The organism is Pedobacter sp. AC190 (assembly GCF_979258025.1).
The window spans coordinates 4,152,349-4,210,019 of the sequence record NZ_OZ409824.1 but is presented as its reverse complement, the minus strand read 5'-3'; the positions used below and the strand labels follow the sequence as shown (position 1 = coordinate 4,210,019).

Below are 57,671 nucleotides of genomic sequence, written 5' to 3'. Positions count from 1 at the left end.
CGGCGCAGGCCTTTCCCAGTAACATAAACACAGGCTTTAATCATCCGGACGGATCTTATTCTTATAGTGAGGCAAGCAGTGATTTTGGGCTGGCCGCATTAACGGGCTGGAATGAAGACCGTGCTTACATTTCCGGAGGATGGGCAAGGGCAACGCTTGCGCCGAATTCAGTTTCAAACGGGCTTATAGCAGGGGCTGATATCTCTGATGGCTCTGCTTATGAGGCAACTTTTAAAGTGCGGTTTCATAGCCAGTTCGATTGGAGCCGTGGAGGAAAAGTTGGTTTCGGTTTCCTGATCGGTGAAGGGAATACGGGTTGTGATATTGCAACGGACGGCAACGGAGGAAGTTTGAGGCTGATGTGGTATAACAACAATGGCAGGGTTTACTTTCAGCCTTATGTTTACCATAGGGATATGGCTGGCCCTTGCGGGGATACTTTCGGGAAAACCTATCCGACAAGCGGAAGCCTGGTTAAAGGAAATACCTATACCGTACACCTGTATGTGAAGAGTAATACGGGCTCGAATAAAAATGGCTGGGTGCAGGTATTGATCAACGGCGCAACTGTCCTGGATCAATCGATCCGTTGGACAACAAATGATGCGCAACGGCTAATTAACAGATTATCCTTCCATAATTTCAGAGGGGGTAAGGACGTCGCGGTCTGGGGTTCAAGTCAAACCAGTTACATCTATTTTGATGATCTGGTTGTAAATAAAGTTCAGTAGTGGTTCCTGTGGTGAGGCTGATCCAGTCTCGCCACTTTTTGGTAAAGAATCAGTAAAAAAAATTGAATTAAATTCGATATAAATAAAGGGATGCTGGGAGACAATTTGTTATCGGTTCAGGCACCAAGCTGGATAGGTGATGTTATTCTTAGAACCAAAAGAATGTTTTAATTTGTTATAATTTCGATTTTGATTAACGACTAAAGACTCTGAGAATATTTTTCACATGATCACTCCCTGAACATACCCTATGACATATTCCCTCAATTCGATTGCAATTATTATTAAATTTAAATAAGCCTGGGTGAATTTATGATCAAAATTTATCATTCATTATTTTTTTGCTTTTACAATGCTAGGAAATGGAATATAGAAGATAAAAATTTTGAACGATCTGTTTATGGAATGTCCTATGTAATGATAAATATTGCGCTCACATTTTTATTCGTAATTGGCTCTTTCATCAACTTAGGGATAGCAGGCTACGGGTATTTGGTGGGCACTTTAACAGCCGTTGCCATATACCTCATTTTTAAATTTAATTTAAAATATTTTAAAAACGAACTTATGTCTAATCCACAGCAATTTCATTTTAGAAAAACGGACAAGAATAGCTTAACTGCTCTAACTTACCTAATTCTCTTTGGTTCGTTTATCCTATTGGGTTTTTCTGGTAAGCATTTTTCTAAAAATTCGAAATTGCATAAATTAAAGCAGGACTCTACTGTTCATCGCTGACCAGGCTTTTTTCGAAATTGTCAATGTGAAAATTTTTAAGATATAGGCATGCATTCGACTGATATTTTAAGGCATTATACATAATATGTTATCATTACGGGCTAAAATTCGCATTGATGATAAACAGGTCAGAAAATTGATTGAAATTACCATGTCATCGGGAAAGGAAACTATGCTAAGCCTGAAAGAGGAAAAATTTCATCAGCTTTTCAGTCCTTACCTGGATAAACCGCAAGCTGTTGACCGCATTTCGCCGGAACTGAAATTTGTATTAGTCATAAATTTGCTATTATAAATCCAGTAGCTAGGGGTCAAACAGATTGGATTTTCCACTAATTTTTATTAATTGCGATTATAGGGCTATTGCTAGCTGATCAGTCTTTCACAAATTTTAGATAGCAGGATTATAGGGCCAGGTTAGAATATTTGATGGAATTAAAATACCCTGTCATATTCCCTGGTTTTTTGATAATTCAATTCTTGTACTCTGATTATTTCAGCACTTTTTAATGAAATTTTGTAATAACTTTCTTATGCGCTATTGTTTCCTAAACTGCGAGGGTGATATTGAAGTATGTTTCTTAAAGAAACGGGCAAAATAGTTTGGGTACTCAAACTTCAGCAGGTAGGCAACTTGCGACACTGAATAAGAAGTATACTTAAGATATTTTTTTGCTTCGTCGAGTAAGTGTTCATCCATCAACTGCCCTGCTGATTTGCCAGTAGCCAGGTTACAAATCCGATTGAGGTGTACAGGAGTAATACCTAATTCAAAAGCCATCTCTTTCACTGTAGCCTTTGCATTGATCTTCTTAACCAACCTTTGAAATCTTTCAAAATATCCTAGGATTACCGGGTCGTATTCGTTTTGCGTGTTCGTCCCTTTTTCCCAGGTCCTGTAAAAGCTAATAAACAATTCCTGCAGATAGGCCTGCAGCATAATTGCTTTTCCTTTGATATTGCTAAATAGTTCTTCATGCAACCGAATTAAACATTCTTTTATCTGTTTGGAGGAATAAGACCCGTCGAAATCTGTGAGGCACACGAGTGTGTTAAATATCGTTGACATGAATCCTGCATCATTAAAGATTTGATGCAATAACTCCTGCCCAAGACTTAATATCCTTCCTTTGACCTGATCATTGAAATTGAATCCGTGTAATACAGTCGGAGGTATAAGGATAATACAAGGAGCACTTAATGTTCTTGTATCACCCGATTCATGAAGTTCAAAGGTTCCCTCGTCAATAAAGAAGACCTGATACAGCCCGGGATGTGTATGAGGTGCTATATTCCAATCAAACTGACTGCTGCGCGTTTCCAGTAATTCAGAAAACATATTTCCTTCTATTACACGATTAGCCCTGTCCCCATAAAGTCCATTAAACTGGCTTAAACTATAATGATCTGTATAACTTTTGCCCATCAATTGTTCTGTTTGTATCCAAATTAAGTTCTAAAATACCCGAATTATATGATTAAATCCAAGAAATTTGTTAATCAAATGAATGCCTGTCAACTATCGACGGCATTGCAAAAAATAACGAAATGGAAAAAGCAATAAAAAAATATAACCGTTATAAACTTTCATTGGAAGCCATCAATGACAATACAGACCACCAGGCGCCATTAAACAAGATCGAATTTAAATTTGAAAACCACGACGATCTTTTCAAAGTGATTGAATTAGCGAAGGGTAAAAATATCTTAGCTGAGGAGCTTGAGACCATAGAGTTTGTAATCGGCTTAAAGCTGTTTTCGGAAGTAATTTTAAGAAACAGGGAACTTCCGCTGTTTAATGAACTAAAACCAGCTATTAAGGAATTTATGAAAAAATTAAAAGCGATATAACATGGTAGGTAAACAAATTTTAACGCTGGCACTAAGTTGCCTGTCGCTATCGTCATTTGCGCAGATGAATGACAATAAGCTCAAATTCGATATTAATAAATATCAAACAAAAATGCTTTCCTTCAACACGAAGAGTTTTAAGGTCAGAGCATTTGAAAATATTGTTTATGTGGCAAATCCAGCAGATACCATTTATCAGAAATTAAACATCTATATTCCTGAAGCGTATTTCAATAACAGCAGTATAAACGGCTACACGGCAGCGAATGCGCCTATATTTTTACCTAATCAAATCGGAGGATATATGCCGGCAAAACCTGGATCTACAGATGCCCGGAAAATGGGAATGCAACCTCCGTTAAACGGGGAGCTTCCAAAAGATATCCCTAAAGAAATACTGGAGAAAATCAAAAGTGGGGCAATGCCCGACATGATGGGTGGGCCAAAAGGCAATACCATTGTTGAGGCATTGGCACATGGCTATATCGTGGCCTCGCCGGGTGCGAGAGGCCGCACAAACTCCAACGGCCGAGCGCCAGCGGCAATTGTGGATTTAAAGGCAGCGGTTAGATACCTGAAATATAATGATAAACTGATGCCGGGGGATGCGAATAAGATTGTTTCAAATGGTACCAGTGCTGGCGGTGCCATGTCATCCCTGCTAGGTGCAACAGGCAACAATATGGACTATGAGCCTTATTTGAAAGCACTAGGTGCTGCGCCTGCAAAAGATGATATTTTCGCAGTATCTGCTTACTGTCCGATTACCAATCTGGATCATGCTGACATGGCCTATGAATGGCAATTCTCCGGACAAAATACGTTCGAGGCGCGAGGTCCGATGGCAAGAGCTGGCGAGGGTGCCAATACATTGACGCCATCACAAATTAAGTTATCTGCGGAACTGAAAAAAGGCTTTCCAGAGTATGTGAACAGCTTAAAGTTAAAGGATGATAAAGGGTCACTTTTAACTTTGGATAATAATGGAAACGGCAGTTTTAAAGAACTTGTGAAGACTTATGTAATCGCATCTGCCAATACCGCTATCGAAGGTGGAAAAGACTTAAAATCCCTTACCTGGCTTACCTATGCAGGTAACAAAGTAACAGACCTCGACTGGGACAAATACGTTGCCTACATGCAACGCCAAAAAACGCCGCCTGCTTTTGATGCATTAGATTTATCTACTCCGGAAACAGAAGAATTTGGAACACATAAAATTAACAATCAGCATTTTACGCAATTCGGCTTGAAAAATTCAACTGTGAAAGATGCTAGAATCGCCGATGGTAAGATCATTAAAATGATGAACCCCATGTATTACATCGGTGATAGTAAAACCAAAACTGCTAAATACTGGCGCATTCGCCATGGATCAAAAGATAAGGACGGTAGTTTAGCCACACCTGTACTTTTAGGCACCTTATTGAAAAATAATGGATTTGATGTAAACCTTGCACTGCCTTGGGATAAACCACATAGTGGTGACTACGATTTAAATGAACTGTTTAGCTGGATCGATACGATTTGCAAATGACAGCAATAACGAAAACCGAGGGTGCGAACGAGGGAGCAACGAAAATAAAGGACAGCGCAATTCTTATCATGGTAATAGGGGCACTTATTGCATTAAGTCCCTTTTCCATTGATATGTATCTTCCTGCTTTTCCAGCTATTGCAAAATCCTTGAATACGAGTATTGCGAAAGTGGGTTATTCACTTACCAGTTACTATTTTGGTCTTTGTGTGGGCCAACTTATTTATGGGGTTTTAATTGATCGGTTTGGACGAAAGAAACCGTTAATGATTGGCTTACTGATTTATCTGATCGCAGCGATTGGCTGCGCATTGGCTCCGGATGTTAACTTTTTAATCGGCATACGTTTATTTATGGCCTTGGGAGGCTGTGTAGGGATGGTTGCTGCAAGAGCGATTGTGCGTGACTTATTTCCTGTAGAAGATACGGCGAAGATTCTATCTATTTTGGTATTGGTAATGGGCGTAGCGCCAATTATTGCACCCACGATTGGTGGTTTTGTAAATACATTGGTGGGCTGGAGCTGGGTATTTGGTGTTATGGGCTTGATCTCGTTAATGTTATTCTTTGCAGTAAAATTTATTCTCCCGGAAACCAGGCAAGACGATCCGGACATTTCTTTAAGTATCAAAACAATATTACCTGAATATTTTGCTGTGCTGCGAAACAGAAGTTTTCTAATATATACCCTGGCGGGAGGCATTAGTTATGCAGGGATGTATGCCTATATAGCAGGTTCACCATTTGTTTTTATGGAGAAATTTGGCTTTTCTGATCGAAACTATGGGTGGGCATTCGCATTCAACGCTTTTGGATTAATATTGGGTAGTCAAATCAACAGATTAGCTCTGAAGAGATTTAGCAGCACAGCCATAAGTTTTTATGCTGCGTTCTCGCTGTTTCTGGTCGGCCTGGTTTTATTAATTACCACTGCCAAAGGAGTTGCAGGACCAGTACTTACACTTTGCTTTGTGTTTTTATTCCTTTTCTTCCTTGGATTTATTAATCCAAACGCAACAGCACTAGCCTTACAGCCCTTTACCAGCCAGGCTGGACGGGCATCAGCGATATTAGGCAGTGCACAAATGATTGCCGGCGTATTGGCATCGTGGTTAGTCAGTTTTTTTAATAACGGAACACTGATCACTATGCCCGTTGTGATGTTTGGATGTGCAATAATTACACTTGCACTATTAACTGGAAAAAGAGGAAAGGCTCTTTTAACTAAAAGATGTGTGTGAGGTCATTTGCATTGGTTTTTATTAGTTAGTTACCAGCAAACCCTGCATGTCCATTACCATGGGGATTTAGTGCGATAAATCTGATAAGTTATGGACGCCGATTAATGAAATAATACATTTTATATTTTGAATGATCATTACATTTATGGACTCTTGATGCTAGCTTTGTCAGGATAACGATTGAGGGAATTATCAGTAAATTATTCTTTTTCATTTGATGTCCTGCTAAAAAAAATCCATAAAGTAATGAACGCTGTGTCACCTTCGAACACAAGGATAATATTTTTTTAATGCATATTTTCCGAACGTGTAGTTGAGATTAGAAATCCATTCTCTAAATAATGGCCATAGAGAGATTAAAATTTCGCAGTCAAGTTCGCGAACGGAAGCTGCTGCGAATACTTACCGTGACAGGGATAATTAGTTCTGACACATTAATTTTGACTTGAAACTATTATGTTTGTGGGAATTAGTTAGCCATGAAAAAAAACGACAGCAGCTGCGATATTCAAACTTGTTTTTTATGTAAGAATACACTCCCTGAATGGCAACTTGCAATAAAGAGCCATAGAAAGAATTTCATTGCTAAAAAAGGAGAGGTCCTTATTAAGGAGGGGGACCCTGTTACCGGCGTGTACTTCGTAACTTCAGGTACTGTAAAAGTTCACAAACACTGGGGTGATAAGGAGTTGATTTTGCGTTTTGCAAATGCTGGGGCAATATTAGGGCATCGTGGTATCAGTTCTCAAAATATGGCTTATCCAATTTCTGCTACTGCTTTAGAGAAAACCTCGCTTTGTTTTGTAGATATAGAATTTTTTAAGACTACATTAAAAGTAAATCACGATTTCGCTTACAGTTTGTTAATGTTTTATGCTGATGAACTACAAACTTCAGAGAAAAAAATGCGTGAACTGGCATTAATGTCGGTGAAGAGCAGGTTAGCAGTAGCCATCTTAAATCTTCGGAATCAATTCGGATTGAGTGAGGGTGGTTTCTTAAATTTAGCATTATCTCGCCAAGACCTCGCAGCCTATACTGGTGCCACATACGAAACGGTTTTCAGAACCATGAATGAGTTGCTTGCAGAAAAACTTATCCATATAAAAGATAAAATGATCGGGATTTTAGATGAGTCAGGATTGGAGGATTTAAGCAATAGATAATCAATGTTAGGAATCGTTTTATGCGGCGGACAAAGTTTGCGAATGGGCACTGATAAAGGACTGTTGCGTTATCAGGATAAGCTTTGGGCAATACTGGCAGAAGATAAATTGCGTTCAATTGGATTGGATGTGAAATTTTCCATCAATCCGCATCAGCAGGGAAAATATATCAATTATTTTCAGGAGGCGCAGTTGATTATTGATGATCCCTCTTTAGATTTAAATGGCCCTTTACTTGGGGTGCTTTCAGCGCACCTGGAAAATCCCGACAAAAATTTGTTTCTCTTGGCATGCGACATGCTGCTTATGGAAAGTAGCATGTTAGGGAAGCTGAAAGAGTTGATGACTGCCGATGATTCGTTTGATGCCTACGCTTACACACGTGATGGTCAGCAGGAACCATTATGTGGGATTTATACTTCAACAGGTTTAAAAAAGATATTGAATTTGCTTCAAACGGGCAAATTAATCAGACACAGCATGAAGTTTATGCTGTCCTCTTTAAAGGTTTGTGAAATCAGCGTGGCGAATCAGGATTATCGATCATTTGAAAATTTTAATTCCCATGCGGAAATCAATGGCTTATAATAACAAAAGTGTTGCAGGATTAATTTTTATGAATTTGCTTTTATCTGCATCACAAAGCGTACAACAATAATTTTCTGGCAAATCATCGAATGAAGTACCAGGTTTGATATTGTTTTCTTCTTCTCCGAGCGATTCATTGTATACTGTTAAACAACTATTGCATTGATAAAGCACAAAAATATCTTTTGTAGAAATCTGTTCAGGTTTTGATGTTGGAACGATTTTACTGTTTTGAATGGTATTCTGCCGTTGTTTATAAAAAAGGTATATGGCTCTCCTAATCTGTTCTGGTAATATCAGTTTTGGGTTTCCACGACTAAATACTTTACCTGTGCGCTCGTTTGGGTTAAAGTCTTTTGCACAAAGAATATCATAAACCCGGAATAATTTAATTTCCCAAAAATCGATTAGGTAGCGTTTGCGAATTAGTATGCTACTGAAAATTTCGCTTTTCCTCCGTGTTTTAATACCAAAGCAAATGCCAAAAGTTCTAATGTCATTTGCACTTAAATATTTTACCAGAAAGTTTTTTAATTCAATGCCTTCCAAACAGTTATCTTCCACCTGAAAATTCAATTCATTTGCAGCATGGCGCATATTCAGTTCAAATTCTTCCAGTAAATCATTCCATAGTTTCTTATGCTTTTCCTCAATTCCCTTTATGATAATGCTTTTCCATGAAGTGCAGCAGAACTGGCCAAGTTTGGTCTCCAAGCAGAGTTGGCATAGACGTTTTAAAAACGCAATGCTGAATAATTCATCGCGGCGGTAAATACCCAGCCAGTATTTATTGTTGTAACGATTTAAGCCTTCGTAATAGGGTAGGTTAAAAGTGGAAAGGGCAGCCGCATTTTCAGCAGATTTAAGCACAAAATCTTTTTCATTTAGTTGCGCAAAAAGTGCCTCTCCGCTGGCAAATTCATTATCTATAAACTCATCAGGATTTTCGGTGATAATTTGGGCGACAGTTTTGGTCAGTTTTGCAACATGATTGGTGTAGCAAAGCTGCTTCCATTCATAGATGATATTGGTTTTTGGGAAACGGATAATTAAATGCCAATAATGTTCCGCTTGCGAACTTGCAATCCAGTTGATGTTCCCCGTTAGCATCGGGGTGAAACTCTGGTTGCTATCGCAAATGTTTACTTTAACGGCGGGCTTAAAATCAATATCGGCCAGTATATCTTTGTAGATCCCACCGGTTAACCAGCTTCCCCGAATAAAAATTTCTTCTGCGGGATAAGAGCTGATGATGTTTGGAGCTTCGTTTTTATCCAGCTGAAAATCAACGCCAATCTTTTCAAGTTCGCCTGTGAAAGTGGAAAGATTATAATTGGCCACATTGACTAACAACTGCTGCCTAAGCCCGAAGCGAACATATTGAATCCTCGCTTTGCTGGCAGCCACCAGGATGTTGTACAAATTGCCGGGAGAAATAATCCCGCCAGGAAAGTTGATGATTAGGGTTTGATCCATACTAAATGTTCATTAAACCAAATTCCACTGATGCTATTGGAAAATTCTTGTTTTCGTGTCCGGGTCTGCAAAGTTTTAAAAGTGCAAAACGCTGAATATCGGTTAAGCTTTGCCACTGGGATATCGAAATGTTTAACCCAAATTCTGAAGATTTTTCTACGAGCATCAGTGGAACCTGTACCAGGTTTTTCCATGCTGGATTTTGGTCTATGGAAAGGGGCGTGGCTGCTTTCTGGGTATGGTTTATGACAAGAGACCTCAGATAGTTTCGGTAATAGTCTGTTTCTTGTTCACTGGTTACAGGAAGTAAGGCCAATTCGATTCTTTCTGCTGTTCCAAAGCGTCCCCATTCTCCCAGTTTTAGTTTGATGCCTGCCAAATCCATTTTAAAGCGAACCACCATCGGGATACAGCGTACATTTTCTTCCATAAAATCTTCTTCAAATTTGAAGTATTCGATCCCTTTCAGGTTGATAAATTCGGATGGCTCCATTATAACGTTCATCATCATTTTAGGTTTATTCAGCTAATGCACCTTCGGGTACTGCTTTTAATACGTTGACAAAAGAATCAAGGATGGCTTTAACTTCCGGGCGACAGCTTCCACAGCCCATTCCGGCACCGGTTAGCTGGCAAAGTTGCAAATGATCTTTGCAGCCATCTTTTATCTTGTTAATTAAATTTCCCTCGCCAACGTTATTACAACTGCAAACAGTTTTACCAATAACAGGCTCGGCAGTTTTTCCACTTCTCAATAGCTGGAGCCTTTTTTCACTCAGCTCCATCTTGTTTTCAATCAGATTTCTAAATTCCAGAAACTCACTTTTATCGCCAATTAATATAGCACCAACCAGTCTATCGTTTTGTACAATGCATTTTTTATAATACCGCTGTGCTTTATCTATAAAAGTAACTTCCTCGTAGCTCGGGTCGTTTTCCGGTACTTCTGTCAAACCTATCGAACACAGTTCCAGGCTATGCATTTTCAGGATGTTCATCAGTAAACTGCCCTGGTAAAACCTGCCAATATCGCCACATAAATATCTCGCTACAATTTCCGCCTGTTGCTCTGCCGCTGCGGTAATACCATACATCTGGCCATTAAATTCGGCGATTTCGCCTATGGCATAAATATCAGCTTCGCTGGTTTTTAAATATTCATCTACCACAACGCCTCTTTTACATTCAATGCCTGCATCTTTAATCAGTTCGGTATTCGGCACTGTTCCAATAGCGACAATTAATGAGGTGCAATCGATCAGCAAGCCACTTTTCAAACGTACCCCCGACAGATTCTTGTCGCCAAGTACCAGATCAATTTCGTCATTGTAAAAAATGTCTATGCTTTTGCTAATTAATTCTTCATGTAATAATTGACTGCCTAAGCCATCAAGTTGCCTTCCCATCAACCTCGAAATTCGCTGAATGATAACTACTTTTGAACCGGTGTCTGATAGTGAGGCTGCCATTTCAATCCCAAGTAAACCACCGCCAACAATAACCACTTTACCATTTGTTTTTAGGGAATGTTTTTTGAAACTGTCGGCATCATAGCGGCTTCTCATGGTAAAAATTCCTTTCAGGTTTGGGAGGTCCTTAAGTACGAAGGCCCTGCTTCCGGTGGCTAAAAGCAGGATGTCATAAGGGTGGGTTTTCCCGTGACTGTCCAGAACTGTTTTTTCATTTTTATTGATTTTCTCTATTCCTGTGCCTCGGTGAAGTTTGATTCTGTAATCAATTTCTTCACTTTCGGTCATTTTGATGAGGTTATGCCAGGATAAAGTGCCAATAATATAATCGGGGAGGAGTACACGGTTGTAAAATGGGAGATCTTCGCGGCTGAAAATTTCAATATCATCTTGCACATTTAATGCCCTATAGCTTTTTACAAAACCGCAAGCGCCTGCACCGGCACCAATGACGATGATTTTTTGCCGGGGCTTGTGATAAGGCTTGACCTCTACAGCTGTAAATTTGAAATCGGGTTCTTTGCTAATCGGGTCAACGAGGTTGTTGGTTAGGTTATTAACCCGGTTTAAATCGCTTTTTAAAATTTTGCCCCAATGCATCGGCATAAAAACAACTCCTGGTTTAATATCTGTTGAAAATTTAGCTTTCAGCCTTACATTTCCCCTGGGGCTGCACATCTCAACCACCTCATTGTCCTTTATGTTTCTTTTTTCCGCATCTTCGGGATGAATTTCCAGAAAAGATTCGCTGATGTGTTGATTAAGCTTATTGACCTTCCCGGTTTTACTGCGGGTATGCCATTGATCTCTTATCCTTCCGGTGGTTAAAATAAGGGGATGTTCCGGGGTTAATGTTTCCGATTGATTTTGATCATCAAAAGAAATGATGTTCGCCTTTCGATCCGGCGTGTAAAACTTGTGATCTTCGAATAATCTGGCTGTTCCAGATGCTTTTCCATTTTTGGGATATGGCCATTGAACGGCTCGTTTTTCTTTCAGGATTTCATAGTTCAGTCCGCTGATATCAATATTTGTACCTTCGGTTAATGCTGCATGTTCATCGTATATTGCTGATGAATCCTTAAAGTTGAATCCATCGTAACCCATTTTTTGTGCAAACCGGCAAATGATTTCTGCATCGGGTAGCGCTTCACCGGGTGCTTGTATTACTTTGCTTAAATATGAAATATAACGGCCTGCGTTGGTCATTGTGCCTTCTTTTTCGGCCCATGCCGCCGCTGGCAATACCACGTCAGCATAGTTCAGGGTTTCGGCTTTATTGCTAATATCCTGAACAACTACAAATTTTGCTTTTTTCAAACCTTCTTCTGCCTGGCGCACATTGGGCATGCTAATGAGTGGATTGGTGCAGAGAATCCAGATGGCTTTTAGCTTTCCAGAATTCAGCTCATCGAACATTTCGGTTGCAGTAAGTCCGGGTTTTGACTGGATGCTTCCCAGTGGAATTTTCCAGAATTTTTCTACTTCATTGCGATGATTTTCGTTGGCCAAATTTCGGTGTGCCGGAAGCAAGTTAGCCAGTCCGCCCACCTCTCTGCCACCCATGGCGTTCGGCTGGCCGGTAAGGGAAAAAGGACCGCTTCCGGGTTTGCCAATGTGGCCGGTTATCAAATTCAGGTTAATCAGTGATAGGTTTTTGTTGGTACCAATAACGCTTTGGTTGAGCCCCATGGTCCACATGGAAATAAAGCCTTTTGCAGAGCCAATAAAAGATGCAGCCAGTCGAATGTCGCTTTGCTGAATACCACAAATTTCTGCCGCTTTTGCTAATGATGTTTCGAATACTGTTGAACAGTATTTTTCATAGCCATTCGTGCTTGCTGAGATAAAATCAATGTCGATTTTTTCATCCTCAATTAAACACCTGCCAATGGCATGATGAAGGGTAATATCTGTGCCAGGATTAACCTGTAGATGAACATCTGCCATTGAACAGGTCTGCGTTTTTCTAGGGTCGCTGACAATGATTTTTAAATTGGGATTTTTAGCTTTGGCAGCTTCAACCCTGCGCCATAAAATCGGGTGGCACCAGGCTGGGTTTGCACCAGCCACGAAAATGCAATCGGCTAATTCAATATCATCATAACTGATTGGAACGGTGTCTTCTCCCAAGCTCATTTTGTAACCAACAACCGCACTGCTCATACACAAACGGCTATTAGTGTCGATATTATTGCTACCGATAAAACCTTTCATTAATTTATTGACTACATAATATTCTTCGGTCAAACATTGTCCGCTGGCATAAAAAGCCACGCTATCTGGGCCATGTTTGTCTATTAAAGCCTTAAAAACCATAGCTGTTCTTTCCAATGCCTTATCCCAGCTTACCCTTTGCAAGGGCATGTTTTTGTTGTAACGCATAGCTGGGTAAAGTAAGCGATCGCTTTTATCGTTTGCTGTATAGTGCAAATTCATGCCCTTGCTGCAAAGCATTCCCTTATTTACAGGATGGTTTTTATCTCCTTCAACGGTAATTCTATCCTGATTGTCTTTACCGAGTAGAATGCCACAACCCACACCGCAGTAGCAGCAGGTTGTGGTGTCATTGGCTAAGGTATTATGCACTTTTTCCACTTGATGATCAGGATTAGATGATGATTATGAATTAATTGCTTCCCGCGAATGAAAGTTCTGCTAGTTTTGATCTTTTTTGGGCCATTACCGTTCTAAAAATGAAGACTGCAATGCCAATCCCTAAAATGATGTAACCCAGCAAAGTGAAGGCTGATGTATAATTAATTAAGTCTTTCTGAACGGTTTGACCATTTTCAATCACCGATTTTGTTAAATGGCGGGCTTCCGATTTAAACATAAAAGCGATTAGCATGGCACCAATATTTCCTCCGGCACCCACAATTCCGGCAACACTACCTACAGCGGTTGGATTTATAAATGGAACCAAACTATAAGTAGCACCGTTAGCCATTTTTAAGCTTAAACCAAAAACAAACATCATAAATATAGCCATGCCGATATTGCCTGATTTGGCAAACCAGATTAAGCCGATGCCTTCAATCAATAATAAAATGGAGAGCAAAAGTGTTTTACCATCGAAACCCCAGGTTTTTCCGATTTTATCGGCCACGATTCCACCCATAGGTCGGGCGAAAATGTTGATCCAGCCAAAAATTCCGGCAACTAAACCTGCAATGGCTATTGTTGCGCCAAAAGAATCTGTGAAGAATATGGGTGCAAAATTATCAACAGTAATCTCCACACCAAAGCATGCTGCATACGCAACAGTTAAAATCCAGGTGCGGTAATCTTTTGCAGCAATTAGGAAAGTGTTTTTATTACTTTTAATGGTTTCATCTTTCAGGTTTTTGAAATCACCCTGCGGACTATCCTGTGTGTAGCGATGATATAAAAAGGCACAGATTAAAAGCATTACTCCGGGAAAAATCATAGCGAAACGCCAGCTATCTGCCGAACTGCAAAAACCCAAAGCGGTTAATGCGGAAGCGATCAATGGCATAAAAACATTTGCAGCACCACCTCCGGCGTTACCAAAACCACCTGCGGTGGCGTTTGCTGTGCCTTTAATGTTGGGAGCGAACATGATGGAGGTATGAAATTGTGTGATCACAAAAGATGCTCCAATGATACCAATGGCTAATCTGAAAATTAAAAATGAGGTGTAAGATTGGCTTGTTCCAATGAGTAAAACAGGAATAGCACAAAGCACCAGGAGCCAGGTGTAAATCAGCTTAGGACCAAACCTGTCAATCAGTCTTCCGATTAAAAGGCGGGCAAGAATGGTTGCCGAAACGGATGCAATTTGGATATTCCCAACCTGGTCTTTGGTTAAGTGCAATTGTTCTCTGGCTATTTTCATCAATGGCGCCATGCCAAACCATGCGAAAAAGCAAAAAAAGAAAGTAAGCCAGGTAATGTGAAAGGTTTTCATTTGAACACCTTTCAATGAAAATATATTCAGTTTTTCTAAAGGTTTGTTTATTGTTTGAGCTGTCATGGGGATTGGTTTAGATTTTAAGGTTGACTTGATTTAAAATTTGTAACCCAGGCCTGCGCCCACGTTCCATTCGCCGTTTCTGGTCGCTGTTTTTGTATTGTAATAAAAGGGTAGCTGCACCGCAAAATGATGGAATACCGCGGTTAAACCGAAACCAAGATTCGGTGTTACCAGGCTATTTTTTGTCGCTCCGGGTGCGACTTCATCTTCTTTGATTCTTAATGAGGGTAGCAGGCCGGCAGAAATTGAAAAAGGCTTTTTGCTAAACTTTATGTTAGGCCCAACGCAATTGATGTAGGCGCCGTGATCTACATATCCTGCAACTAGTGTTCCATCGAATAAGTTGACTTTGGTTTGGGCGTTAGCTTCAATACAAAGCACAGCTATAGCAAGGCAGCTTAAAAAAGCTACATACTTTTTGATTTTCATAATTTTGGTCTTCGTTTGTGAAGGTGTCTTTAACGGTTTAAGGTATCTGAAAGGTTATGAATTTACGGCAATGTAAACGGTTCCATTTTCTACTTTAACCGGATAGGTTTTTATAGCACATTCATCTCCGCTTAAACATTCACCGGTTTTTAACGAAAAGTTTTTTTTATGAAAAGGACAGGCTACTTTAGGTTCATCAGTAAGGGTTCCGATCATTCCACGACTTAATGCCATCTGTTTTTTATGCGGACATTCATTTTGTGTTGCGTACCATTCATTTCTTCGGGTAAAATAAAATAAGGCAATTTGTTCCTCTCCGTTTTTAACGCATACACCTCCATTCTCTACTGCATCCTCAACACGGCAGGCGGCTAACCAATTGTTTGTTGTTTCTGTCATAATTGTTTGGTTTTAGTTGATAATTTGTTGGTTGATTTTATATTTGGTTAGACTGTTTTCCATTCGGGAGTACGCTTCTGTCCTCTCATTTCTACAAATTCTATTGTCGGATCTTTATCCTCAGGAGCATTCACAAAGTGAGAAAATCGTTTTCTAATGGCTGGGTTTTCGACCGCCTCTTTCCATTCGCACTTATAAGTATCAACAAGTTTTTCAATTTCTGCTTCCCATTTTTCTGCCATGCCCAAGCTATCATTTACCACTACGTTACGCAGATAATCAATTCCGCCTTCCATTTTATTCAGCCAGGTTGCCGTACGTGTTAAGGGATCGGCTGTCCTGATGTAGAACATCAAAAAACGATCGATGTATTTAATGCAGGTTTCGCTGTCTATATCTGTGGCTAATAACAAAGCATGTTGCGGTTTGCTGCCGCCGTTGCCGCATACGTAAAGATTCCAGCCTTTTTCGGTGGCAATAATGCCGAAATCTTTACTTTGTGCTTCTGCACACTCCCGAATGCAACCACTTACTGCAGATTTAAATTTGTGCGGTGCCCTGATTCCGCGATATCTTTCCTCAATTCGGATGGCAAAACTCACGCTGTCATGCAATCCAAAACGGCACCAGGTACTGCCGACACAACTTTTCACCGTTCTCAATCCTTTGCCATAAGCATGGCCACTTTCAAATCCTGCGGCAATCAATTCTTCCCATATAACGGGTAAATCATTCAAATGGGCGCCGAACATATCAATCCTCTGGCCACCGGTAATTTTGGTGTATAAGTTGTATTTTTTAGCTACCTCGCCAATAACGATTAGCTTTTCTGGCGTAATTTCTCCTCCTGGCACCCGGGGTACAACAGAATAAGAGCCACCTTTTTGAATGTTGGCCAAAAACCTGTCATTGCTGTCCTGGGCGGTATCATTCCCCTTTTTAAGGATCATCTCGTTCCAAATACTAGCAAGAAGAGAAGAAACCAGAGGCTTACAGGTTTCGCATCCATCCGATTCACCTAGCTTATCCAAGACCTCATCATAATTTTTTAATTGATGGATATGAATTAGATCATACAACTCCTGGCGGCTATAGTTGAAATGTTCACAAATCACATTTCTAACATATTTGCCTTGCGCTTTCAGGTTATCGAGCATCAAATCTTTAACCATCGGTACACAGCCACCACAACCCGTTCCGGCTTTGGTACATTTCTTTAAGCCGTCTAATGTTTCGCAGCCTTGTTCCATGACCGCATGGCGGATGTCGCCTTTTGTTACGCCTTCGCAGCTACAGATTAATGCTTCATCGGGTAAATTGATGATGCCTGCACCAGCCTGTTCTCCGCCGCGGCTACCTAATATTAGTTCTTCAGGGTTTTCGGATAGTGTAATCCGGTTAACACTGGTTTGCAACAGCATGTTGTATGCTGTTGCATCGCCAATTAAAATACCTCCTAAAAGGTATTGCCCGTCATTACTAATGTTTATTCTTTTGTAAATTCCTTTATGTTTGTTCTCGAAAACAATAGTTTTGCAATCTGGCTCATTAATAAACGGATCGCCAAAACTGGCCACATCAATTCCTATAAGTTTGAGCTTGGTACTCATATCGAAGCTTTTGAACAATTTAGGTTGCGCACTAAGGTTAGATGCCAGCACTTCTGCCATTTCATAACCTGGGGCAATCAGGCCATAAATCATCTCCTCAAAAAGGGCGCATTCGCCAATGGCAAAAACACAAGGGTCATTGGTCTGCATTTCGGCGTCTACCACAATTCCACCTCTTGGGCCAACTGTAATCCCGCATTGCCTGGCCAGTTCATCTCTCGGTTTTATTCCTGCTGATATGACAAGCATGTCAACGGCCATTTCAGTATCATCACTAAATTTTAATGCACTAATATTGGCTTCGCCAGCTATGCTGCTGGTGTTTTTATTGAGGTGGATTTGCAGACCAAGATCAACTAGCATCGATTTCAAAACTTCGCTTCCTGCCAGATCAATCTGTCTTGGCATTAATCGGGGAGCAAATTCAATAATGCTGGTTTCTTCAATCCCTAAATCAATTAAAGCCTTAGCGGCTTCCAGTCCCAGCAAACCACCACCAATAACTGAAGCCTTTTTAGCATTTTTTGAATAGTCTGCAATTAAATCAAGATCATCAATAGTGCGATAAACAAACACACCTTCTTTTTCTATTCCTTTTATATTAGGTACAAATGCAGCGGAACCAGTAGCAAATACCAAAAAATCATAACCAAAACGCTCTCCTGATAAAGTTGAAACTGTTTTAGCCATTCTATCGATACCGATAACTGGATTGTTTAAGTGTAAGTCAATTTCCTGTTCCCTATACCAGGTTGATGTCGACATAGAGAGGTCTTCAGCAGATTTGCCATTGAAATACTCACTCAAATGAACCCGGTCGTAAGCCCGCCTGGGTTCTTCTCCAAAAACAATTAGTTTAAATGAATTTGATTTAGATTTAAGCTTTTCGCAGAATTTATATCCGACCATGCCATTTCCGATAACAATTAGTTTTATTTTATTCATGGTTTTGGTGCTTTTTGAGTTTGATGGATGTTTATTTTAATTTTTTCGACTTTTTATTTAAGTTGATCACACTTTATTGCTTTTTATTTGATGTTTTTAGCTTTGAAATCAATATATTTTATTGATTTTTATGATTTATGATATTCAAATATAGATTTAATATTATAAAAATCAATAATAATATGATTTTTATCATAAAATATTGGAAATATTGATAATTTTTACTCACTTTTATTTGTGATTAGTGAGTTAATTAATTAAATAGTTAAAAAAAATGAATGATATTAAACTTTTTATAGTAGGATCAGGGCCTGGAGATCCAGAATTATTAACTATTAAGGCATATAATGTACTAAAAAGAGCAGAAGTTGTACTTTATGATAATTTGTGCAATGCAAAACTGCTGGAAATTGCTCCAAAGGGATGTAAAATGGTTTATGTTGGTAAAAAACCGTATGAAAGATGCACACCTCAGGAAGAAATTAATGAATTAATGGTAAAATATGCTTTGTCTAATCAGGTTGTGGTGCGCTTAAAGGGTGGAGATCCTTTTATTTTCGGTAGGGGCTTTGAGGAATTGTTATTTGCTGAAGCACATGGAATTAAATCGCAATACATACCAGGTATCAGTAGTATGCAGGGATCAGGTTTGATAGATGTTCCCTTGACTCATCGCGGAATCAGCGAGAGTGTGTGGATCATTACTGGAACGAAAAAAGACGGAAGCCTTTCGAAAGATCTGGCCTGTGCGATGAAAACATCTGCAACTGTTGTGATATATATGGGCATGAAAAAATTGGCAGAAATTTCTTCAGCTTATAAACTAGCAGGTTTAGGATCTACCCCGGCGGCAATTATTCAACACGCTACATTGCCACATCAGAGGAAAGGGGTTTGTGAGGTAAAAGATATTCAGCAAATGGCTTTAAGGGAAGGATTGGCCCATCCCGCCATCATTATTATAGGAGATGTGGTCAGGGCAAGAGAAATTGTAGCCGCTCAGCAACATAGCGTACAGCCTTTGGAAATGCTATATAGTGCATAAATACGCTCGCCGACCGCCTTATAAGTTGCCGTGCAGATGCGCAAAATCAAGAGTGGAACTTCTGACCAAGGTTATGGGGATTTTATTTTGCTCAAGGGATAGATGATGTGACATGTTTGTATACAGTATTTTTCGAGATGGTCAAGTTTTTAAGTTCAAAATTTTCTGGTAAGGTTTTATTGAATTGTAATTCCTACAGTTTTTAAGAATAATCAGGGGAAACCTTTTGTTTTCAAATCGTCCACGATAGGGTCAAAAAGCATCAAAAGGCTTTTAAATGTTGAAAATAATTCTGCTGATCGGCACTAACCAGGTTAAAGCCCAAAACCCTGAGGGGTTGTTTGTTAAAGATTAAACTTTGCAGTGGCCAGGTTAACGATATCGGTATTATCGATGCTGCCAGTGGGGGTGAGTTCCTGCTCATAGATTTGATATAATGGATGGAATACGTCCAAAAATACGCTGAAGTGATGGTCATGGTCCTTGTTTTTTAACGATCCAGGGGAGACGTTATTGGATTTCAATTAAATTCAGGAAGGTGTAAATCAGGCCCATGAAATCTTGATAATCCTCGAGTATTTTGATTTTATTTAGGATTTCATCAGCAGGCCGCTTGTTTAAAATTATGCCATCGGCGCTGAGCTGCTGCTCTAATGTTTTAGTAAGCCGTTGTTTTTGTTCTGGAAGGAATAGGTTTTGATCAGTCTGGTCTGGTATTTCTCATGAATCTTTTCTTTCCATTGCATGCCGCTTTAATACTGTTCCCTAGCGGAGGTAAAGGGGGCTCTGAATTTGAAATAGTCAGGGACATTTCCGTTTTCATCGATGCCGTAGTGTTCGTGGTACAGGTTAATCAGGTCTCTCGAAAACATAGAGCTTAGCATGTTCCGGATGTCCAATTTTTTCTCCTTTAAATCCTTTTTTGATGAGTAACTTGCTAATCATGTTCATGATAAAAGCATGGCTTATAATCAAAACCTTTTTTTCGTTATTAGAAAGAATTTTTTCGACTTCAATCATTATTCGCCGTTCCAAAACATCTTTTTTGTGCAGCTGAGTTTTATGGTTGAAAAGAATTGCAATTCGAAATAATAGACCCCAGAGCAAGAAAGGCAATCGAATATCGTATGCGAAAATTGGTGATATAGAAGGCTCATTAAACCCAGAAGAAGAGTGGAAATTTGCTCCATAAATCTTCTCAGCCGTGAGCACAGCTCTTGGCAGTTGCGAGGAATAACATTTTTCCCAATCGTCGCACAATTCTACATCAAAGATATTAAGCTCAGTGGATGTATCGTATTCTTGAAACCATTTTATGACTTGAGATTGTTTAACAATTCCTTTCAAAAAAGGCTTTTTAACTGCGTAGTGTAAATCGGTGTTGCCTGCTTATCTGCATTTGCAAAGAATTCTTCAAGTTTCTGTACTTCTTCCCTGGTCATGCTGCTAATTTAAGTAAATAAGAAAATAGGATAGGTGCTTGTTGCTAAGTTTAGGTTTGATTATAACAAACCTACTAAATATTGATGCTGTCCCTTTTAGGCTAGGCTTTCCGCTAATCTTTTGTTCCAAAGGGATGCCGCTGCAATCCCTGACAGAAAAATGGTGGAAGTTCTTGAGGTTAGGAACGAGAAACGTTCAACAATAGCTACTTCACAGATATCAATAAAGGAGTTTTACGATATAATTGGTGAGAAAACAATTGTGTAGGTAAATTGCTCATGTACCTTTTCAAAACTAAATTTATTATGAGCATAAAAATTGCACCTTCTAGCTTTAATATTTGCGTTTAATACGCAATTATTTTTGCGTCTAATTTGCAATATTTATTTCTATTTCATAAATTTGCTGTATGAATCCAAAAAGATTAATCGTATTTGACAGTAGTGAACTATTTCGAAAAGGTTTGCTATCACTACTTCAGCAGGTCATTGGGGGCTTTATTTACGATTTCGACCCGAAAGAAGCCGAGCAGATACGGAGTAAGTTTTTTATATCTGATAAGCCAGACTTGCATATCGTTAATTTTGATAAAGGAAATGTAGATGATGAACTCGTCATGAAAACGCTACGCAGTATATGGCCAGAGTCAAAAATTTTGGTTTTAAGCAACTCTTCTGAGCCTGATAACATAATATCCGCATTAAAACTTGGTGCAAACGGTTATCTATCAAAAAATAGTTCCCTAGAAGAACTGAAAAATGGTATAAATACTATTCTTGAAAGGGGGTTTTTCATAAATGAGTATGTTACAGGCCAGATTTTATCCGCATTACGGAATGACGCAACTCCAACATTAGATCTAAACGGACGCGAGATTGAATTTATCAACCATTGCGCTACAGAGATGGGTTATCAGGAAATTGCTAATTTGATGGATGTTAGCCCAAGGACGATAGACAATTATCGTGCAGGGCTGTTCGCAAAATTGAATATAACTACCAGAACTGGGTTGGTTGTTTATGGTATTAAGCACAATTTGATTAAAATTTAATTTAAAATAGAATCGATGGGAGTCAAACCTACACCTCCACCAGAAGAATCTTTCTCAGTTAATCTATGGGGACTCAAGGTTGACTGCGTCAATCCAGGGTTTAAAACCATTATTTTGGTTGTTATCGTATTTGCATTCTTTTTCTTTATTTTACAACGGATTCCTATTTCTAAGGATACCCTAGAGCTCGAAAAGAATATTCCTGAAAGACTCAAAAGGAGTTTGTCCATAAAAAAGTAAATGCTTCAAATCTAGATGTACTGCCGTTGCTTAATTTCTTTCCTCGAATTGAGAATACTTCTCAGTATTACGTTGTTGTCAAAAATATCCAGGTAGTGCTCTCGAAAACCAGATAGCTGCTCAAGTTAGATGAGCAATTTCAAATGAGAAAAGACTCATTTTTTTCTCAATGATTTTTCTATTTTTACGTGCTCTCCTTTCCCTCTTTGTGGTCATGTTTCTAACATTGTCATTGGATCCGAATTGGTTTGCCTAAACAATCCAAATATGGAACTGATAAAAGACTCAAAAAAACTCGTTGACATTTATGATGCCTGCCTGGCTAACCGCCCGGCTGGAGTTGACCTTGCTGATATGGATTCATGGAGGGGAACGCTCCTGGAGCTCAACCAGATTGTTGTCAAAAAAGGCGACAACTATAATTTCATGAAAAGCATCATCAATTCCTATAATCTTTTTATGGAGGCCATTCCTGTGATTAAGAACTCGTATGATGACCTAGACCTTTTTGAGAAACAAGAATTTATCACACGCATCACGACAGACTACGAAGTCATTTATGAACGGTTACAGAAACTTAAATTCAATCTTTCCTTCTATAAAAAATTCGGTTTCTTCGACAACCATGTTGTTGCCGTCGGTGCGAATGGAAGCGGTAAAACCTCCCTTGCCGATAATTTAAGGGAAAACCTGAACAATAATGGTTTGGTGATATCGGCGCAGCGTGTGTTGTTTATCCCGGAGCTGGATAAAATACCCATGGCAGAGACCAGTGCAGAAAGATGGTCAGCGATGAACCTGAAATCCAGGACTTTCAAAAACATAGAAGACTTTCTGGAGATTAAAGAAGAGTTCGGTTTTGTCATGGAAAATCTCATTGCAAAACATTACAGCTATGCGATCCATCGGCTGGACGAAACAGTTCCAGAAAAACGTTTGACAACTGAACTGGAAAGCACGCTGGAGATTTGGAACAGCGTCTTCGATCATAGAAAGCTAAAACTCGTCCAGGGTATTAAACTCATGGTCTTCCAGGGAGTGGAAAGCTATGAACCGATAAAACTCAGTGAAGGGGAGAAGTCTGCCCTTTATTTGATCTCACAGGTCATCCAGGCACCCAAGAAAGGATTTATTATCATTGACGAACCCGAAATGTACCTCCATAAAACCATTATATCCAAAATATGGGATAAGCTCGAACACCATAGACAGGATTGTACCTTCATCTATTTAACCCATGATCTCGATTTCGCCGAAAGTCGTCACAGCGCGGCCAAAGTCTGGCTAAAATCCTTCACCTACCCAAATGTATGGGAAATCAACTCCATTCCTAAAAATAACATTCCCCAAAAACTAATGCTAGAACTGTTGGGAAGCCGGAAAAACATCTTGTTTTGCGAGGGCAGGAAGGGAAGTATTGATGAAAATATCTACCGTGCACTGCTTCCTGATTTTACCATCATGCCAGTTGAAGGCTGTTTGAACGTCATCAATTTCACCAAAGCATATAATAAAATTCCGCACCTGAATACCAAAGCATATGGTCTCATCGATTCCGATCACCATACCAGTCAAAGATTACAGGGATTAAAAGAGCACTTTATTTTTAACATTAAGCTTGCAGAGGTAGAGAATTTATTTCTGGATGAAAAACTGCTCGAACTGGTTAGTCTCAGGCTCTACAAAGATCGGGTGGCTCAGATCAAAGAAGACGTCATTAAAGAACTGGAAAAGGAAAAGCAATTACAGACTTCCAGATTTGTGACCAATAAAATTAATAACATATTCAACGACTCCCATGTCGAAAAAGCGAATTCTAAAGAACAGATCGAACTAAATCTGTCTGTGTTCAATTCAAAGATTGATATTGACTCCTGGCATTCCGAAAGACTGGATTATATTGAAAACATTATCAGGGAAAAAAACTATGCTGAAGCCATATCCATATTCAACAATAAAGGACTACTCGGAATTGTAGAACGTAATTTCGGGATAAAAGGTTATACAGACTTTGTTCTAAAACTAATTCTTGAAAAGCCGGAGGCTTTAACATTGGTAAAGGCCTTATTACCCGCGGAACTGGTCACATTGGCTTAACTTAACGAATTGCCATAACAATGACTATTCTATTGGGTTCAAATGTTGACTGAGTGAATAGTACGACAAAGACGGCCCAAAAAAGAAAAGGCCTGCAATTTTGCAGGCCTTTTTCCCTTATCTTGATGCTTAAAAATACTAAGCCAATTCAAATTCATTGTGGTCCATTTGGATGGAGATTTTAACGCGCGCATTTAAGACCTTGAAGACCTTTGATATTAATGAAATGCTCGCATTGTCATATTTTTTTTCCAATTTAGAAATCTGTGATTTACTCTAGCGCCCTCAACGAACCCATACTTTAAATTATTAACTGTCGGATTTATTGATTTATATAACTTTAACTGTAATCATTAATTTGAAAAAATCTTCATTGGCTTCAATTTCAAACTTTGAACTGTCTGGATATATCAATAAAATTCGTTGCCGAATGTTTTCCAGTCCCTTACCAAAACCATTATTCTCCTTATTTCGATTTATTAAATTCCATGAAGCTAAAATTAGGGTGTCTTCTACAAGTGATAAATTAATGATTGCTGGATGACTTTGGTCTGTGTAAATGCCATGCTTAAAGAGATTTTCTGCAAGAGTTAATAAAATCAAAGGCACAAACTTTACTGTTCTTATTTCATTTTGGTATGTAAAGCTTATGTTTAATTCATCTTCAAATCTCGTTTGATGAAGTTTGATTAAATTTTCAACTTGGTCTATTTCTTCTCCTAATTCGATTAAGTCATTTGTATTTTCACAGTTTACACTGAATCTCATAACATCTGAAAGTGTCATAACCGCTTCGGCGGTTCGAGGTGAAATAATATGAATATCTGTATAAATTGCGCTCAAAGTATTAAAGAGTAAATGAGGATTGATTTGTGCTTTTAAATAAGCATTAGTTGCATGACTGAGTTTAACTTCTGTTTCCTTTTGTTTCAGCATATAATTTAGCCTGGCCTCTTCCAATTGTGCTCGTGATAAAATGGACTTTTTGTACTCTTTGAAAAGATAGTAGAATGCAGAGAAGCCCATAAACTGCAAAACTCGCCACAACACCCCAAATGCATACCGACTGTTTAGTATGATTTCATCAAAAAGCAGCCATGAAGTATGCTTATTTATATAATAGTCAACAAAGTAGTTAATCACCAGATAACATGCGTAAATGATGAACAAGGATATTGGGAGTTTCCAAAACCAAGCAAATTTCTTTTTAAATACTAATGGGTAAACAAGGTCTCCACAGAGATAGAACAGCAAGATGTTTAATATGTAATGCACAAAATAAATACCAGGCCTTCCGAAAACCCCAGAAGCCAATCCAACAACTGTAATTTCAATCGGTATGAAAATCAACCAGCTCCTGATGTGTATTTTATAGGTGTTGAGTTTTTCTAATATTTTCTTCATGTAGGCAATATTCGCTTTGGTGTAAACACCGCTACCCGCAGTGTAATAACTTTTATTAGGGGTAGGAAACAGGCTAGTTTCAAGAAAAAAAAACATGAAACAAAGCCCTAAAAAGTTGGTCAAAAAAACAGTATTTGTTTATCGATCAGCACCGCAACAAGAAGGTCTGAGCACAGACCCTACAGCAACGAGTATAATTATTATTTCTACAGGCACCCATGCCGTTAACAGAAAGTAAGAATTATTAAAGATTATGTTCGGCCGGACATTAATGTTTTTTCTTCCAGAAATTTTATTAAACCATTCTTATAAAAGGTTCCCATCTGCACTTGGTAACCGCTTCCTAAATTTATGGTGTTGCCCACAATCTTCTCGATTTTACGCGCATTGATAACATGGGATCGGTGAACCCGATAAAATAAGTCTGAGCTCAATAGTTCTTCTACTTCTTTGAGGGTTAAGTAAACCAGTTGTTCACATTCTGTTGTGACCATATTTACGTAGTTTTTAGCACCTTCAAAATACAGGATGTTTTGCTTATGCACTCTGGTTAGTTTTCCTTTCTCACCAGTTTTTATAAAGACAATATTTTTTCCTGGCTTTTCTGCACTTGAGAAGTCGGTTTCAATTATATTCATTAGAACTGTTGTGAATTTGGATAACTTTATTGGTTTCACTAGGAACTGAGTGGCTCTTAAATCAAAAGCATCAATACTATACTGTTGATATGCACTTGTAAATATGATTGCCTTTGATTTAGTTTTTAATTGTACCGCCAATTCAATACCATCTATGTGGGGCATTTCAATGTCTAGAAATATAATATCTATTTTGTCTTCTGGGTAAATGCTTGAAAGTGCCTTGAGGGGGTCTGTAAAAGTCTTTACAAGTTCAAGTGCTGGAATTGTTTCGATGTATCCAGTAAGGAGGGTAATTGCGTGTTTTTCATCATCAATGATAACACACCTTAACTTATTTTTCATAAGCTGGGAGAGTTTGGTTAATAAATGGACGATTTATATCATAGAAATAAATAAAAGATTAAAGGAAATGATTAATAGAGGAGTGGACTTAAACTAAAGTTTAGGAAACTATCATTTATAAATTGTGCTGGAAATCTTTATTCTAAACTTCCTACTGTAATTTATAAGTTTCATCACCGAGATCTGTCATAATCTCAGTTAAATTTATTTCTAAACCAGTACAAATTTCAAGCAAGGTTGAAAACATAAAGTCCTCTTTAGCATTTTCGATATCACTAATCTTGGCTCTATCAATTTTATCACATTTGTTTGCAAGTGCTTGCTGAGACATTTTTTTCAATGACCTGTAATACCTTACGTTTTTTCCTATGACTTCATAAAGATTTCGGTACTGAATTCTCATTAACTGAAAGTCGAAGTTTTGAGGAAAATATATCGTGGCAATATTGCCACATATTTATTTTTTTGTTATATTTACATCATTGTAAGATAATTAGCGATTGCTAATAAAATTAACGTGGTATTATTCAAGAGTCTCGATTGCAAATTCTGACAAGTTGCCAATTGAAAGAGACAATAGATTAATGCCCATGACTATATTTTGCGTACTTTCGTACACACTATAGAGTTGTGGGCTCTATTGTATATCGTTTCATGGGTCGTCAGAAACCTGCAATCCGGTATTTAGAGCCCTGCTATAGTGCCCTTAATACAAGACTCGTATAACCAATACGGGTATGGATCAAAAACATTGCTTTCGGAATTATTTCAAACCATTAATATCTAAATTTAATGGTGGGGATTGCTTTGTGTCTGGTTTCCCGAATTTTCTCTGTTTCCTTTCTTTGGCTCCTCGAGCTTGTCCTTTCGACAGGTTGTATGCGCTGAAGCCTAAAAATCCTGTTTAATTTTTTCCTGTGACGACGGGGCGGTTATATCTGAATTGTAAATTGGGTATAGGTTCGGCTGTCCCGTTGTTTTTTACTTTGCCCGTTTGATCTGGATGGGCTTTATTTTTTTTAATCAACTAACTGAATTTTTATGAAAAAATCGATGATCTTGATCGTCATGGCTGTGCTTTGCCTTTTTTTAGGTGTTTCTGCGCAGGGTCTTAAACCATTAGCTAAAAATATTGATGAACTTAAACCACTTAACATTGGTGAAAAGGTGCCTGATCTGGAATTTGATCAGGCGCTGAATATGCCTGGTGGTAAACTCCGGTTTTCTGATTTTAAGGGGAAAGCATTAATCCTGGATTTTTGGGGTACCTGGTGCGGGGCCTGCCTGAAGGCGATTCCGCATGCGCAGGAGGTTCAGGATAAGTATGGCAAAAATGTGCAGGTTTTATTGATTAATGATTCGGCAACGGATTCGCTGCATATTGTGAGGGAATTTCTGGAGAAAAGGAAAAGGGACAATCAGGAGATCAGGTTGCCGGTGATATTCACGCATTCCAAGGTGACCAGAAAACTTTTCCCGCACAGGCACTATCCGCATTATGTGTGGATTTCTGCGGATGGCCGTATTAAGGCAATTACCAGGGCGGAACAACTGGAGGAGGACAGTATTGAGCGGTTGATTGCGGGTCTTGACATTCACATTCCAGTTAAGCAGCCGTAATATGAGATATACAAATGTAATGGAAAAGGGCAGGAGGCTGCTGATCCTTGTTTTAGCGAGTATAATCATTCTTGTTTTGTCGACTTTGACGGCCTTTAGCCAGGTTAAGGGTGAAAAGCCGGTATCTGGAAAACTCAAAGGGACGATTCTCCTGGCTGATTATGGAGATAAGGGATTATCTGAGGTTAGGGCAAGCGGGGGAATGACCGGTACAGATTCCGCGGGGCACTTTGTGGTGAATATTAAAAAATTTCCGGATACGGTCCGCATTAGTTCTACTGGTTATGTGCCGACAACGAGAATCATTAAAAGTCTGGCAGACCTGGACAGGGCGTTTTCGGTAAAGCTGGTTCCTGTATTGTACGATCTGGGTATTGTTGATATCAATACCGGTTACCAGAGGGTTAAGGCGAATGAAATCAATGGAACGGTTTCGGTGATTGATAAAAAGATGCTCAATGAGCGGACAGGGACGAATATTCTGGACAGGATACTGGGACAGAGTTCGGGTGTCCTGTTAAATGTTGGTAAAACCAGTGGCAACCCGCAGAACAAAACAGGTATTTCCATCAGGGGGCTGGGTACCATCAATGGCCCGCTGGACCCGCTGATTGTGCTCGATGGTTTTATCTATGAGGGTGATATCAGTAATATTAACCCTTTTGATATCGAAAGTGTGTCCATCCTTAAGGATGCTGCTGCCTCATCGATTTATGGCGCAAGGGCGGGGAACGGGGTAATTGTTTTAACCTCGGTCAAAGGGAAGAATAACCAGAAGCTTATCGTGTCTTTCAATGCGCACTCGACGATCCGCGCCTTACCTGATTTATACAGCTATAAGCAGATGGACGCTGCTGATTATGTAGATGTGGAGCAGTTTTTGTTTGATAAGGGATATTTCGACAGCAGGATTAATACGCCATATTTAGCGCTGACCCCTGCGGTTGAGATTCTACTCGCCCGGCGCAAGGGAAGTCTTAGTGCTGCGCAGGCTGTTTCGCAGCTGGATGCGCTGAAGCAAATCGATGTCAGGAAAAGTTACCTGGACGAATTTTACCGCCATGCCCTGACGCAGCAGTATGGACTGAACCTTCGGGGTGGTGGAGAAATCCATAACTATTATCTTTCCGGGACTTATGATGATGTTAAGGGGGAAACGAAAAATTCCTCAACAAGGGTTAACCTGATTTTGAACCAGGATTACCGGATTTCGAAGAGGTTAAAGGCGATTACCAGTTTACGTTTATCTTCTTTGTCTACCAGGTCAGGTGCGCCTGCCTATAATTCAATAACAAGTGGTGGCCGTCTTCCGAGCTATCTTTCTTTCAGGAATGCGGACGGTACTCCGTTGCCGGTTGCTTTTGGCTACCGCGGTGCTTATACGGATACCGCGGGAATGGGGAAATTGCTGGACTGGAAATACTATCCGGCCGAGGATTATAAGCATACTACGGTAACCAGGCAGCAAAAGGAAATATTTGGTTCACTGGCTTTAAATTATAAAATCCTTTCGTTTTTAAGTGCGGATTTAAGTTACCAGTATCAGTTTCAGGATGGCAACTCCAGAACACATGCTGATGTACAGGGGTATCAGGCCAGGAACCTTATCAACAGCTTCAGCCAGATCAACCGTTCGACTGGCGCAATCCGGTATGTTGTGCCCAATGGAGGGAGTCTTTCCACTTCGCGAGATGAGGTCAGCTCACAGACGGCCCGCCTGCAGTTTGACTTAAACAAGAATATCGGTGTACATTCCATTAATGCCATAGCTGGTTTTGAGGGGCGGCAGGTGGAAACATTGGGAAGTGGAAATGTTGTTTACGGTTATCAGCCTGATCCGCTGACTTTTGGGAATGTGGATTTCACAACGGGATATCCTAATTTTTTAACGGGCAGTACCGCGTTGATTCCGTCTTCTGCGAATTCCCTAACGAGTACAAAATACCGTTTTCTGAGTTTTTACGGGAATGCATCCTATACTTTTAGAGGTAAATACAGGCTTTCGGGTAGCTTGCGCAGGGATGGTTCGAATATTTTTGGTGCCAATACAAATGATAAATGGAACCCGCTCTGGTCAGCAGGGCTTGGCTGGTCCCTTTCGGATGAAAGCTTTTACCATATTGACTGGCTGCCGGTGCTGAACCTGACGGGAACTTTTGGGTATAGTGGTAACGTGGATCTATCCAGGACGGCATCAGCTGTTGCGTTATATAGTACCAATACGGTTACCGGGCTCCCATATGCAAGGGTAAGGACCATTAACAATCCGGATCTGAGGTGGGAGCAGCTTTCCCAACTGAACTTCAAGGTTGATTTCGGATTGAGGGAGAACCGCCTGCGGGGAACGGTAGGTTATTTCCGTAAACGTGGTACGGATTTATATGCTCCGGCTGCATTCGATTATACCGCCTGGGGCGGGGCTGCAACGATTGTGAAAAACGTTGCTGATATGGAAGGTTATGGTATTGATGCGGAGTTGCACTCGGTTAATCTTAAAGGTGCTAAGTTCGGGTGGAATACAGATTTTTATTTCAATTATAACAGGAACAAAACATTGAAATATTATAGCCAGTCATCTACAGCTGCGATATACAATCTGGTTAACAGCGGGACTGGTATCAGTCCGATCGTTGGCATGCCCCTTTATGCTGTGGCTGCATACAGATTCGGGGGACTGAATGGTAGCGGGAATCCTCAGGGTTTTGTCAATGGAAAGCTGAGTACGGATTATAACGCGATCTTTGCCGAAGCGAGCAGTTCAGGGAATAATATCGACTTTATGGGACCTACAAGCCCGGTTTACTTTGGATCACTGGTCAACTCCTTGCGTTACGGGAATTTTAGCCTGTCCTTTAACTTAAGTTATAAGTTTGGCTACTATACCACCAAATCTTCAATCAGCTATAATTCGCTGGTAAATTCGGGAATTGGGCATGGGGATTATGCCAGTCGGTGGCAGAAGGCTGGTGATGAGCGGATCACAAATATTCCTTCTTTCGTTTATCCGTTAAACAGTTTGCGGGATACCTTCTTTGGTGGGTCTACCGAAAACGTGATTAAAGCTGACCACCTCAGGCTTGATTATGTAAACCTGACTTATCGCCTGAATACTTCGAAATGGAACTTTCCTTTCCGGAGCCTGGATGTGTTTTTGAACGCTTCTGATCTGGGGGTGTTGTGGCGGGCTAATAAGCTTGGTCTTGACCCGGATTATCCCAGAACCTGGGGTATCAGTAAAGGTTACACGATTGGTGTTCGGGGCAGTTTATAATTTAAATGTTTAATAGTTATGAAAATAAAAATTTTAATGCTTATTGCGGGCATTGCCGTTTTATTAATAAGCAATCTTTCCTGTAAGAAATATCTGGAATTGAAATCTGATGCCAGGCTGGTCGTGCCGGAAACTTTAAATGATTTTCAGGGTATCCTGGATGATGCTGCACTGATGAATTTTTTGCGGAGCCCTTCATTTGGCGAGACCTCATCTGATGACTATTTCTGGCCTGAAGCAACCATTAACGCTGCTTCTGATCTCACCAGGGACACATACTTCTGGAGGCAAGTAGATTACCGGTATCAGAATGACTGGTCTGAGGCTTATTTGGCGATATATAATACAAACCTATGTTTGGAAGGACTTGGTGGTGTGGAGAGAATCCCAGCTAATAGTAAAGTCTGGGATAATATTAAAGGTTCGGCATTGTTTTACCGGAGCTTTTACTTCTTTGCGCTGACCATGCAGTTTGGTAAAGCCTATGATGTGAATACCTCTGGGCTGGATTTAGGGATTGTGCTTCGTCTTCAGAGTGACTTTAATGTCCCTTCGACCCGGTCGAGTGTACAGGACTGTCTGGAAAGGGTGATAAGTGATGCTGCTGATGCGGTACAGTACCTGCCGGAGTTGCCGTTGAACACAACCAGGCCTTCAAAGGTTGCCGCATATGCACTACTTTCCAGGGTGTACCTTTATATGCGGGATTATCCGAACGCGCTAAAGTTTTCTGATGAGTGTCTGAAATTGCAAGCTACATTAATGGATTTCAATGGTGACCCTGATGTTTTGGGGCTGGATATCACTGTTCCTTTCAGGAGATTTAACAAGGAAACTATATTTTATGCGGAAATGTTTCCGGGTATGGGCTTACATGCACCCAGTTTGGCAAGGGTTGATTCAACGCTATATTCAAGTTACAACGTGAATGACTTAAGGAGGCGTGCTTATTTCCGGGTCAACGGGGGAACCAGGTTTTCAAAGGGAGTTATGCTTCCAATGCATTTACCTTGTTTAGTGGATTAGCCGTCGATGAAATCTACCTGACCCGAGCTGAATCACGTGCATGGACAGGAGATATCCCAGGAGCAATGGCAGACCTTAATTTACTGCTTAAAACGCGTTGGAGAAATGCCGTCACGTATCTTCCTCTTACGGCAACAAGCAGGGAGGAAGCGCTATTGAAAGTCAGGACGGAAAGAAGGAAGGAACTGCTGATGCGTAATCTGCGCTGGGCCGATATCAAACGGCTCAATAAGGAGGGGGCAAATATTATTCCTGCCCGTTTCTACAAGGGGCAGTTTTACAGGCTTGAGGTAGATGCTCCATATTACGCCTTGCCCTTGCCAGTTGATATTATTGAGCAGAGTGGCATACCGCAGAATTAAATAGGATTGAAATAGGTTTTTGAGGCAAGAAGGCAAGGCTGGATAGCCTTGCCCTTGTTATCAACCGCATGTAACTACGGTTTGGTATTGTTTTCTTTAGCCATGTTGGGATCTGCAGACCCGGTGATATATGCTGAAGAAGTTGATGTGTTGTAAGCTGCAACCAGGTTTGCACTTGATTTCAATGTTGGTGCTGGAGATGACGGGTTATCGACGAAGCTCAGGTCAATGTCAATTCTGCAGGCGACCTGGTTGGTTTGATCACACAGGTCTTCGGAAGGAACTGTGCTCCAGTTGGCTTCGTCTTCAACCTGGGCTTGTGTATAGGTTGAGGGACCGTGGTAATAAAATGTTCTGGTATCGAAGCTTTTCCCGGTTTGTTTTTCGACATACTTAAAGGCGGACTGAGAAAAAACAATTGCCAATCCGAGTACTAAGGCTAGTAAGCCTGATTTAATTTTTAAATTTTTCATATTGTTGGGTGCTTTTTACATTGAAAAAGCAAGCGAAAAAGTTTAGTTTAAGGTATTTTTGTTATTTATCTTTAGCCGGCAAATACTGTTCTTCAATGCGGGCCATTTATTTTCTCTGTTCCGTTTCCTCCTTTCTTTATATTTATTTTATAGAGCGCAAATCCGTTGATGGTCAGGAATACGACATTAAAAATGAGGTGGTTTTTCCAGCTCAAAAATTTCAGGACTCCTCCGCAACTGCAGGGTACCTTTGTATAATAACCGGTAAGAACAAGAAAGACGTAAGCTATGAAAGCTGTCAGCAGCGCTGCGGATAGCCATAATCCGGCACGTAAGGTCTTCCTCATCAGCAGTAACAGGGCGGTTAAAATTTCAACGCCTGGAAGCAGGAACAGTAAGGAAGAATTAACCTTAGTCCCAAATGGCTGAAGGGATAACTGGCGCTTAAAATCTTCCAGGTCCATAAGTTTGGATCCCGCTGTATATATCCAGAGGATGATCAGTGTATTGATGATGAACTGAATCCAGTATTCCTTTTGGTGATCTTTTCTGAATATGCTTTCCATGAAGCAAATTTGAGAGCTGGACATTTCCCGCAGGGCGGATGTATCGGAGGAAAGATGGGGTTTTAGGGTTCCTCTCGCTCGTCTGCGGGAAATTGACCTTGTTTTAGGATTTACGGTATGTGCTTAACGTATGGGGATGTACACCCACTGCTGCGGAAATATCATTTACCGAGGCGATCTGGAATAACTTTGGCTGGATTTTTAAAAGATTGGTTAATCGCTGGTTACCCTCCTCAAACCTGAGGTTAAACAAGAAAGTCAATATATCTGCCAGCTGGTTTTGGTGCAGTCTTTTCATTAATTGATGGTACTCGGGAAAAAGTTTGTAAAGATTATATTCGTGTTTTAGCGGGAGCGTCTTGAGCAGACAAGCCTCGATTGTTGTGGTGGTTTTCAGATAATCATTTGTATCAAGTTCGCCGATGCCTGGTAGAAGGGAATTTTCAAATTGAAACCTGACCAGGTGTTGCCCGGGTTCCTTGAGCCCGTCTATTTGTGTTTTGATGGTTCCCTGGACTAAATAGACCAGCGGATTGTCCACGAAAAAATCTTCAGCGATCAACTGGTTTTTTTCGAACCAGAATTCCTTTAAAGCGACGTCCATGTAGGCCATTAGGCCAGAGCTAACCGGAAATATTTTTTCCAGGTAATTGTAAATAAGGTTGTTGTTCATTTCTTTTTTTAGCGTAAAGAAAGCTTTCCTGCTCCCTTTGTCAAGTGGCTAAAACGGCCACCGCTGACCACCATTATGGTGCTGCAAAAAATTTGATTATGGTTTGGTTGATGTAGCCGGTCCCTGTTAATTCATTCTGAATTCTATTCAGTAACGCTCACGTGCTATGGCAAGCATCTTGGCCAATTTTTCCATGACTTTTTTAATGTCTTCAGCATGGTGGAGATAGTAGGCATTCTTAAAGCTTTTTTCAGATATTCCGCTTTTCTCCTGGGTATCGAGATGGGTAATTGCATATTGATGGATTTTTTTTGCGCGCTGTTCTGTGATTATGCCGCATTCCACGTTCAGGTAGATGTAAAATGCCAGTTGTCTCACTGTTAGTGAAACCTTATAGTTCGCATCCAGCAGCCCGGAGTTTACCCATTCTGTGGTTATCAGCTCCATTTCTTTTAAGAACAGGCGCTCGGATTCCAGATATCCGAGGATTGATTCAGACAGCGGGGGATGCAGCAGGGTGTACTGACTGGTTTGTCTGGATACATTTTGCCCGCTTTCTTTTTTTAGGATCAGCAGTGCCTTGTATTTTTCGGAAATTTCCGGCGCACTTTCTAAATCCGCCTGCATCCCTACTTTGAGGTATTCGAAAAACTGTGGCTTATTGAAGTTATGGGCCGACAGCAGATTTACGATTGCCTGCTCGGAATCCAGATTATCGAGTTTGTTAAGGATTTGATCAGAAATTGCATGGATGTATCTCAGATCCCCATAGGTGAAATCCGCCCGGTCCGATAAATTTACAGCATCCAGGATTATATTCCGCAGTTGCAGACTGATCTGTTTTTCTCTGAGCTTTTTATCAATTAGTTCTGCGAGGGCTTGCTGCGACTTTTGTTCTTTTAATAAACAGGTTGCCGATATGGCCGCATTGAAATCAAATTCGAGCGGGAAATTATAATTTATAAAATCGAGAAGTTCATCCAGCATCCCTGGTAACTGCAGTTCAGCCATAAGCTGCTGATGGTCTGCCTGCAGCGATTTTGGGAATTCGAACCCTGTTTCAACCGCTGACAGAAGCCGGGCCAGACTGTGCTGCTGAAAACGGATGAATGAGGCCAGGGATACTTCCTGGTAGGGTGAAAAAAACAGGTACACCTTTTTTAACCTTTCGGATTCAGCCATCAACTCTTTAATAAGGCTTTGCTTTTGCTTGTTGTTTTGCTGTCTGGCTGATTGTTGAGTGCAAAGATTCCAGAGATATTCCAGTTCAAAATTCATGGTGATGATTTTAGCGTCACATTGAATTTAACGGGCAAAAAAATAGTGTCAAAAACAATTACACCAGCGATATTGCCTGAAGGATGAAAAAGGTGGTTTATGGTGACAAAGATTATTATCCACTGTTTGCAATGAGTTGGGGTGGCAAAAAAAGCCACCTAAGTGAAACTTGACAAAAACGCATCTGGAGGCTTTTTTTGTATAATTCATTTCTTTATTAATCTTAAATCTTTTTTTATGAATAAGATTGACTCGCTACTGGATATCCTCCGCAAGATTTACGAAATTCTCAGGTACTTACAACATCAGCAGTCGATTGAGGAAAGCCCTGGGGATTCCCTCCATATGACCAGGCAGGAAGTTAAGGACTATCTAAAGATCAGTGAAAGTACTTATAAAAGAAAGGTGAAACAAGGTGTACTGACTCCGCTTAAAATGCCTGGGGGTGACCGGTTTTACCGGTTTCAACTGGAAGATGAACTCAAGGAAAGTGTTCGCCGTGGACGGATCTGATATTTTTTTCTGGCGATGAGCCTGGATAGCTCACCTTTAGCCCGTTTTGGTTCAAAATAGTACCGTTGAAATTTGTTCCGTTAGCTTTGACTGTGATAAATAAATTAATTATGGTACAGGAATTTGGCAGCAGGTTGCTTAGGCAGGTGGAAAATGAAATGGCACTGGTTATCTCTCTGGATTTGCAATCTGGCCTTTTGTTAAAACTTAAGTTCATTGCTTATGAATAAGATTGATTCACTTTTGGATATTTTGTCTAAGATATATCAGGTTCTGGTTCTCGTTTATAACAGTAAATATCATGGTGATCTGGTCTTTGATGAGGATCCGCAGATGGATCGCCAGGACGTAAAGGATTATCTTGGGATTAGTGAGAGCACTTATAAAAGAAAGGTTAAAGAGGGTAAGCTGAAACCGCTTAAGCTTCCAGGCGGAGATAAATTTTATAAGAGTGAGCTGTTGGCTGAATTTAAAGAGAGTAAAAGAAGGGGGAGGGTTTGAGTTTCTAATATTTTATTTTGAATGAAAGTCCATTTACAGGTTAATGTAACATCTGATGATTTATGGCGAAGGAGGTGAGTTGGCTGACGGTATTGATTCCGGTTTTGCGGAAAATGTTTTTGCGATGGGTTTTCACCGTGTGTTCAGAGAGAAATAGTTTATCTGCGATTTCGGCGCTGGTCATCCCGTTTACGACCATCCTGATGATTTCAATTTCCCGCTCGCTTAAGTTATATACAGGGTGATCATTTGGTTTGCTGAATTCTTTTATGGTATCGAAATAGGATTTATCTGCACTAACTCGGTTTATTGCTTCAATCAGGTCGATGCTCCCTCGGCTTTTCAGTAAACATCCGTCTGCGCCGGCTGTGATGAGCTGGTCGATATAGGATTTCTCGGGAAACATGGTGAGTACGATTACTTTGGTTTTGGGATGGTGTTTTTTTACCCATTCGGTGCACTGGATGCCGTTCATCTTTGGCATGTTTATGTCCATTATTATGACATCCGCCGGGCGGTTGTTCATCAGGGCCATGATTTCTTCACCGTTTGAGGCTGTTCCTAAAATGTTTAGATGGGTATGTGCACGAAGGATCTCCTTTAATCCCTCGACCATCATCACGTGGTCATCGGCCAGATATAAATTTATTGATTTCATAATTTAAGTTCGATAATAAATGTACTGCCGTGTTGGGAAGAATCTACGGTAAGTTTTGCTTGTATCGCATCGCTCCGTTTGCGGATATTATCCAGGCCCATACCTGGGGGGACCTGGTCGATGTGGAAACCTTTTCCATTGTCTTCGTAGATCAGGGTAAGCTCGTTTTCGATATCAGCGAGTTCTATTCTGACCTGCGTGGCAGCGGCATGTTTTAGGGTGTTGGTAAAAAGTTCCTGGATGATCCGGTATAAATTTATCGAAACGACTTCTTCAATAGGTGATTTAAGTTCTATTAAGGGAGTTACTTTTAGCTTGTCCATTGCATTTATAGATTCACATAATTGCTCCAGGGCGACCCTGAGCCCAAAGCCGGATAGGGTTTTGAGGTCAAGTTCATAGGCAAGTTTCCTCGTTTCACTGATTAACTGTGTACTTACCTGGTTTACCCTCAGGCATAGCCTTTTGATCTGCCCGATTTCAGTCTCTTTAGCAGCCAGGTCGCTGAATATGTGTAGGGTGGAGATCAACCCTCCAATGTTATCATGCATTTCTGCAGCGATTCTTTTGCGCTCCTTTTCTTGTCCTTCGATCACCGCATACGCGGATTTCAGCTCATTTCGGTGCATGAGCTCTTCGATTGCTTTGTACTGGCTATTGCGCAGGGTTAGTTTACGCTGGTAGATGTAGACAAACCAGATGATAACGCTGATCATCAGCAGCATGACTGAGGTCCCCAATATGAAGTAGCTTACCTGCGACATAGGGGGCTTGACAGGTAAAATCCATAACTGATGATCAGATTTTTAATCAGGTTGCTCAGGCACTGAAATATCCAGGCATTATTAAAAAAACCTTCTGGTTTGCCTGAAAGTATGTCTGTTCCCATCAGATAGGTGAACAGGGATCCGGAGGCGTAAATCAGCCAGCCGCAGGTAATGATGAACTGGGGCATCTTCTTGAGTGTAATGTTATCTTCGTTTTTATAAATCTGATAGAAGAAGGATAATCCCATAAACAGGATGATTAGCACGGTAAGGGTCCAGGTATTGGAGTTGAACTGGGCATCCAGGTTTTGCAGCATCGTATTGGCTGCATAAATACAAAACAGGGTTGCCAAAAGTATTGGATTTGGTTTTGAAGCACTGCTCTGGCGGTAAAAGATATACACGGCGGCTACTTCCATAAATGCTAGCAAATGGTAAAGTGGCATGTTGTGGATGTTCTGGATGGCCGTTATCAGGGTGATGAGTTTAAGGACACCTGAAAAGGTAAAAAACAAGCCCAATATTAAATAGGGCTTGTTATGATTTCCCCATTTAAGCCATATCAATGCAGGCATAATCTCGGAGATATCCGAGAGGTTGGAAACTGCAAAGCTGATATCCTTAAATGAGGTCATTGGCTTATTGGTTCAGGAAGCTATCTTCGCCGCACTGGTTTGGGCATGGTCTGGATCCCGATAGGATTTCATCTCCCCTTAGGCTTATGTTATGTTTGTCCTTTCCATTGTCGAGCACTGGCATCAAAATCAGGTCCCTGAACTCCCCGTTTTGTGGTTTAAGCGGGAAATCGGGGTCATGTCTCTCTGAGATACCGTAATAGCATTTTATGGCGGCGATTTTTGGGTCCTTATCGCCTTGCTTTGAATTGTAGATATCGATTTCCAGCAACACCTTTTTCAAGTTATTGATTCCAAATACGTGGCCGAAAATGTGGCTCTGTTCATTTGTAGCGGGGGTAGATGGATCCGACAGGTACTTCCCAAGGGATATGGCTGCAGCTTCTACGGTGATGAACTCTCCGGCATTGGCCAGGTTTACTTTCATTTTATCACAGGTGACTGTAACGAATTCTGGTGAGTTTGTGGTTTTGGTCTCTGACATGGTCATTTTTTTTGATGGTTATTAAAGATTGATTATAACAAATTTCAATACTCTCTACCATCGAAACCATACCACCCAAGGGGTATTTTCTTTTGGTCTGATTAAGGGATGGAGGGCTGTTAACTTACTAGTATATAAACTTATATAATTTTTATCAATACCCCAAACGTAATGCAAAATACCGCTACAGGGGTATTGATAAGGGAGGGCTGAGCAGGCAATTTTGATTAAAAAAATGATTATGGACCCTGTTATTTCTCTTATCACCCTGATTATGGCCATTAGCCTTGCGGGTGAGCGGCTGGTCACGCTGTTAAAGACCATGATTCCCTGGCTTGCCGATGATCCCAATGCACAAAAGTCCTCGACGGAAAGGCCGGAGATTTGGCGTAAATCGGTTGTGATGCTGCTGGCTTTTCTTTCCTGCTGGCTGACGGCTGAGCTGGTGAAAGAAAGCGTGGAGGCCTCAGCCAAATCGGAGTTTTCCAAATTGCCTGCTGTTTTCCTCGGGCTCCTGGCTAGTGGGGGATCGGCATTTTGGACGAGTCTTTTGGGTTATACCAAAGCGGTTCGGGATATTAAGGTTCAACAAAACCAGCAGGAGCAAATCAATACCCTTCAACAGAAATCTTCTTCTACTGCTTTTCAGGTGCAGAGGCGTGCCAGCCAGGTCATGAGCCGCTTGTCAGGTTTAAAATCTCCCTTGTTTTCTGATACAACGACCTCTTTAATCAACAGGATATGAGCACTACAGCAATAGTATTGAATGGCAAAAATGGAAATGTAACGGCCAGGATTACCTGTCCTAGGTCTCCTCAGGTTTACCTGGGCATGGTATGGCGGTATAATTCCGATGAATCCCCCGATATTAAATCAGGGAATTATACCAATGATGAGCCAGATGTGCCGCTGGGTAAAGCAGCTGAACTGGACGGTAAGCTTTTTCTAATCGAAGGGGTTATCATTAACCATAATGATCCGCTGCCTTCTCCTTATGAAATTGAGGTTACTATTCTTCAGGATGGTCGGATGCTCAAAAATGAAGTGCCTGCCGATGGGGGCAAAGGAAGTCTTTTGGATAAGGATATTGCTTTTGTATACCATTTTAAACTGAGCACTACATGAAAAAGTTGATTTTCCTGTCCGTTTTATTTTTTAGTCTTTCTTTTCAGGTTTCGCTTGCTCAGGAAAAGGTGATTAAAGAGATGCTTACGCGCATCAATTATGGGGTGGCCTCCTCGCCGGCATTGGAGCTCTTACCTGGAAAGGTAAGTGAGGTTACGCACCTGACCAGTGCGCATGACCTGTATGCTAATTTCGGAACTTTTATTTCGGGAAAAAGGCTGAAGTCTGATCTGGCCGTTGATGCACGGCCTTTTGCTTTTGCTTCAGGTTCACTGGGGGATTATCAGAATAACTATTTCAAGCGGCTGCTCTGGAGGACTTCGTTTTCTTTGGGTTCCTCGCCTGGTAGTGATCATGCCCAGGATGTGTTTTTAGCGGCAGGACTTCGATTTACGCTTATAGACAAGGCTGACCCAAGGACCAACCGGGCTTATATCGACGAACTTAGAAATGCTTATTTAAAAGCTTTGGGAAAGGTTCAGCCAAGGTTCGGGGAAACAGCTGCTGATTTCCAAAAAAGGCTTGATGCAGCAGCAGCTGATTCAACAGTGGTGGCGGTAAGGGAAAGTTTTACCGATCGGTTCTGGAACGCTTCGCGCTTGGATTTAGGCTTCGGGGCATCCGCTTTAGCTGCAAATGGCTTTTTGAAAAAAGATAGTCTTTTTAAAGACAGGGTGGGACTTTGGTCGGCCTATTCTACTAAGCTTTGGAAGCAGGGGCAGCTGGTTGTAAGCGCTCAGACGGCGATGGTGAGCCATAAATCGGATACAACTGAGCGTAGCCGGCACGTGATTGGAGCCAGGGCCAGGTATTTTAATAAGCGGGGGTTTGCCATCTCTGGTGAATATGCGCATATCTTTTCTAACTACAGGCAAAAGAGCTTCAATGAAAACTGGGGACACCTGGCGCTGGTGGCTGAATTTAAGATCCCAAAACTTGGGGGCTGGGCGGGCTTTGCCTATGGCGGGGATATGCCGCACAGAAGCGAAAACGGGGCAAAGTTTGCTTTTCGTTATGCGGTTTACACCGATCAGCTGATTAAAAAATAAGGTCATAATAATCCTGGATTGACTGTTTGGTTATCCGGTGTTGATTTTAGATACATTGAAGGAACCAGGCCGAAAATCCTTAAGAAAATAGTAGGCTGCCCGGATGCCGAAAAGGGTAAGCAAGAGTAGGCGCAAAACTAAATTAAAATGAATCTGGAACAATCTTCTGGGATCTCTTTGGATGATCCGAAATTCGATCGCCTGCTGAGTAATTTGCAGGCCAATATCTTAAAGTTTCATGGTAGAAATTTTGCTTATCACCTATTTTTTAAATTCCAGGAGGAAAGGGGGACACTCGCACGAAAATGGATTTCAAATTTTGCCTCTTCTTCTATAACCAGTGCTAAGCGGCAGTTAACGGATGCCAGGGATTTTAAATGCGGTAAGCTTGGTGATGGTGGACCGGTGTTTACCTTATCGCTCAGTAAATATGGTTTTGAAAAACTGGAGCTCTCAGGTTCTATGCCTGGGGATAAATCTTTTGCTTCCGGGATGAAGGCTAGTGCTGATCTGGTCCATGACAAACCTTCTAGCTGGGAAGCTGGGTTTCAGGAGGAGATTGATATGCTTGTCATAATAGCTGATGATCATGACTTTAATGGGAAAAATGAAACTAACAAACTCATTACTGCTGTTTCGGGCTTTGCCAGTTTAGTTAAAATGCAAAGGGGAAATGTGCTTAAAATGACTACAGGGGTTGGTATCGAGCATTTTGGTTATGCGGATGGAATCAGCCAGCCTATGTATTTATCGGATGAAATAAACGGGCAATCTCAGCCCAGGGCATGGGATGATGAGACTACGCTCGGCAGGGTTTTGGTTGAAGAAAAATCTGAGGAAGCAGGTTTGTTCGGTAGTTACCTGGTATTTAGGAAGCTGGAACAGGATGTGAAAGGTTTTAAGGTGGCGGAGAAAAACAGTATCGGAACTGGAATGGGTTTGCCGAAAGTTGTGAATTCTTCAGGAACGGATGATGATGAATTACCTGGGGCGATGATTGTTGGACGGTTTGAGAACGGCACTCCGGTCACAATGAAAGACGGTGCTTTTCAGCCTGATCCTCATAATCCGACTAATGATTTCTCTTATGAGGATGATCCTGGGCTTAAATGTCCCTTTCACGCGCATGTCAGGCTGATGAATCCCAGAAAGGGCGATCCTGAGGCTGGTCCAGCGGATCTGCTGTTGCACCGCATCACCAGAAGAGGTATGCCATACGATGATTTAGTGCCTCCACGCCTGAATGATCAGGAAGTCCTTGCCATTACCCAAGAAATGCTTGAGGACAGGGATAAACCGTCGGATGGTGTAGGATTGCTTTTTATGTGTTATCAAAGTTCTATCGGGAATGCCTTTGAAGTGTTGCAGGGGTTTTGGTCGCAAGGAAATATTGCGCCATCTCCGGTTAATAAAGGACAGGACAGCATAATCATGCAGGGTACTGAGCAGTCAAGGACGCTTCCTGAGCAATGGGGCAGTGCTAATCAGGGTAACCCTTTTAATTTTAGTGGCTTTGTGAAAATGAAGGGAGGTGAATACTTTTTTACACCAAGTATCCCTTTTTTGAAAAAGCTTGGATAAACTGATATCATTTCTGTTTTATATTTTTCTTGCGGATTCTATTGTTAATAGAATAGAAATGCTTTAGTGATTTCCATTGATTAAAAAGATATAGCAGCGCACATTTTTCAGAGGTTTAAGCTGCTATATCTGACTTCGAACTTGAATTTTCGGGTTTTTTAAGCGTTACCTTATCTTTAGTAGCAGTTAGAATCGTATTAATATCCTGTTAATTACGATTGTTACTGGTTGTCAGGTTGCGGACACCATGTTTCAAATATCATTGGGTAATTATGTCATTGTTTTTTTGTTTAAAAATGATAACTTGTTAATTATTTGATGTTTATAAATTAATTTTTTATAAAATCTTAACCCGTCTTATGAGTAAGCGCTCTATACCTAATAACCAGGAGGCTTTTAATCAAGCCCAGGACTTCCAGTCGAATGGTCTTCTTCAGATTATACGCAAAGGCATTTTTCTTATTGGACTAAGCTGGAAACAGCTCAGGATACGGGACTTTGTTGCTGACTTTTTTTCTGTACTGGGAAGTATTGGTTTTGTTTCCGTTCCGGCATTTCTGGTTGGTTTCATTTTTCTTATCCTTCCACAGGGACGTGATACGCTGTTGGTTTTAATAGAGCAAATGCTTTCATCTCCACACAACTGGTGGCCATTTTTTGGGCTTGTCATTGGGGTTTTACTATGGAGTATGGCTTCTGAACTGGCCATACGATATGCAATCAGCATTTCAGATAATTCAGGTATGAACCTGAGCGATGAACGGGTATTGTGGCGAAAAACAGTGCAAAAACTCCTGGCAGGTTCTTTTCTGCTTTGGCCTGGAATATTGGTAATCATAGCATTTTTTGTTACCATGTTTAACGCTGAATATCTTTCCTGGCCAGACAGATTAGTGTACTTTGGTATTTCAATCCTGATCATTATCGGCATGTTGTTCGCCTTGTCGTTTTTGTATTTCCACAAATTTGAACCCCTTGATAAAAAAGGCCCAAGACGCACTAAGCTTGGACACCGTTCCTTACCACCCCAGGAGCAGAAATGGATCAATAAACTCTATGGAATTTATAACAATCATATATTCAGTCTGCCCAAACCGACAAACTTTATTGGCAGATATCGAAAGGAAACTCAAGGCTTAGTTAATTTTTATAAAAGCAGTCCAAAGGGTGATCCTAACGAAATGCCAAAGGATAAAAACGTACTTAGTAAAAATAATCTCATTCCTTTGGAATTTCATCTTGAAAACAGGGATAGAATACAAGATAGCGTCGGCGTATTAAAGTGGGTTTACCGTTTACCTCCTTTTTTGGTCTATCCGGCCTTTCATAAGCAGGTTTACAAAATGGCACTTTCGGCCTTGATCTTGTTGATTATGATCAGCATTATTCCAGCTGAATGGCCAGTTTATGATCATATTGGGGCTGCCGGACTGGTTTGCCTGGCGTTTGCATGTTATACTGGTTTGTATGCAGGATTGTTATTTGTAGACAAGGTCATTCTTCCTCGTTCGCCTATTGGAATTCGTCAGCTTTTATTGATCTGGGTGGTCATTATGTCTTTTATAAATCAGGACCATCCAGTGCGGATCTATGGAAAAAAAGAAAACCGCAATGACATTCGTGTTCACTTCAGCGACTGGTTCGCTGGTTATAAAAAAGATGTAGATCAACGCTTAGGTTATTCACCTGAAAAGTATCCCGTAGTTTTTGTATGTGCTGAGGGTGGGGCATTTCGTACGGGGGCTTATACTGCGCTGTTCTTAACTCAAATGGAGGCTGAACTGATCAGGCGGAATGTTGATTTGAGGCATTCTATATTTGCCATGTCAGGGGTGTCGGGCGGTTCGGTTGGTCTTGGGTTTTACAATGCCGCGGCTTTCAGGTCTAATATTCCTTTCAGGGATACGGTGACGGTTGAGAAGACCAGGAAATTTTTTATGAACGATTCACTTTCCCCGCTCATCGGCAAGATGTTTTTCGGCGAATTCCTGAATTTGTTTTACTGGAAGATGGCCGACAGATTTGATAGAGCGGTGGCGCTTGAGAAATCATGGGAAGGAGCATATGGGAAATTTGTCGACGGCGCACGCAACACTTATGGGGATGAATTTATTTTGCCCGATACCGGGCGTGCTAAACCCGTTCTTTTGATAAACACAACTGAGGTAGAAACTGGGCGGCAATGTTGGGTTTCCGGGGCGAGTCTGCCAACAGCTTTCTTGGCAACACAACGTGATTTGCTGGCAAATAAAGTTAGCAGTACTCGTTACAGTACTGCTATCAATTTCAGCAGCCGCTTTCCTCTCTTCTCACCTGGAGCAGCAATCAGCTTGGCCCACGGGCATCGCTTGCATTATTTAGACGGAGGCTATGTGGAAAATACCGGAACTGGTGCTATGCTGGAAATTCTGGATGAATTGCGCAGTACCGATGCTTACAAAATGATCAGGCCAGTTGTTATTTCTTTACGGTTCAGTGAAGTGGCTAAAGATACAACTGATCTCAAAGCGCTGAACGAATTAACTGAGATCTTTTTTGGCCTTTACAATACACGGGTTGGACGTAGCGAATGGTCTTCAGCAATGCTGGAGAAAAGGATTAAAGCAGACAGTGGGATTTTTATCAAGGCACCATTATCGCCAGAGGAGAAGAAGATCCCGATGAACTGGGTTTTGTCTGAACAAAGTATGAATCGAATACAGGCTGACATTAAGATCAAACTTCATCCTGATAGCTCCGTTTTCAGGACGTTTTTTCGTAAAGATGTAAGTTATTTACCGCTAAAATTAGTTAGTCACTAAAAATTATTTTTCATATTAATGACCAGACATATAGCCTGTCTTATGTTTCAGCTCCTTTTTGAAGAAAAGAGGTTTCAACGCACAGGTTTTATTGTTATATATTTTACTTTAGATCAGATCAATACCTACCTTGTTATATGCTTCTTGAACTTCATTTCTTGACTCATTCGATAGTTGAGTTGGATATTCACCCGTTTAGAGGTTCTGGAACCCAATGTCACTGAGTCTTTGACACTGATATTTGACAAAGGCCAGGTGTTTGGTTTAGATTTTATCAAATATCTGTCAAATCCATCAGGGGTGATGGATTGCCGATGGAACTGGAATTGTGGAGTGGCGGAATAAAGCTTCAAAGCTGGGTGCTTCACGAACTCAGCAAAGGAAACTACCGCTTAAATCAAAATCAGACTACCGAAGAATATCTAATCCTGGAAGTTCTGGAGTTACGTTGTAAAATGCTTTAGGGACTGCTCAGGCAGCGCTGCATGGTTCCCGACCCGTAGCTCATCATTACTTGTTGAGCTTGTTCTTGTAAAAGCTAACCGGATTTACGGTTTTGTAACAGATCCCCAGCAATCTGGAGAACAATTTTTCCGCTGACGCTGTGGGATTCTATGGCTTTGTGGGCACTGACGATTTTATTTAATGGGTAAACGCTTTCTACTTTTACTTTTAAATCCTTTTTTTCCAGTAAAGTGGCAAAGAGCTGCAATTGTTCTTTGTCGGGGCGCATCATTGGCCAGATCAATTCGATATTTTTTTCTTTAGCTAGTTTTATGGCAACAGGATCATCTTTTGTGGAGGAAGGTAAACAAACAATTTTTCCGCCTGGTTTAACAATGCTGATGGCACGATAAAGTATCTCGCCGCCCATGGTGTCTAATACCGCGTCTGGATCGGTAGCTATGTCTTCGAATTTCTGCTCTTTATAATTGATCACTTCATCCACGCCCAGTTCTTTGAGAAATGCTGCATTTTTTGCGGATGCGGTTCCGTAGACAAATGCACCACGGAGTTTAGCAAATTGCACAGCCAGATGACCTACGCCTCCGGCAGCGGATTGTATTAATATTTTTTGCCCTTCTTTAAGCCCGAGCTGTTCATGGATGGCCTGATAAGCTGTAAGTCCAGCAAGTGATATCGCAGCTGCTTCGGTGAATGAAGTATTTGCCGGTTTTTTTACAATAGTTTCTGGGCTCGCGGCCAGGTATTCAGAATAGCTGCCGTTTATACATCCAAAAACTTCGTCCCCGACTTTGAAATCCACTACATTACCGCCAGCGTATTCGATTTGCCCACTTACATCTTTCCCAAGAATAGCGGGTAATTTAAGGTCTTTGCAGGATGAATGTAATCCGGACCTGATTTTGGCATCCACTGGGTTTATCCCGGCCGCAATGACCTTAATCAATACCTGATCATCATTGGCAACAGGTTTTTCTATTTCACTAAGTTGTAATGCTTCTGGTTTACCAAATTTTTGTAAAAGGACTGCTTTCATTTAACAAATCTAAGTTATATAATTTTTCTTCCAATAGTGGTTTGTCAATACGGGCTGATTTTTGAATGATCAAACATCGGGATTTATCAGCACACCAGAATACTGCGGGTTATGGATCACTAAAATTCATTTCTATCTTTTATGGGCTCGGTATTAGTCCATATACTGGCAAATTCAGCCCAACTCAGTTCAAAAATTTTCTGTTTCTTGGTTCCTCAATAGGTTTGCCTCAATGGAATTCAGTTAGCTGGTTTTGCTGCTAGGTGGATACTGATCTATCGGTTTATCAAGGTTTTGCCTTAAAAGCGAGATGGTCTTCAAGATCTTTGACATTTGGGAATGAAACATTATTCTGCGAGGAGCGGAAAATCCTGCGAAGCTGAGATTATTTCAATATGGTGAAAGCGCAGGGGCAGGTGAGGAGCCGGTCTGTATGGACCGATGTGAGTAATTCCGGATTACCTTTTTTTACGCATGGTTTGTGTGTGTTTTGGTTAGGTAGAGGGGGACTAAAGGCCCCTTTTTGTCTTGATTTGGTGCGTGATTCTTCGTTTCTTCTGAGGTTTTTTTTTCTTATGGGTAAGTATGGGAGCTATATATTAAGGAAGTGGTGTTGTTTTGTTTTTTTATTGGCAAGATGTCTTTTTGTCGGACGAAAAGAATCTTGCCTTTATCTCTTCGCGGGATCCGCTCAATATAAAGGGTGAAGGAAACTCGCAACTCGTTTCCTTTTTGAAGTCTAGTATAGTTTGCAGAAGTTGAATTAGGAGGGTATCAGATGAGATATAAAGGTGGGCCAACATTAGTTTCAGGCAAACGCATCAAAAAAAATAGATGTCCGGTTTACCCAGGATGAGTTTGATCTGGTTCATGCTATGGAAAAAGCATCGGTGTTGAAAAAAGCGGATCTGATCCGTAAAAAACTGCTCTTTGAAGGACAAAGGATACTTCTGGACGCTAAATCGCTAATGGGTAATTTAGATTTGGTTGGTCTGGAGCTTTCAAGGGCCGGAAATAATATTAACCAGCTGGCCAGATATGCCAATATCTTAAACCGCGATGGGCGCTTTCAGCTGTTTTGGTTGACAGGCTTTTGCTGGAACTCTGCAAATACAATAAAATCAAGATGGATCTGGAGCGATTGATGAGAAAGCTTATCAGGTTGCTGACTAGCTAGCTGATCTGGTAGCTTGTCATTTTGATACTTGGCTACTTTTTGAGCTGGCCAATTGAATATCAGCGTAGCTGGTTCTTTTTGCTCTTCAGTTATCCAGTTAATTGATTGGTTATTTAGCTTGCTCACTAGGTTGCATGATTGGTGGCTATATTGTTTTTTAGATATTTAGTGCTGCTGCTCTTCGATGATTTAGCAGCCTGATCAGTTTCGAGCCTGATCTATACTTAACAAGTTTATTTGCTATTTCTATAATGCGGTATCTGATAAGCTCTACGAAGTTGTCCAGATATCAAAATCTCAAGCGATATGATTGTCAAGATACTCAGCTCATCGGCTAGCTTCGCTGCAGTCAGGTATAATACCGATAAGGTTGGCCGGGGCTTGGGTGAATTAATGGTGGCCAGAAACTTTTCCGCCTGAAGCTTGCAACTTTTCCATGTTATAAGTTCCCCGGCACCTTTTATAAAATAAGGCCTTCCCCCGCGTAAAATTTCGTACCCGGTTTTGGTTTCACGGATTTCAACTTTGACTGGCTTTCCATGCTGCAAGGCCCAGACAGCATTCAGGTATAATAGAAATGTAACAGCGATGAGCAGAGATTTGGATATTTGGTTCATTTTGAAAAACTTAGCTTGTAATTTGCTAAGGCGCTTTCATAATTTCCCATTTTTTATGGATTTGTTACAAGCCATAACACTTAAATCTTCAACACCCAGAGTTTTATCCGCAATTCAGTTTCTCTTACTACCAAACGCATAAGGATTAAATATTTGTCTGTAAGGTGCTATTGTTTTGATCCTTGAAGACAGATGCTTGCAGCGGCTCCGTATGCTGAAAGAAGAAGTTTTTTTTAAGAATTTTGATTATGGCTTAGGCTTCTTTGGGAGTGGGTTAAGTAGGTAACAAGTTCTATGTATAATGGCTTTATGCTCACATAACTGCCTAATGTGCATTCAAAAGTGACATTATCTATCTGTAGCTCATGAATTGAAAACAAATTAAGCAACATTTGTATTTAACCAATATAAATATCCAGTAGTCAGTTAAAGGAATTAGATTATGAATCACTACAGAAGATGGTCAAGTTAAGTTCAAAGAAGGCCTTCGACCTGGAGTATTTTTTCGAGGTGGCACCAGATCTTTTGTGTATTGCCGGATTTGATGGATATTTTAAAAAGATAAATCCTGCAGTTGTAAAGGTGTTGGGATATTCAGAAGATGAACTTTTTGCCAGACCAATTAATGAATTTATCCATCCTGATGACAGGATAAGGACGGCAGAGAAAAGATCGGCATTGTTGGAAGGGCATTCACTTCTCAATTTTGAAAACAGATACCTGACCAAAAGCGGCGCTGTTGTATGGCTAACCTGGACGTCCGTTCCCATTAAAAAGGACAGTCTTGTGTTTGCAATTGCAAAGGACATCACTTTTCAAAGGCAATTACAGGAATATGATCGCATTTCATCGATTCTTGGAATGATAAATGATGACCATCATTCTCGATTCAGACAACAAAAAGATTCAGTTGATCGCACTTTTGCACTAGGGAAATCTGATGATGACAAAATACCATTAGAAGAGCCTTCACAATCTGACCAGTTGTGGCTGAACAGCTTTGAGCAAATCGTACGTAAAAACGCGGGAAAGGAAAATCTAAACCTAGAAGTAATCAGCGATGGGCTGGCACTCAGTCAGCGCCAGTTATTCAGGAGGGTTCATAGCATATTGGGTATTACACCAAATAAGCTTGTAAGGGTAATACGTTTGCAGCTGGCTTGGGAAGCCATTGCTTCAGGGAAATATCGTACAATCAAAGAGATTTCCAATATCGCAGGTTATAGGTCTAGAAACCATTTCAGCAGGCTCTTCTTTGAAGTTTACGGGATACCCGTCGCAGAACTACTTTAGAGTTAGGCTGAATTTATAATTGCAGTAATAAAAACAAAAGCAAAGAATATGGCGAAACGAATACTTGTAATTGATGATGATGAGGATATTCTTTCTATTTTGGACATCATTTTTGCCGAGGAAGGATATGATGTGGTTTTGCAGAATACAGGTACTGATACAGACCATATAAAACTTTTTAACCCCGATTTGATTTTATTAGATGTCAGGATTGCTGGTTATCATAAAACAGGCGATAAAATTTGTGAGGAAATCAGGGGCGAAGCAAGTATGGAGAAAATCCCCGTACTATTGGTTTCTGCTGAGTTTGATGTCCATGAACGTGCAAGCTCTTGCGGAGCTAATGGTTATATTAGTAAGCCCTTTGATATAAACAAACTTCTCGAAAAGGTAAAAGAATTTATAACTTAGCGGACCAATACACTATTAATGTCCGAAAAACCTGATAAGTCCAAGTCATGGAAAAAAATCAATTTAGGTTCTGAGAAACTTAAGATTTTCTTCGTTAAGCACCTCAATCGCATCTACGGTGCCAAACTGCATCTTGTGTCAAGGTTACCAAGTTTAATTAAAGAGGTAGGATTCGACGATCTTAAGTCTGCCATTGAAGACACAGTCGGAGATGTTGAGAAACAGATTGCAAGAATGGAAGTTATCTATTCCCTTTTGGATGCTGAGGTATCAAAGGGCAGCATTCATGGCCTGACGGGTTTAATTCAAGATGCCTTCGAAGCAATTGAAGAACAGGCAGGAGAGCCTGAAATGCGTGATCTGTCTATTATATTCTACCTGCAGAATATAGAAAGTATAGAAATGGCATCTTTTCAGATATTACAAATGGCAGCCGTAAAATTAAAAAACAGACATATCAACCAGCTGCTCAAAGAAAATTATGAGGAAGCTAAAGCAGACCGTATTTTATTGCTACTGATCTCCTCAAAATATATTACAAATTAGTCAGAGTTTTCGTTTTCATAACAACCTTACATATAAATAGCCTGGCCTCTTAGTATCTAAAAATCATCAAATATAATTAGCCATCTTGGCTTTGTAATTATTTACACGAACATATATTTGTTTCATTTTAATATTTAACATTAAATTTTTAAGATGGATGTTCTGCACTAGAATATTTAATTAATAAATGCCAATTTAGCATTTGAAAGTAGATAAAACGATCTTTTGAATGTCGATGATTTACTGGGAAAAGTTCTGTAAAAAGCGTTAAAAATTACTCAGTACTTAATCGTTACCATAAAAATAAAGGTATTTTAAGTGTGTGTATGTATTATAAATAATGTTATGATTTTGCCATAATTGGGCATACCAATACATTTAACCGTTTCTCTCCAAGTTACCGAATTCTGTTAATCACTGAAATTCTGCAATTACCCTTTTTGGTTAACGGGGCATTAATATCTCGTTTTCTTCAAACGGATAACGATCCATACAAACAATACCAATATAATTTGAAACTCCAATGAACATCGCTTTGGATATTCAATCTTGCTATCTTATTATTTTCTTCGTTTTTAAGATTTGATTACAAAAAAAATGTCAAGCAAAAATCGGAGGGCACTGAAAAAGTCCCTTGTTAAAATGGGATAAAAGGAGTAGAGAACTAGTTTTTCTACTCCTTTTTTTGTATCTTAAAGGTGTATTATTATTGCTTTTAGATGCTTCTTCAACAACAAAAAATCCAGTTTAGCGAGTTTTCCAGGCTTTATGACCTGATTGTTCCCAAAGAGAACTTACTGCGCAAGATTAATGAGCTTATAGATTTTGGCTTTATATATGATGAGCTTTTGGATAGATACTGCACGGAGAACGGGCGTAATGCTGAGAGTCCAGTACGCATGTTCAAATACCTACTTTTGAAAACCATATTCACCGTTTCAGATGTTGATGTCGTAGAGCGTTCCCGCTATGATATGTCCTTCAAATATTTTCTGGAGATGTCCCCAGAAGAAGATGTGATCAATTCAAGCTCATTGACCAAGTTCAGAAAGCTCCGCCTTAAGGATATGGATCTTTTAAACCTTCTAATTGGCAAAACTGTTTCCCTGGCCTTGGAAAAAGGCATTATTAAATCCAGGTCCATCATTGTCGATGCGACGCATTCACTTTCCAGATCCAATCCATATTCACCTATTGAAGTGCTCAGGCAACGCTCGAAACTGCTCCGAAAAGCAGTGTATCTAATGGATGATGACTTCAAGGGGCAGATGCCTGAGAAAAATGATTCAAATGATATCCTTAAAGAAATAGAATACTGCAAGGAGTTACAAAAACTTATCGAGTCTGATGAAGCATTAAGTGAAATCCCTGCTGTGAAAGAGAAGCTAAACCTCTTAAAGGAAACAGTGGAAGATACCGGGAGAGTTATGTGATATCCAAAGATATGGATGCCAAGGTTGGTCATAAAACAGCTGACAGCAGTTTTTTTGGTTACAAAACTCATTTGGCAATGACAGAGGAACGTATCATAACGGCCGCTATTGTTACCTCCGGGGAGAAAGGCGATGGTCCTGAGCTGCCAAAATTATTGAACCAGACACAGGCCAACGGAATGGAGGTTGATACTATCATAGGTGATGCAGCCTATGCCGGCAAGAACAACCTCAAGCTTAAGGATTTGAACGGAAATAAGATTAAGATCGTTGCCAGGATGAACCCTGCTATTACTCATGGTACTAGAAAAGAGGAAGAAAAGTTTGATTACAACAAAGACGCTGATATGTTCGTATGCCCTGCAGGGCACCTGGCCATGTATAAACGGGTGCAGGGCAAAAAGGTAGATAAGAGCAATCAGGTTATGACCTATTATTTCGATATCGAAAAATGCAAAGTATGCCCGCTAAAGGATGGCTGCTACAAAGCAGAAGCCAAAAGCAGGACGTACTCGGTTGCAATAAAACCAGATGAGCACAAAGAGCAGGAGATGTTCCAACAAAGCGAGTACTTCAGGGAAAAGTCAAAACACAGATATAAAATTGAGGCGAAAAATAGTGAATTGAAAAATGTGCATGGATATGACAGAGCAAATTCCTATGGCCTTGAAAACATGAGAATGCAAGGTGCACTTGCGATATTCGTAGTAAATCTAAAAAGAATACTAAAATTCTAAAACGGGATCATTATTACCAAAAAAACATGCCAAAAAGGGCTATAAAACACTGAAATTCCTCGAGAGAACTTGATGAATTGGAATCAGTAAAAAATATAAAAACACTCAAAAAACAAAAAGCGGATGGAGATCTTATGACCTACTCATCCGCTAATCTTTTTATAGACCATTTTGAGTCTACTTTTTCAGTGCCCTCAAAAATCGTATTCATATTTTTTAGCTTGTGTGTCTAATATCTTATTACGAATTTTAAGCCATTAGATAAGTATAAAATTATCATAAATTTAAAAAGGGTTATGAATGCTAATTCATAACCCTTTTTAGAAATCTAAAGCTCTTCTTTTATAAAGCAGCGCCTATTCCTGAGAATAAAGACCCAAAGCTGCTTAGATCAATAATAGCGCTTGCTTGTGTTGTGTATTTATTGTTTTCTTCTTTAATTATTTTAGTATCACTCATGTTATTAATCATATTAGTAATTGTTTTTGTACTACTAAATAAATTAAATCCAAGGTTGTTGTAAAACTCAAGTGAACCCCCAGTGTTATACAAATCTAAAACTTGTCCTTCCCAATCTTTAGAAGTATTCATTTGGCCAACCGTGTTATTATATACTTTTGCATTCGCATAAGTCGATTTTCCTGGATACATATTTCTATCAAATGCTTGAAGTTCAAAACCTCCGTATTTTCTAGTATTAAAACAAATGTTATTATAAATTTCATTAGTAGCTGGAGATGTTCCTCTTGAATATAACCACATTCTTATAGCATTACCCTGGTAATTTGTACATTTATTATCATGAAATTTACCATTTCCTTGCATTGAAAATACACCGTTGTGGTTATTGTTCGAAGGATTTACATTATTTACAACGTTATGATGGATGTTGTAATCCTGAACATTAGTAAAAGTACATAAGCTACCAACATTTGTATTTTGAAAAGTGTTGTAAGCAATTTCAACATCTTTAAAGAAACCACTATCTTCTCCAGAATCTTTATTTAAGTTTCCGCCAAAAGTAATAGTTCCAGCATTGTCAAATAAACAGTTTAAAATTTTAAAGCCTTCGGTTCTTGTTGCAGCGGTACCATTGTATTTTAAATTACTATCGTTACCGCTGTCGCCAGATATCGTATAATCGTTAACGTTTTTAAAACTCATGTTTTTCAATGTTAACCCATTCATTTTACCATGTAAACTAATTGCTCTGTATCCAATATTATTAAAGCTGAAGCCGTAAGTAATTCCATCAGTATAATCTCCAGAAATTTGTAGATTACTAATGTTATCTGTTAATAATGATTCTGAGATATTAACCTGGCCATTGTTTTTAATAGCAATAGGTTGATCAACAGTACCAGCAATATTAAGAACAGTAATTGTTTTGTAAGTTCCTGCTTTAACTTTTATTAGTTTAATTTTAGTTAAATCTAAAGATTTACCGTCAATTGTTAGGTTACCCGATCCTGTTCCAACTTCGTAAGATGGTACAACAGGTGTTGGTGTAGGAGTTGGGGTGGTAGTAGGTGGTGTAGTGCTAACTGGAGTCTCTGTAGTTAGATCAGCTATAGTCGTATTTTTCTTGCAAGCAGCGAACAAAATAACTAGCACAAAAAGGATGGATTGCATTTTCGAATTTCTTTTCATTAAATATTTTTAAATATAAGTGATAAATTGTTTGTTGCTTCTTAAACGACAATTTTAATCAATATTATATAGATTACGATATACCATTTTTATGTGTTTTTAGCATCAGAAACCCATTTTTGCGAAAAATATTCGATTAATATCCTCTGAGGCAACATTATTGATACATGACTGACCTATATTCGACTGGGTTGTATTATTTTTTATGACTATTTTATGACAAACAATCGGAGTGATTTGAAATTATCACCTAATAAGCTGATAACGTAGGTTTTGCTAATAGTTCACACATTGTGGTTACAAGATTTGTATGATTAAAAATGCAGATCGAAAGAAAGTTGTTGTAAAAGTTAAAAAATATGCTTATTATGCATTATTTCAGTTTCGTTGACATTAAATAAGGATAGAAGAAGCCTAATTTAGAAAAGGTTTTTGAATTCATATTTATCGGCCAACTTTTATTGTAACCACGAATTACAAGTTCTCTCACTAAAGTTACCAAATCTTATTTTTCTTTTAAACTTAAAGTAGCTAAATTGCGTGCAATAATTTAAACCAAAACAAGTCTACATTTATATTAGTAATGATTGAAAGAATCGAGCATAATAGCGTCCTTTTGGCAATAATTATTAGAGCTAATTATAAGGAAGAGGGTATAGCATTCTTCACACCAGGAGACTTCTCCCAGCAACTTGGGTATATGAATAGAAGCAAGGGTTATGTTATCGAGCCACACGTACATAAAATTGTAGAAAGAAAAGTTACGCTTACTCAAGAAGTTCTGTACATTAAAACAGGAAAAGTTTTAATTAATTTCTATGATAATGATCAACAATATTTAGAGAATAGGATTTTAGAAAAAGGTGATGTAATATTATTAGCAAGTGGCGGACATGGATTCGAAATGCTTGATGATACGGAAATGATTGAAATAAAGCAAGGACCTTATATAGGCGACGAAGATAAAGTTAGATTTAAAGTATAATCTTGATATTTGCCTAAACATTAACAAGGATCTTTATAAACATTTGAAACCTTTGTTAATGCATTAATATATTAACGTAATTTACTCTCATGAATTTTATCCCCGTTAACGTTCCTCTTCTAGAAGGAAACGAATTAAAGTATTTAACAGAATGCATTACTACTGGCTGGATCAGTAGCGAAGGTCCATTCATTACAAAATTTGAAGATAAATTTTCCGAATATATTGGACAAAAACATGGTATAGCTGTTAGCAATGGTTCAGCTGCGCTAGATATTGCCATCAAAGCATTAAATATTGGAGCAGGCGACGAGGTTATAATGCCTAGTTTTACTATTATTTCTCCAGCACAATCTGTTGTTACCGCTGGCGCTATCCCAATTTTAGTCGATTGCGACCCTGTTACCTGGAATATGAATGTTTCAGAAATAGAATCTAAAATTACCAATAAAACGAAAGCGATCCTTATTGTTCATATTTATGGCTTACCAGTAGATTTAGACCCTATCGTCGATTTAGCTAAAAAGTATAACTTAAAAATTATAGAGGATGCAGCTGAAATGCACGGACAAACCTATAATGATAGAAAATGCGGCTCATTTGGAGATATTTCAATTTTCAGTTTTTATCCAAATAAACATATAACAACAGGCGAAGGAGGGATGATTTTAACTAATGATGATCAATTGGCTAAAAGATGTAAAAAGCTGAGAAATCTCTGCTTTGAACCTGATGGGCCTAGATTTATACACCATGAAATTGGTTGGAATTACAGAATGACAAACCTTCAGGCTGCATTAGGTTTAGCTCAATTAGAAAAAATTGATTCGTTTTTAGTGAAAAAGAGAAAAATTGGTCAGTTTTATAACGAGAAACTACAGTTTTTAAAGGCTAAAGGTTTTCAATTACCAGAAGTTAGCACCCCATATGCTGAAAATATTTACTGGGTTTTTGGTTTAGTTGCGCCAAGCGAGCAAGAAAAAAATAGAATAATTGATATTTTAAGTCAAAATAAAATTGCAACCAGACCATTTTTTTGGTGCATGCATGAGCAACCTGTTTTTAAAAAAATGGGACTTTTTGCTGATGAAGAATATCCAAATTCAGAAAAAATTGCCAGAAATGGATTTTACCTACCATCAGGCTTAGGAGTAACAGAAGAAGAATTGCTAAGAGTAGTAGATGTGATCGAGCATGCATATTAATAAATTAAAAGTTGGTGTTTTATTAGAAAACTACAAAAAAGAAGAGGGCGGAGCTCATTCTTATTATAACACTTTAGTAGAAGGAATTGCAGATTATAAATTCGATGAAAACTTAGAATTTGTTTTTATAACTATTGGTAAATCAATAGATTCATCTGCTCCTGAAAAAAGCTTTCTTTTTGATATCGAAAAAATTATGAAGAGGAAACATATGTTTTTCTACTTCCTTGAAAAAATATCTAGATTAAAAGGAATAAACTATTTCCCTTTATCAATTAAAATACAAGATTCTT

At 39.8% G+C, this 57,671-nt stretch carries 51 protein-coding genes and 1 pseudogene (2 of these 52 only partly in view); 29 read left to right on the top strand and 23 right to left on the bottom strand.

All coding sequences use genetic code 11. The features are described 5' to 3' along the window. A protein-coding gene (locus tag ACZZZI_RS18475) for a polysaccharide lyase (protein ID WP_463490545.1) crosses the window boundary here: on the top strand, positions 1-731 show its 3' portion. The gene continues 157 nt to the left of window position 1, outside the view; the window shows 731 of its 888 coding nt (coding positions 158-888); the start codon falls outside the window, past its left edge; it ends in the stop codon at positions 729-731. A 1,276-nt stretch (positions 732-2,007) separates the two neighbouring features. On the opposite strand, the gene ACZZZI_RS18470 is transcribed toward ACZZZI_RS18475, so the two are convergent. Further along, on the bottom strand, positions 2,008-2,895 hold the full coding sequence (locus ACZZZI_RS18470; RefSeq protein WP_463490543.1) for a helix-turn-helix domain-containing protein: 888 nt from the start codon (positions 2,893-2,895) through the stop codon (positions 2,008-2,010). 122 nt (positions 2,896-3,017) lie between these two features. Here ACZZZI_RS18470 and ACZZZI_RS18465 point away from each other — a divergent pair, with 122 nt between their 5' ends. From ACZZZI_RS18465 to ACZZZI_RS18445, 5 genes are all read left to right on the top strand, one after another. Beyond that, complete coding sequence (locus tag ACZZZI_RS18465) at positions 3,018-3,320, top strand: DUF3861 domain-containing protein (RefSeq protein WP_463490541.1); 303 nt, start codon at positions 3,018-3,020, stop codon at positions 3,318-3,320. A 1-nt stretch (position 3,321) separates the two neighbouring features. Then, positions 3,322-4,857 (top strand): subtype B tannase, encoded by a 1,536-nt coding sequence (locus ACZZZI_RS18460; protein WP_463490539.1) that lies wholly within the window; start codon positions 3,322-3,324, stop codon positions 4,855-4,857. Then, positions 4,854-6,098: a multidrug effflux MFS transporter gene (locus ACZZZI_RS18455; protein ID WP_463490537.1), complete on the top strand. Its 1,245-nt coding sequence runs from the start codon at positions 4,854-4,856 to the stop codon at positions 6,096-6,098. The genes ACZZZI_RS18460 and ACZZZI_RS18455 overlap by 4 nt, the downstream gene beginning before the upstream one ends. Before the next feature lie 479 nt (positions 6,099-6,577). Next, positions 6,578-7,264, top strand: coding sequence for a Crp/Fnr family transcriptional regulator (locus tag ACZZZI_RS18450; protein WP_463490535.1), 687 nt, complete (start codon positions 6,578-6,580; stop codon positions 7,262-7,264). A 3-nt stretch (positions 7,265-7,267) separates the two neighbouring features. After that, positions 7,268-7,852: a molybdenum cofactor guanylyltransferase gene (locus ACZZZI_RS18445; RefSeq protein WP_463490533.1), complete on the top strand. Its 585-nt coding sequence runs from the start codon at positions 7,268-7,270 to the stop codon at positions 7,850-7,852. Here the strand turns inward: ACZZZI_RS18445 and ACZZZI_RS18440 are convergent. The 7 genes from ACZZZI_RS18440 to nirB are packed head-to-tail and all read right to left on the bottom strand — an operon-like array spanning position 7,847 to position 18,177. Further along, entirely contained in the window at positions 7,847-9,328 is a 1,482-nt protein-coding gene (locus ACZZZI_RS18440) for a rubredoxin (protein ID WP_463490531.1), read from the bottom strand. The two genes, ACZZZI_RS18445 and ACZZZI_RS18440, sit on opposite strands and share 6 nt — an antisense overlap. Before the next feature lies 1 nt (position 9,329). Continuing rightward, positions 9,330-9,836 (bottom strand): nitrate reductase associated protein, encoded by a 507-nt coding sequence (locus tag ACZZZI_RS18435; RefSeq protein ID WP_463490529.1) that lies wholly within the window; start codon positions 9,834-9,836, stop codon positions 9,330-9,332. 10 nt (positions 9,837-9,846) lie between these two features. Further along, positions 9,847-13,395 carry a molybdopterin-dependent oxidoreductase gene (locus ACZZZI_RS18430; protein WP_463490527.1) on the bottom strand — a complete coding sequence of 1,183 codons (3,549 nt, stop codon included), beginning with the start codon at positions 13,393-13,395 and terminating at the stop codon, positions 9,847-9,849. Between the two features lie 31 nt (positions 13,396-13,426). Further along, the gene (locus ACZZZI_RS18425) at positions 13,427-14,794 is read right to left on the bottom strand and encodes an MFS transporter (protein WP_463490525.1); all 1,368 of its coding nucleotides are present in this window, start codon (positions 14,792-14,794) and stop codon (positions 13,427-13,429) included. A 33-nt stretch (positions 14,795-14,827) separates the two neighbouring features. Further along, positions 14,828-15,223, bottom strand: coding sequence for a hypothetical protein (locus ACZZZI_RS18420; protein ID WP_463490523.1), 396 nt, complete (start codon positions 15,221-15,223; stop codon positions 14,828-14,830). 54 nt (positions 15,224-15,277) lie between these two features. Beyond that, complete coding sequence (nirD, locus tag ACZZZI_RS18415; RefSeq protein ID WP_463490521.1) at positions 15,278-15,622, bottom strand: nitrite reductase small subunit NirD; 345 nt, start codon at positions 15,620-15,622, stop codon at positions 15,278-15,280. A gap of 47 nt (positions 15,623-15,669) precedes the next feature. Next, positions 15,670-18,177: a nitrite reductase large subunit NirB gene (gene nirB / locus ACZZZI_RS18410; protein ID WP_463490519.1), complete on the bottom strand. Its 2,508-nt coding sequence runs from the start codon at positions 18,175-18,177 to the stop codon at positions 15,670-15,672. Positions 18,178-18,451: 274 nt separating this feature from the next. Between nirB and cobA the strand changes: the two genes are divergently transcribed. Beyond that, a complete protein-coding gene (cobA, locus tag ACZZZI_RS18405; protein WP_463490517.1) occupies positions 18,452-19,222 on the top strand; it encodes a uroporphyrinogen-III C-methyltransferase in 771 nt (256 codons plus the stop codon). A gap of 849 nt (positions 19,223-20,071) precedes the next feature. Here cobA and ACZZZI_RS18400 read toward each other — a convergent pair. Then, entirely contained in the window at positions 20,072-20,569 is a 498-nt protein-coding gene (locus ACZZZI_RS18400) for a hypothetical protein (protein WP_463490516.1), read from the bottom strand. Between the two features lie 505 nt (positions 20,570-21,074). On the opposite strand from ACZZZI_RS18400, the gene ACZZZI_RS18395 reads away from it, so the two are divergent. The 3 genes from ACZZZI_RS18395 (at position 21,075) to ACZZZI_RS18385 (ending at position 24,053) form a co-directional block, all read left to right on the top strand. Then, positions 21,075-21,716 carry a LuxR C-terminal-related transcriptional regulator gene (locus ACZZZI_RS18395; protein WP_463490514.1) on the top strand — a complete coding sequence of 214 codons (642 nt, stop codon included), beginning with the start codon at positions 21,075-21,077 and terminating at the stop codon, positions 21,714-21,716. 15 nt (positions 21,717-21,731) lie between these two features. Beyond that, positions 21,732-21,956, top strand: coding sequence for a hypothetical protein (locus tag ACZZZI_RS18390; protein ID WP_463490512.1), 225 nt, complete (start codon positions 21,732-21,734; stop codon positions 21,954-21,956). Positions 21,957-22,223: 267 nt separating this feature from the next. Further along, the gene (locus ACZZZI_RS18385) at positions 22,224-24,053 is read left to right on the top strand and encodes an AAA family ATPase (RefSeq protein WP_463490510.1); all 1,830 of its coding nucleotides are present in this window, start codon (positions 22,224-22,226) and stop codon (positions 24,051-24,053) included. A gap of 330 nt (positions 24,054-24,383) precedes the next feature. On the opposite strand, the gene ACZZZI_RS18380 is transcribed toward ACZZZI_RS18385, so the two are convergent. The 3 genes from ACZZZI_RS18380 to ACZZZI_RS18370 all read right to left on the bottom strand — a co-directional run bounded on the left by ACZZZI_RS18380 (position 24,384) and on the right by ACZZZI_RS18370 (position 26,843). After that, the gene (locus ACZZZI_RS18380) at positions 24,384-25,580 is read right to left on the bottom strand and encodes a sensor histidine kinase (RefSeq protein WP_463490508.1); all 1,197 of its coding nucleotides are present in this window, start codon (positions 25,578-25,580) and stop codon (positions 24,384-24,386) included. A gap of 128 nt (positions 25,581-25,708) precedes the next feature. Further along, the gene (locus ACZZZI_RS18375; RefSeq protein WP_463490506.1) at positions 25,709-26,440 is read right to left on the bottom strand and encodes a LytR/AlgR family response regulator transcription factor; all 732 of its coding nucleotides are present in this window, start codon (positions 26,438-26,440) and stop codon (positions 25,709-25,711) included. A gap of 151 nt (positions 26,441-26,591) precedes the next feature. After that, entirely contained in the window at positions 26,592-26,843 is a 252-nt protein-coding gene (locus ACZZZI_RS18370) for a helix-turn-helix domain-containing protein (RefSeq protein WP_344764115.1), read from the bottom strand. A 638-nt stretch (positions 26,844-27,481) separates the two neighbouring features. On the opposite strand from ACZZZI_RS18370, the gene ACZZZI_RS18365 reads away from it, so the two are divergent. The 4 genes from ACZZZI_RS18365 to ACZZZI_RS18350 are packed head-to-tail and all read left to right on the top strand — an operon-like array spanning position 27,482 to position 32,719. After that, positions 27,482-28,060, top strand: a complete 579-nt coding sequence (locus tag ACZZZI_RS18365) for a TlpA family protein disulfide reductase (RefSeq protein WP_463490503.1) — start codon at positions 27,482-27,484, stop codon at positions 28,058-28,060. A gap of 1 nt (position 28,061) precedes the next feature. After that, a complete protein-coding gene (locus tag ACZZZI_RS18360; RefSeq protein WP_463490501.1) occupies positions 28,062-31,331 on the top strand; it encodes a SusC/RagA family TonB-linked outer membrane protein in 3,270 nt (1,089 codons plus the stop codon). An 18-nt stretch (positions 31,332-31,349) separates the two neighbouring features. Beyond that, positions 31,350-32,357: a RagB/SusD family nutrient uptake outer membrane protein gene (locus ACZZZI_RS18355; protein WP_463490499.1), complete on the top strand. Its 1,008-nt coding sequence runs from the start codon at positions 31,350-31,352 to the stop codon at positions 32,355-32,357. Then, entirely contained in the window at positions 32,342-32,719 is a 378-nt protein-coding gene (locus tag ACZZZI_RS18350; protein ID WP_463490497.1) for a RagB/SusD family nutrient uptake outer membrane protein, read from the top strand. The genes ACZZZI_RS18355 and ACZZZI_RS18350 overlap by 16 nt, the downstream gene beginning before the upstream one ends. Positions 32,720-32,793: 74 nt before the next feature. Here the strand turns inward: ACZZZI_RS18350 and ACZZZI_RS18345 are convergent, their stop codons facing one another. The 4 genes from ACZZZI_RS18345 to ACZZZI_RS18330 form a co-directional block, all read right to left on the bottom strand. Then, positions 32,794-33,192, bottom strand: coding sequence for a hypothetical protein (locus ACZZZI_RS18345; RefSeq protein WP_316758614.1), 399 nt, complete (start codon positions 33,190-33,192; stop codon positions 32,794-32,796). Between the two features lie 92 nt (positions 33,193-33,284). Then, positions 33,285-33,758: a MauE/DoxX family redox-associated membrane protein gene (locus ACZZZI_RS18340; RefSeq protein WP_316758615.1), complete on the bottom strand. Its 474-nt coding sequence runs from the start codon at positions 33,756-33,758 to the stop codon at positions 33,285-33,287. Between the two features lie 103 nt (positions 33,759-33,861). Further along, a complete protein-coding gene (locus tag ACZZZI_RS18335; protein ID WP_316758618.1) occupies positions 33,862-34,431 on the bottom strand; it encodes a cyclic nucleotide-binding domain-containing protein in 570 nt (189 codons plus the stop codon). Between the two features lie 147 nt (positions 34,432-34,578). Further along, positions 34,579-35,709 (bottom strand): hypothetical protein, encoded by a 1,131-nt coding sequence (locus ACZZZI_RS18330; protein WP_316758620.1) that lies wholly within the window; start codon positions 35,707-35,709, stop codon positions 34,579-34,581. A 237-nt stretch (positions 35,710-35,946) separates the two neighbouring features. Here ACZZZI_RS18330 and ACZZZI_RS18325 point away from each other — a divergent pair, with 237 nt between their 5' ends. Together ACZZZI_RS18325 and ACZZZI_RS18320 are read left to right on the top strand one after the other, a co-directional pair. Next, entirely contained in the window at positions 35,947-36,222 is a 276-nt protein-coding gene (locus ACZZZI_RS18325; protein ID WP_316758621.1) for a MerR family transcriptional regulator, read from the top strand. 222 nt (positions 36,223-36,444) lie between these two features. Beyond that, positions 36,445-36,723 (top strand): helix-turn-helix domain-containing protein, encoded by a 279-nt coding sequence (locus ACZZZI_RS18320; RefSeq protein ID WP_316758623.1) that lies wholly within the window; start codon positions 36,445-36,447, stop codon positions 36,721-36,723. Positions 36,724-36,763: 40 nt separating this feature from the next. Here ACZZZI_RS18320 and ACZZZI_RS18315 read toward each other — a convergent pair whose 3' ends face one another. The 4 genes from ACZZZI_RS18315 to ACZZZI_RS18300 are packed head-to-tail and all read right to left on the bottom strand — an operon-like array spanning position 36,764 to position 39,267. Continuing rightward, entirely contained in the window at positions 36,764-37,381 is a 618-nt protein-coding gene (locus ACZZZI_RS18315; protein ID WP_316758625.1) for a response regulator transcription factor, read from the bottom strand. Next, positions 37,378-38,145 (bottom strand): sensor histidine kinase, encoded by a 768-nt coding sequence (locus tag ACZZZI_RS18310; protein WP_316758627.1) that lies wholly within the window; start codon positions 38,143-38,145, stop codon positions 37,378-37,380. The genes ACZZZI_RS18315 and ACZZZI_RS18310 overlap by 4 nt, the downstream gene beginning before the upstream one ends. Then, entirely contained in the window at positions 38,133-38,783 is a 651-nt protein-coding gene (locus ACZZZI_RS18305) for a hypothetical protein (RefSeq protein WP_316758629.1), read from the bottom strand. The genes ACZZZI_RS18310 and ACZZZI_RS18305 overlap by 13 nt, the downstream gene beginning before the upstream one ends. 4 nt (positions 38,784-38,787) lie before the next feature. Then, the gene (locus ACZZZI_RS18300; protein ID WP_316758631.1) at positions 38,788-39,267 is read right to left on the bottom strand and encodes a hypothetical protein; all 480 of its coding nucleotides are present in this window, start codon (positions 39,265-39,267) and stop codon (positions 38,788-38,790) included. A gap of 241 nt (positions 39,268-39,508) precedes the next feature. Here ACZZZI_RS18300 and ACZZZI_RS18295 point away from each other — a divergent pair, with 241 nt between their 5' ends. The 5 genes from ACZZZI_RS18295 to ACZZZI_RS18275 all read left to right on the top strand — a co-directional run bounded on the left by ACZZZI_RS18295 (position 39,509) and on the right by ACZZZI_RS18275 (position 45,823). Continuing rightward, positions 39,509-40,012, top strand: coding sequence for a hypothetical protein (locus tag ACZZZI_RS18295; protein WP_316758633.1), 504 nt, complete (start codon positions 39,509-39,511; stop codon positions 40,010-40,012). After that, positions 40,009-40,392 carry a hypothetical protein gene (locus tag ACZZZI_RS18290; protein WP_316758635.1) on the top strand — a complete coding sequence of 128 codons (384 nt, stop codon included), beginning with the start codon at positions 40,009-40,011 and terminating at the stop codon, positions 40,390-40,392. The genes ACZZZI_RS18295 and ACZZZI_RS18290 overlap by 4 nt, the downstream gene beginning before the upstream one ends. After that, positions 40,389-41,441, top strand: coding sequence for a hypothetical protein (locus ACZZZI_RS18285; RefSeq protein WP_316758637.1), 1,053 nt, complete (start codon positions 40,389-40,391; stop codon positions 41,439-41,441). The genes ACZZZI_RS18290 and ACZZZI_RS18285 overlap by 4 nt, the downstream gene beginning before the upstream one ends. Positions 41,442-41,588: 147 nt before the next feature. Further along, complete coding sequence (locus ACZZZI_RS18280) at positions 41,589-43,022, top strand: Dyp-type peroxidase (RefSeq protein WP_463490491.1); 1,434 nt, start codon at positions 41,589-41,591, stop codon at positions 43,020-43,022. 359 nt (positions 43,023-43,381) lie between these two features. After that, on the top strand, positions 43,382-45,823 hold the full coding sequence (locus ACZZZI_RS18275) for a hypothetical protein (RefSeq protein ID WP_463490489.1): 2,442 nt from the start codon (positions 43,382-43,384) through the stop codon (positions 45,821-45,823). Between the two features lie 538 nt (positions 45,824-46,361). Here the strand turns inward: ACZZZI_RS18275 and ACZZZI_RS18270 are convergent. Continuing rightward, positions 46,362-47,324 (bottom strand): NADP-dependent oxidoreductase, encoded by a 963-nt coding sequence (locus ACZZZI_RS18270; RefSeq protein WP_316758645.1) that lies wholly within the window; start codon positions 47,322-47,324, stop codon positions 46,362-46,364. 875 nt (positions 47,325-48,199) lie between these two features. Here ACZZZI_RS18270 and mobC point away from each other — a divergent pair. Beyond that, positions 48,200-48,469 carry a plasmid mobilization relaxosome protein MobC gene (gene mobC, locus ACZZZI_RS18265; protein WP_316758647.1) on the top strand — a complete coding sequence of 90 codons (270 nt, stop codon included), beginning with the start codon at positions 48,200-48,202 and terminating at the stop codon, positions 48,467-48,469. A gap of 265 nt (positions 48,470-48,734) precedes the next feature. Here the strand turns inward: mobC and ACZZZI_RS18260 are convergent, their stop codons facing one another. Then, positions 48,735-49,118, bottom strand: coding sequence for a hypothetical protein (locus ACZZZI_RS18260; RefSeq protein ID WP_463490486.1), 384 nt, complete (start codon positions 49,116-49,118; stop codon positions 48,735-48,737). A 459-nt stretch (positions 49,119-49,577) separates the two neighbouring features. Between ACZZZI_RS18260 and ACZZZI_RS18255 the strand changes: the two genes are divergently transcribed. The 4 genes and pseudogenes from ACZZZI_RS18255 (at position 49,578) to ACZZZI_RS18240 (ending at position 53,538) form a co-directional block, all read left to right on the top strand. Then, positions 49,578-50,411 (top strand): PAS domain S-box protein, encoded by an 834-nt coding sequence (locus tag ACZZZI_RS18255; protein ID WP_316758652.1) that lies wholly within the window; start codon positions 49,578-49,580, stop codon positions 50,409-50,411. Positions 50,412-50,459: 48 nt separating this feature from the next. Beyond that, the gene (locus ACZZZI_RS18250) at positions 50,460-50,822 is read left to right on the top strand and encodes a response regulator transcription factor (RefSeq protein ID WP_316758654.1); all 363 of its coding nucleotides are present in this window, start codon (positions 50,460-50,462) and stop codon (positions 50,820-50,822) included. 18 nt (positions 50,823-50,840) lie between these two features. Beyond that, positions 50,841-51,368, top strand: coding sequence for a DUF892 family protein (locus ACZZZI_RS18245; protein WP_316758656.1), 528 nt, complete (start codon positions 50,841-50,843; stop codon positions 51,366-51,368). 719 nt (positions 51,369-52,087) lie between these two features. Then, positions 52,088-53,538, top strand: a pseudogene (locus ACZZZI_RS18240) (IS1182 family transposase). A gap of 342 nt (positions 53,539-53,880) precedes the next feature. Here ACZZZI_RS18240 and ACZZZI_RS18235 read toward each other — a convergent pair. Then, entirely contained in the window at positions 53,881-55,188 is a 1,308-nt protein-coding gene (locus ACZZZI_RS18235) for a hypothetical protein (protein WP_316758658.1), read from the bottom strand. Between the two features lie 583 nt (positions 55,189-55,771). Here ACZZZI_RS18235 and ACZZZI_RS18230 point away from each other — a divergent pair. The 3 genes from ACZZZI_RS18230 to ACZZZI_RS18220 form a co-directional block, all read left to right on the top strand. After that, complete coding sequence (locus ACZZZI_RS18230) at positions 55,772-56,173, top strand: cupin domain-containing protein (protein ID WP_463490482.1); 402 nt, start codon at positions 55,772-55,774, stop codon at positions 56,171-56,173. A gap of 89 nt (positions 56,174-56,262) precedes the next feature. Next, positions 56,263-57,378, top strand: coding sequence for a DegT/DnrJ/EryC1/StrS family aminotransferase (locus ACZZZI_RS18225; protein ID WP_316758662.1), 1,116 nt, complete (start codon positions 56,263-56,265; stop codon positions 57,376-57,378). Further along, positions 57,368-57,671, top strand: partial view of a glycosyltransferase family 4 protein gene (locus tag ACZZZI_RS18220; protein WP_316758663.1) — the 5' portion only. The gene runs 965 nt beyond the window's last position; only the first 304 of its 1,269 coding nucleotides appear in the window; its start codon is at positions 57,368-57,370; the stop codon falls past the right edge of the window. Before ACZZZI_RS18225 ends, ACZZZI_RS18220 begins: the two co-directional genes overlap by 11 nt.

What these genes read in the sequence shown, in the direction of transcription:
- ACZZZI_RS18345 (WP_316758614.1), bottom strand. Translation starts at nt 33,192, where the DNA reads ATGAAAAATTTAAAAATTAAATCAGGCTTACTAGCCTTAGTACTCGGA.
- mobC (WP_316758647.1), top strand. Translation starts at nt 48,200, where the DNA reads ATGGAAAAAGCATCGGTGTTGAAAAAAGCGGATCTGATCCGTAAAAAA.
- ACZZZI_RS18315 (WP_316758625.1), bottom strand. Translation starts at nt 37,381, where the DNA reads ATGAAATCAATAAATTTATATCTGGCCGATGACCACGTGATGATGGTC.
- ACZZZI_RS18355 (WP_463490499.1), top strand. Translation starts at nt 31,350, where the DNA reads ATGAAAATAAAAATTTTAATGCTTATTGCGGGCATTGCCGTTTTATTA.
- ACZZZI_RS18235 (WP_316758658.1), bottom strand. Translation starts at nt 55,188, where the DNA reads ATGAAAAGAAATTCGAAAATGCAATCCATCCTTTTTGTGCTAGTTATT.
- ACZZZI_RS18470 (WP_463490543.1), bottom strand. Translation starts at nt 2,895, where the DNA reads ATGGGCAAAAGTTATACAGATCATTATAGTTTAAGCCAGTTTAATGGA.
- ACZZZI_RS18360 (WP_463490501.1), top strand. Translation starts at nt 28,062, where the DNA reads ATGAGATATACAAATGTAATGGAAAAGGGCAGGAGGCTGCTGATCCTT.
- ACZZZI_RS18375 (WP_463490506.1), bottom strand. Translation starts at nt 26,440, where the DNA reads ATGAAAAATAAGTTAAGGTGTGTTATCATTGATGATGAAAAACACGCA.
- ACZZZI_RS18370 (WP_344764115.1), bottom strand. Translation starts at nt 26,843, where the DNA reads ATGAGAATTCAGTACCGAAATCTTTATGAAGTCATAGGAAAAAACGTA.
- ACZZZI_RS18225 (WP_316758662.1), top strand. Translation starts at nt 56,263, where the DNA reads ATGAATTTTATCCCCGTTAACGTTCCTCTTCTAGAAGGAAACGAATTA.
- ACZZZI_RS18325 (WP_316758621.1), top strand. Translation starts at nt 35,947, where the DNA reads ATGAATAAGATTGACTCGCTACTGGATATCCTCCGCAAGATTTACGAA.
- ACZZZI_RS18440 (WP_463490531.1), bottom strand. Translation starts at nt 9,328, where the DNA reads ATGGATCAAACCCTAATCATCAACTTTCCTGGCGGGATTATTTCTCCC.
- ACZZZI_RS18460 (WP_463490539.1), top strand. Translation starts at nt 3,322, where the DNA reads ATGGTAGGTAAACAAATTTTAACGCTGGCACTAAGTTGCCTGTCGCTA.
- ACZZZI_RS18330 (WP_316758620.1), bottom strand. Translation starts at nt 35,709, where the DNA reads ATGAATTTTGAACTGGAATATCTCTGGAATCTTTGCACTCAACAATCA.
- ACZZZI_RS18425 (WP_463490525.1), bottom strand. Translation starts at nt 14,794, where the DNA reads ATGACAGCTCAAACAATAAACAAACCTTTAGAAAAACTGAATATATTT.
- cobA (WP_463490517.1), top strand. Translation starts at nt 18,452, where the DNA reads ATGAATGATATTAAACTTTTTATAGTAGGATCAGGGCCTGGAGATCCA.
- ACZZZI_RS18290 (WP_316758635.1), top strand. Translation starts at nt 40,009, where the DNA reads ATGAGCACTACAGCAATAGTATTGAATGGCAAAAATGGAAATGTAACG.
- ACZZZI_RS18395 (WP_463490514.1), top strand. Translation starts at nt 21,075, where the DNA reads ATGAATCCAAAAAGATTAATCGTATTTGACAGTAGTGAACTATTTCGA.
- ACZZZI_RS18320 (WP_316758623.1), top strand. Translation starts at nt 36,445, where the DNA reads ATGAATAAGATTGATTCACTTTTGGATATTTTGTCTAAGATATATCAG.
- ACZZZI_RS18255 (WP_316758652.1), top strand. Translation starts at nt 49,578, where the DNA reads ATGGTCAAGTTAAGTTCAAAGAAGGCCTTCGACCTGGAGTATTTTTTC.
- ACZZZI_RS18285 (WP_316758637.1), top strand. Translation starts at nt 40,389, where the DNA reads ATGAAAAAGTTGATTTTCCTGTCCGTTTTATTTTTTAGTCTTTCTTTT.
- ACZZZI_RS18295 (WP_316758633.1), top strand. Translation starts at nt 39,509, where the DNA reads ATGGACCCTGTTATTTCTCTTATCACCCTGATTATGGCCATTAGCCTT.
- ACZZZI_RS18335 (WP_316758618.1), bottom strand. Translation starts at nt 34,431, where the DNA reads ATGAACAACAACCTTATTTACAATTACCTGGAAAAAATATTTCCGGTT.
- nirD (WP_463490521.1), bottom strand. Translation starts at nt 15,622, where the DNA reads ATGACAGAAACAACAAACAATTGGTTAGCCGCCTGCCGTGTTGAGGAT.
- ACZZZI_RS18245 (WP_316758656.1), top strand. Translation starts at nt 50,841, where the DNA reads ATGTCCGAAAAACCTGATAAGTCCAAGTCATGGAAAAAAATCAATTTA.
- nirB (WP_463490519.1), bottom strand. Translation starts at nt 18,177, where the DNA reads ATGAATAAAATAAAACTAATTGTTATCGGAAATGGCATGGTCGGATAT.
- ACZZZI_RS18280 (WP_463490491.1), top strand. Translation starts at nt 41,589, where the DNA reads ATGAATCTGGAACAATCTTCTGGGATCTCTTTGGATGATCCGAAATTC.
- ACZZZI_RS18250 (WP_316758654.1), top strand. Translation starts at nt 50,460, where the DNA reads ATGGCGAAACGAATACTTGTAATTGATGATGATGAGGATATTCTTTCT.
- ACZZZI_RS18435 (WP_463490529.1), bottom strand. Translation starts at nt 9,836, where the DNA reads ATGATGAACGTTATAATGGAGCCATCCGAATTTATCAACCTGAAAGGG.
- ACZZZI_RS18260 (WP_463490486.1), bottom strand. Translation starts at nt 49,118, where the DNA reads ATGAACCAAATATCCAAATCTCTGCTCATCGCTGTTACATTTCTATTA.
- ACZZZI_RS18275 (WP_463490489.1), top strand. Translation starts at nt 43,382, where the DNA reads ATGAGTAAGCGCTCTATACCTAATAACCAGGAGGCTTTTAATCAAGCC.
- ACZZZI_RS18455 (WP_463490537.1), top strand. Translation starts at nt 4,854, where the DNA reads ATGACAGCAATAACGAAAACCGAGGGTGCGAACGAGGGAGCAACGAAA.
- ACZZZI_RS18305 (WP_316758629.1), bottom strand. Translation starts at nt 38,783, where the DNA reads ATGACCTCATTTAAGGATATCAGCTTTGCAGTTTCCAACCTCTCGGAT.
- ACZZZI_RS18365 (WP_463490503.1), top strand. Translation starts at nt 27,482, where the DNA reads ATGAAAAAATCGATGATCTTGATCGTCATGGCTGTGCTTTGCCTTTTT.
- ACZZZI_RS18310 (WP_316758627.1), bottom strand. Translation starts at nt 38,145, where the DNA reads ATGTCGCAGGTAAGCTACTTCATATTGGGGACCTCAGTCATGCTGCTG.
- ACZZZI_RS18465 (WP_463490541.1), top strand. Translation starts at nt 3,018, where the DNA reads ATGGAAAAAGCAATAAAAAAATATAACCGTTATAAACTTTCATTGGAA.
- ACZZZI_RS18390 (WP_463490512.1), top strand. Translation starts at nt 21,732, where the DNA reads ATGGGAGTCAAACCTACACCTCCACCAGAAGAATCTTTCTCAGTTAAT.
- ACZZZI_RS18270 (WP_316758645.1), bottom strand. Translation starts at nt 47,324, where the DNA reads ATGAAAGCAGTCCTTTTACAAAAATTTGGTAAACCAGAAGCATTACAA.
- ACZZZI_RS18230 (WP_463490482.1), top strand. Translation starts at nt 55,772, where the DNA reads ATGATTGAAAGAATCGAGCATAATAGCGTCCTTTTGGCAATAATTATT.
- ACZZZI_RS18445 (WP_463490533.1), top strand. Translation starts at nt 7,268, where the DNA reads ATGTTAGGAATCGTTTTATGCGGCGGACAAAGTTTGCGAATGGGCACT.
- ACZZZI_RS18450 (WP_463490535.1), top strand. Translation starts at nt 6,578, where the DNA reads ATGAAAAAAAACGACAGCAGCTGCGATATTCAAACTTGTTTTTTATGT.
- ACZZZI_RS18385 (WP_463490510.1), top strand. Translation starts at nt 22,224, where the DNA reads ATGGAACTGATAAAAGACTCAAAAAAACTCGTTGACATTTATGATGCC.
- ACZZZI_RS18300 (WP_316758631.1), bottom strand. Translation starts at nt 39,267, where the DNA reads ATGTCAGAGACCAAAACCACAAACTCACCAGAATTCGTTACAGTCACC.
- ACZZZI_RS18340 (WP_316758615.1), bottom strand. Translation starts at nt 33,758, where the DNA reads ATGGAAAGCATATTCAGAAAAGATCACCAAAAGGAATACTGGATTCAG.
- ACZZZI_RS18420 (WP_463490523.1), bottom strand. Translation starts at nt 15,223, where the DNA reads ATGAAAATCAAAAAGTATGTAGCTTTTTTAAGCTGCCTTGCTATAGCT.